Annotated in this window: 47 protein-coding genes (1 of these 47 running past the window's edge); 19 read left to right on the top strand and 28 right to left on the bottom strand. The window is 55.5% G+C overall.

What is annotated here, in order from left to right; all coding sequences use genetic code 11:
- Positions 1-283 precede the first annotated feature (283 nt).
- Positions 284-1,840, top strand: coding sequence for a GGDEF domain-containing protein (locus DYY88_RS17545; RefSeq protein WP_160299537.1), 1,557 nt, complete (start codon positions 284-286; stop codon positions 1,838-1,840).
- Between the two features lie 26 nt (positions 1,841-1,866).
- Here DYY88_RS17545 and DYY88_RS17540 read toward each other — a convergent pair whose 3' ends face one another.
- Positions 1,867-2,514, bottom strand: a complete 648-nt coding sequence (locus DYY88_RS17540) for a DUF3386 domain-containing protein (protein WP_039726597.1) — start codon at positions 2,512-2,514, stop codon at positions 1,867-1,869.
- A gap of 223 nt (positions 2,515-2,737) precedes the next feature.
- On the opposite strand from DYY88_RS17540, the gene glgA reads away from it, so the two are divergent.
- The gene (gene glgA, locus DYY88_RS17535) at positions 2,738-4,213 is read left to right on the top strand and encodes a glycogen synthase GlgA (RefSeq protein WP_039726596.1); all 1,476 of its coding nucleotides are present in this window, start codon (positions 2,738-2,740) and stop codon (positions 4,211-4,213) included.
- 115 nt (positions 4,214-4,328) lie between these two features.
- Here the strand turns inward: glgA and DYY88_RS17530 are convergent, their stop codons facing one another.
- The 5 genes from DYY88_RS17530 to DYY88_RS17510 all read right to left on the bottom strand — a co-directional run bounded on the left by DYY88_RS17530 (position 4,329) and on the right by DYY88_RS17510 (position 11,352).
- Positions 4,329-8,090 carry an EAL domain-containing protein gene (locus DYY88_RS17530; protein WP_052288374.1) on the bottom strand — a complete coding sequence of 1,254 codons (3,762 nt, stop codon included), beginning with the start codon at positions 8,088-8,090 and terminating at the stop codon, positions 4,329-4,331.
- Between the two features lie 23 nt (positions 8,091-8,113).
- On the bottom strand, positions 8,114-9,322 hold the full coding sequence (locus tag DYY88_RS17525) for a GGDEF domain-containing protein (protein ID WP_084607044.1): 1,209 nt from the start codon (positions 9,320-9,322) through the stop codon (positions 8,114-8,116).
- Between the two features lie 309 nt (positions 9,323-9,631).
- The gene (psb28, locus tag DYY88_RS17520; RefSeq protein ID WP_039726595.1) at positions 9,632-10,009 is read right to left on the bottom strand and encodes a photosystem II reaction center protein Psb28; all 378 of its coding nucleotides are present in this window, start codon (positions 10,007-10,009) and stop codon (positions 9,632-9,634) included.
- 45 nt (positions 10,010-10,054) lie between these two features.
- Positions 10,055-10,735, bottom strand: a complete 681-nt coding sequence (rppA, locus tag DYY88_RS17515; protein WP_039729793.1) for a two-component system response regulator RppA — start codon at positions 10,733-10,735, stop codon at positions 10,055-10,057.
- 119 nt (positions 10,736-10,854) lie between these two features.
- A complete protein-coding gene (locus tag DYY88_RS17510) occupies positions 10,855-11,352 on the bottom strand; it encodes a TM2 domain-containing protein (protein WP_039726594.1) in 498 nt (165 codons plus the stop codon).
- 382 nt (positions 11,353-11,734) lie between these two features.
- Here DYY88_RS17510 and DYY88_RS17505 point away from each other — a divergent pair, with 382 nt between their 5' ends.
- Positions 11,735-12,304, top strand: a complete 570-nt coding sequence (locus DYY88_RS17505; RefSeq protein ID WP_052288372.1) for a pentapeptide repeat-containing protein — start codon at positions 11,735-11,737, stop codon at positions 12,302-12,304.
- 86 nt (positions 12,305-12,390) lie between these two features.
- Here the strand turns inward: DYY88_RS17505 and DYY88_RS17500 are convergent, their stop codons facing one another.
- From DYY88_RS17500 to DYY88_RS17485, 4 genes are all read right to left on the bottom strand, one after another.
- Positions 12,391-12,642, bottom strand: a complete 252-nt coding sequence (locus DYY88_RS17500) for a hypothetical protein (protein WP_039726591.1) — start codon at positions 12,640-12,642, stop codon at positions 12,391-12,393.
- Between the two features lie 196 nt (positions 12,643-12,838).
- On the bottom strand, positions 12,839-13,324 hold the full coding sequence (locus tag DYY88_RS17495) for a MerR family transcriptional regulator (RefSeq protein ID WP_039726590.1): 486 nt from the start codon (positions 13,322-13,324) through the stop codon (positions 12,839-12,841).
- A 490-nt stretch (positions 13,325-13,814) separates the two neighbouring features.
- Complete coding sequence (locus DYY88_RS17490; RefSeq protein WP_052288371.1) at positions 13,815-15,893, bottom strand: polysaccharide deacetylase family protein; 2,079 nt, start codon at positions 15,891-15,893, stop codon at positions 13,815-13,817.
- Between the two features lie 147 nt (positions 15,894-16,040).
- Positions 16,041-16,640 (bottom strand): DUF1997 domain-containing protein, encoded by a 600-nt coding sequence (locus DYY88_RS17485; RefSeq protein WP_039726589.1) that lies wholly within the window; start codon positions 16,638-16,640, stop codon positions 16,041-16,043.
- A 368-nt stretch (positions 16,641-17,008) separates the two neighbouring features.
- Between DYY88_RS17485 and pheA the strand changes: the two genes are divergently transcribed.
- Both pheA and DYY88_RS17475 read left to right on the top strand, forming a co-directional pair.
- Positions 17,009-17,866 (top strand): prephenate dehydratase, encoded by an 858-nt coding sequence (gene pheA / locus DYY88_RS17480; protein WP_039729790.1) that lies wholly within the window; start codon positions 17,009-17,011, stop codon positions 17,864-17,866.
- A 402-nt stretch (positions 17,867-18,268) separates the two neighbouring features.
- Positions 18,269-18,772: a hypothetical protein gene (locus tag DYY88_RS17475; RefSeq protein ID WP_130199497.1), complete on the top strand. Its 504-nt coding sequence runs from the start codon at positions 18,269-18,271 to the stop codon at positions 18,770-18,772.
- On the opposite strand, the gene DYY88_RS17470 is transcribed toward DYY88_RS17475, so the two are convergent.
- The 3 genes from DYY88_RS17470 to smc form a co-directional block, all read right to left on the bottom strand.
- Entirely contained in the window at positions 18,769-19,482 is a 714-nt protein-coding gene (locus DYY88_RS17470; RefSeq protein WP_039726585.1) for a WecB/TagA/CpsF family glycosyltransferase, read from the bottom strand. The genes DYY88_RS17475 and DYY88_RS17470 overlap by 4 nt on opposite strands.
- Before the next feature lie 313 nt (positions 19,483-19,795).
- Positions 19,796-20,755 (bottom strand): PRC-barrel domain-containing protein, encoded by a 960-nt coding sequence (locus tag DYY88_RS17465; protein ID WP_039726584.1) that lies wholly within the window; start codon positions 20,753-20,755, stop codon positions 19,796-19,798.
- A 92-nt stretch (positions 20,756-20,847) separates the two neighbouring features.
- Positions 20,848-24,549, bottom strand: a complete 3,702-nt coding sequence (gene smc / locus DYY88_RS17460; protein ID WP_039726583.1) for a chromosome segregation protein SMC — start codon at positions 24,547-24,549, stop codon at positions 20,848-20,850.
- Positions 24,550-25,145: 596 nt separating this feature from the next.
- Between smc and DYY88_RS17455 the strand changes: the two genes are divergently transcribed.
- The gene (locus DYY88_RS17455) at positions 25,146-25,856 is read left to right on the top strand and encodes a DUF928 domain-containing protein (protein WP_052288369.1); all 711 of its coding nucleotides are present in this window, start codon (positions 25,146-25,148) and stop codon (positions 25,854-25,856) included.
- Here DYY88_RS17455 and DYY88_RS17450 read toward each other — a convergent pair.
- The 3 genes from DYY88_RS17450 to DYY88_RS17440 all read right to left on the bottom strand — a co-directional run bounded on the left by DYY88_RS17450 (position 25,853) and on the right by DYY88_RS17440 (position 27,760).
- Positions 25,853-26,278, bottom strand: coding sequence for a YraN family protein (locus tag DYY88_RS17450; protein ID WP_039726582.1), 426 nt, complete (start codon positions 26,276-26,278; stop codon positions 25,853-25,855). The two genes, DYY88_RS17455 and DYY88_RS17450, sit on opposite strands and share 4 nt — an antisense overlap.
- Positions 26,279-26,351: 73 nt before the next feature.
- Positions 26,352-27,308 carry a homogentisate phytyltransferase gene (locus tag DYY88_RS17445; RefSeq protein ID WP_039726581.1) on the bottom strand — a complete coding sequence of 319 codons (957 nt, stop codon included), beginning with the start codon at positions 27,306-27,308 and terminating at the stop codon, positions 26,352-26,354.
- Between the two features lie 137 nt (positions 27,309-27,445).
- On the bottom strand, positions 27,446-27,760 hold the full coding sequence (locus DYY88_RS17440) for a DUF2288 domain-containing protein (RefSeq protein ID WP_039726580.1): 315 nt from the start codon (positions 27,758-27,760) through the stop codon (positions 27,446-27,448).
- A gap of 188 nt (positions 27,761-27,948) precedes the next feature.
- Here DYY88_RS17440 and DYY88_RS17435 point away from each other — a divergent pair, with 188 nt between their 5' ends.
- Positions 27,949-28,665 (top strand): DUF1028 domain-containing protein, encoded by a 717-nt coding sequence (locus DYY88_RS17435; RefSeq protein WP_039726579.1) that lies wholly within the window; start codon positions 27,949-27,951, stop codon positions 28,663-28,665.
- Positions 28,666-28,854: 189 nt separating this feature from the next.
- Here DYY88_RS17435 and DYY88_RS17430 read toward each other — a convergent pair whose 3' ends face one another.
- On the bottom strand, positions 28,855-30,297 hold the full coding sequence (locus tag DYY88_RS17430) for a sodium/glutamate symporter (RefSeq protein WP_039726578.1): 1,443 nt from the start codon (positions 30,295-30,297) through the stop codon (positions 28,855-28,857).
- 165 nt (positions 30,298-30,462) lie between these two features.
- Between DYY88_RS17430 and DYY88_RS24290 the strand changes: the two genes are divergently transcribed.
- From DYY88_RS24290 to DYY88_RS17420, 3 genes are all read left to right on the top strand, one after another.
- Positions 30,463-30,645 carry a hypothetical protein gene (locus DYY88_RS24290; protein WP_165390131.1) on the top strand — a complete coding sequence of 61 codons (183 nt, stop codon included), beginning with the start codon at positions 30,463-30,465 and terminating at the stop codon, positions 30,643-30,645.
- A complete protein-coding gene (locus tag DYY88_RS17425; protein WP_039726577.1) occupies positions 30,597-31,589 on the top strand; it encodes an endonuclease/exonuclease/phosphatase family protein in 993 nt (330 codons plus the stop codon). Before DYY88_RS24290 ends, DYY88_RS17425 begins: the two co-directional genes overlap by 49 nt.
- A 167-nt stretch (positions 31,590-31,756) precedes the next feature.
- Complete coding sequence (locus DYY88_RS17420; RefSeq protein ID WP_039726576.1) at positions 31,757-32,257, top strand: GNAT family N-acetyltransferase; 501 nt, start codon at positions 31,757-31,759, stop codon at positions 32,255-32,257.
- Between the two features lie 48 nt (positions 32,258-32,305).
- Here DYY88_RS17420 and DYY88_RS24525 read toward each other — a convergent pair whose 3' ends face one another.
- The 4 genes from DYY88_RS24525 to DYY88_RS17395 form a co-directional block, all read right to left on the bottom strand.
- Positions 32,306-32,605, bottom strand: coding sequence for a hypothetical protein (locus tag DYY88_RS24525; protein WP_130199496.1), 300 nt, complete (start codon positions 32,603-32,605; stop codon positions 32,306-32,308).
- A 264-nt stretch (positions 32,606-32,869) separates the two neighbouring features.
- Positions 32,870-33,097 (bottom strand): hypothetical protein, encoded by a 228-nt coding sequence (locus DYY88_RS17410; protein WP_039726574.1) that lies wholly within the window; start codon positions 33,095-33,097, stop codon positions 32,870-32,872.
- 471 nt (positions 33,098-33,568) lie between these two features.
- Positions 33,569-36,256, bottom strand: coding sequence for an aconitate hydratase AcnA (gene acnA / locus DYY88_RS17400; protein WP_130199495.1), 2,688 nt, complete (start codon positions 36,254-36,256; stop codon positions 33,569-33,571).
- Between the two features lie 170 nt (positions 36,257-36,426).
- Positions 36,427-37,806, bottom strand: coding sequence for a serine/threonine protein kinase (locus DYY88_RS17395; protein WP_039726571.1), 1,380 nt, complete (start codon positions 37,804-37,806; stop codon positions 36,427-36,429).
- Positions 37,807-38,149: 343 nt separating this feature from the next.
- Between DYY88_RS17395 and DYY88_RS17390 the strand changes: the two genes are divergently transcribed.
- Entirely contained in the window at positions 38,150-39,013 is an 864-nt protein-coding gene (locus DYY88_RS17390) for a hypothetical protein (RefSeq protein ID WP_039726569.1), read from the top strand.
- Positions 39,014-39,285: 272 nt separating this feature from the next.
- Positions 39,286-41,151 (top strand): hypothetical protein, encoded by a 1,866-nt coding sequence (locus tag DYY88_RS17385; RefSeq protein WP_039726568.1) that lies wholly within the window; start codon positions 39,286-39,288, stop codon positions 41,149-41,151.
- 66 nt (positions 41,152-41,217) lie between these two features.
- Here DYY88_RS17385 and DYY88_RS17380 read toward each other — a convergent pair whose 3' ends face one another.
- The 3 genes from DYY88_RS17380 to DYY88_RS17370 are packed head-to-tail and all read right to left on the bottom strand — an operon-like array spanning position 41,218 to position 43,372.
- Positions 41,218-41,538, bottom strand: coding sequence for a DUF3493 domain-containing protein (locus tag DYY88_RS17380; RefSeq protein WP_367889306.1), 321 nt, complete (start codon positions 41,536-41,538; stop codon positions 41,218-41,220).
- Positions 41,539-41,557: 19 nt separating this feature from the next.
- Positions 41,558-42,094: a hypothetical protein gene (locus DYY88_RS17375; protein ID WP_039726565.1), complete on the bottom strand. Its 537-nt coding sequence runs from the start codon at positions 42,092-42,094 to the stop codon at positions 41,558-41,560.
- A gap of 21 nt (positions 42,095-42,115) precedes the next feature.
- Positions 42,116-43,372: an MFS transporter gene (locus tag DYY88_RS17370; protein WP_039729788.1), complete on the bottom strand. Its 1,257-nt coding sequence runs from the start codon at positions 43,370-43,372 to the stop codon at positions 42,116-42,118.
- 59 nt (positions 43,373-43,431) lie between these two features.
- On the opposite strand from DYY88_RS17370, the gene DYY88_RS17365 reads away from it, so the two are divergent.
- The 3 genes from DYY88_RS17365 to DYY88_RS17355 all read left to right on the top strand — a co-directional run bounded on the left by DYY88_RS17365 (position 43,432) and on the right by DYY88_RS17355 (position 48,043).
- Positions 43,432-44,985 carry a DUF2157 domain-containing protein gene (locus tag DYY88_RS17365; protein WP_052288367.1) on the top strand — a complete coding sequence of 518 codons (1,554 nt, stop codon included), beginning with the start codon at positions 43,432-43,434 and terminating at the stop codon, positions 44,983-44,985.
- On the top strand, positions 44,982-45,626 hold the full coding sequence (locus tag DYY88_RS17360; protein ID WP_044151176.1) for a GDYXXLXY domain-containing protein: 645 nt from the start codon (positions 44,982-44,984) through the stop codon (positions 45,624-45,626). Before DYY88_RS17365 ends, DYY88_RS17360 begins: the two co-directional genes overlap by 4 nt.
- 125 nt (positions 45,627-45,751) lie before the next feature.
- A complete protein-coding gene (locus DYY88_RS17355) occupies positions 45,752-48,043 on the top strand; it encodes a transglutaminase TgpA family protein (protein WP_044151175.1) in 2,292 nt (763 codons plus the stop codon).
- Between the two features lie 45 nt (positions 48,044-48,088).
- Here the strand turns inward: DYY88_RS17355 and DYY88_RS17350 are convergent, their stop codons facing one another.
- The 4 genes from DYY88_RS17350 to DYY88_RS17335 all read right to left on the bottom strand — a co-directional run bounded on the left by DYY88_RS17350 (position 48,089) and on the right by DYY88_RS17335 (position 52,139).
- Positions 48,089-49,045, bottom strand: coding sequence for a class I SAM-dependent methyltransferase (locus DYY88_RS17350; RefSeq protein WP_039726564.1), 957 nt, complete (start codon positions 49,043-49,045; stop codon positions 48,089-48,091).
- Between the two features lie 69 nt (positions 49,046-49,114).
- Positions 49,115-49,831 (bottom strand): COP23 domain-containing protein, encoded by a 717-nt coding sequence (locus tag DYY88_RS17345; RefSeq protein ID WP_039726562.1) that lies wholly within the window; start codon positions 49,829-49,831, stop codon positions 49,115-49,117.
- Positions 49,832-49,915: 84 nt separating this feature from the next.
- A complete protein-coding gene (gene obgE, locus DYY88_RS17340) occupies positions 49,916-51,010 on the bottom strand; it encodes a GTPase ObgE (protein WP_084607042.1) in 1,095 nt (364 codons plus the stop codon).
- A 415-nt stretch (positions 51,011-51,425) separates the two neighbouring features.
- Complete coding sequence (locus tag DYY88_RS17335; protein ID WP_039726561.1) at positions 51,426-52,139, bottom strand: Crp/Fnr family transcriptional regulator; 714 nt, start codon at positions 52,137-52,139, stop codon at positions 51,426-51,428.
- Positions 52,140-52,438: 299 nt separating this feature from the next.
- Between DYY88_RS17335 and DYY88_RS17330 the strand changes: the two genes are divergently transcribed.
- The 4 genes from DYY88_RS17330 to DYY88_RS17315 all read left to right on the top strand — a co-directional run.
- Positions 52,439-53,293, top strand: coding sequence for a hypothetical protein (locus tag DYY88_RS17330; protein WP_130199494.1), 855 nt, complete (start codon positions 52,439-52,441; stop codon positions 53,291-53,293).
- A gap of 105 nt (positions 53,294-53,398) precedes the next feature.
- Positions 53,399-55,315 carry a DNA primase gene (gene dnaG, locus DYY88_RS17325; protein ID WP_039726559.1) on the top strand — a complete coding sequence of 639 codons (1,917 nt, stop codon included), beginning with the start codon at positions 53,399-53,401 and terminating at the stop codon, positions 55,313-55,315.
- A gap of 56 nt (positions 55,316-55,371) precedes the next feature.
- Entirely contained in the window at positions 55,372-55,983 is a 612-nt protein-coding gene (locus DYY88_RS17320) for a hypothetical protein (RefSeq protein WP_039726557.1), read from the top strand.
- A gap of 42 nt (positions 55,984-56,025) precedes the next feature.
- Positions 56,026-56,090, top strand: the 5' portion of a protein-coding gene (locus DYY88_RS17315) for a glutamine amidotransferase-related protein (RefSeq protein WP_039726556.1). The gene runs 661 nt beyond the window's last position; 65 of the gene's 726 nt are visible here — the first part of the coding sequence; its start codon is at positions 56,026-56,028; its stop codon lies beyond the right edge, outside the window.

Below are 56,090 nucleotides of genomic sequence, written 5' to 3'. Positions count from 1 at the left end.
AGCGAGGAGTTGATTGGCAGATGAAAGTTGATGATGCCAGAAGCAAGTTGACCTCTGTCTACCCTAAAATCAAGCTTTGACGCTGCACTAGCAGCATGTATGAAGGGGGCATCCTACAAGCCGATACTCAATCAGACACCCGCTTACCGAGCTTTATGTGTGAATGGATCACCCACCGTGGAATCTACAATATAAGAACAGCCCTAAATTGGGAAAAATCGGGCAGCGTCATCACAGCCAACGTGTTCCCAAAGCGGCGACCGGGGGAGGCTCAGCGTACACATTGGCAGTCAGCGTAGCAACTCAGGCCGCTGTACAACAGCGACTATCTGGACTGCTCACCGTCGTCAGACAACTGGTTAAGTCGGCGATGGTAGAAGCGTATGCGCCCCAAGCACGCTGGATTACCCACGACTCTGACCTGACACAGACTGAGCGTCGCCAAATCGAATGGCTAGCTGAGCAAGTCATGGCCACAGGCGAAGTGATTCTGATCGACAACGTCCAAGATTTGCCTCAGCCTCAGCGAGCTCAACAACTGGCGTCCCATGGCTCAGCGATCGCCCCGCTACAGTTTTTTGCCGGCTTTCCTGTGGGGATGCCGCCCCAGACGCTGGGCGTTGTGATGATCATGACCCGCGCTGAATTCAGCCTCGCGCTGGATCAACAGCAAGCCATCGCCACCCTGGCGACGGAAATGGGCAGCCTGCTGGAGACCGTCACCTTAACAGCCGTCTCGTCAGAGTCGGAGCAACCGGCTACTGGGACAGCCGCCGCGAGCTCGACAACTGATCATCTGCCCCTCACCAGCCCGGATTATCACAACGTCATGCGACTCAGCATGGCCCTACAAAGTTGCCTCACCTTTGAAGATTTGACCAACCAACTGGTGACATTGCTGCCCGTCATTTTGCCGATTCATGCGTTTGAAGTCGCGCTCAATGTTGAACACCACAAAAGCCAACGATTATGCTTTTGGTCGGATGAGACCGTCAAAATTCCCCATAGCGATGAACTGGTCTGCCAACTGCCAAAACAGTTGAACGTTCACGCCTTGAAAACCGAACACCGCGCAGCCAACACTCGGACGCCGATCGCACCGCAAGACATCAACGCCCCCGCCTCGCCGCTGCCGCCTTACTACTACTGGCGATGCTACCAACTCGCCGTGCATAACCGGAGCGTGGGCAGTCTCAAACTGTGTCTCAAACCCGCAGCTGCCCACGCCTTTCCGGTCGAAAATAGCATTCTCGACTACGTGGCCGACCAAATTAGTGTGACCCTGCGCCGCCTAGTGCTGCTGCGCAAACTCCAGGCGGAAAATCTGCAAGACCCCTTAACCAAACTCTTCAACCGCCGTCACATGATGAGTGTGTTGAGCAAGTTGCTGCAGCGAGTCAGCTATGGTCGCTATCAAGTCGGCCTCATCATGTTGGATTTAGACCACTTTAAGCAATTGAATGATACTTATGGGCATGACGCTGGTGACCATGTGTTGAGCATGATGGGCTTATTCCTCAAAGGCCACGCCCGTCCCAACGATGTCGTCTGTCGGTTTGGCGGCGAAGAGTTCGTGCTGATTTTGCCAGGGGTGACGTGGCCCATTCTGGAACGCCGGGCGCGTCAACTCTGTCGCAGCTTGCACTATTTGAATGTGAAGGTCGGGGAAACGACTGTGCAAATTACCCTATCGGCAGGATTTGCGATCGCCCCATTGCACGCCAAGACCCCTGCAACTTTGATCAAGGCCGCTGACACTGCTCTCTATGAGGCTAAATGTCAGGGCCGCGATCGCGCGGTGGGTGCTCCCTTGCCGCCAGCGTCAGAGACAGGAGTCTGATACCCACCGCACTGCATTAGCGATACCTAAGCATCCAACAGTTGGATGTTAGAAAAGCGGAAGGTCTGCTCAACGGTGCCGCGATCGGTCTCAGTCTCAATCTTGCGCTCCGTCAAGATAACGTAGTCGCCGACCTTCTCGTAATTGTCTTCAAACACGCTACGACCGCCCTTTTGCTCACCCGTAGCGGGGTCGTGATAGACCGAATCATACTTGTGAGACAGGTAGCCCGCGCCCGTATCGTGGCTGCTAAAGGTGTGAATGGTGACCACCGTGCCGTGGATGTGGCGATGCACCATGCTGACTTCGTTATCACGCACTTCGTAGCGATCGCCCTCGGCCTTGCCGCCCATCAAAATTTCGACCGAGCCATCATCCAACGTCTTACCGTAGGAGAAGGTATTTTCGCCATGAGAAGCTTCAAAGGGGCGACGGATGCGGTGAATCGCCACTTCCCAAAGCTGCCCGTGGATGGCTTTTTTCGCCGTTTCATCTTCAATATCGGAGACCTCTGCCTTGAGATCAGCGCCGACCTTCGCCTTGGCGGTGACCGTTTTGCCATCCGCAATCATCGTCACATCAGCGGTGTAGCCCGGAAAGTTATTGTCCCAGGTGTAGCGGTTTTCGTAGGCCGCGCGAAAAAAGTCGCGAGCGGAGACTTGAGTGCCTACCATGCGTTACTCCTTAAATGTTATCTGTGGAATGCAATGAAGCCTTTTAGCATGGTAACGCCCTGATTCGTGGAAAGACAGACCGGGGCAGCCCTGCCCGGTAAAAGTTATTGCCGCTAATTGCCGGGGCGATCGCAATCTGTCCATAGTCCTCTTGCCTGACTCAAAGCTTCCTGATTGAATAAGTTCAATTCAAAATAAACTTTTGTAAAAACGAGGGTTTCCCATGTACATCGTGCAGATTGCCTCGGAGTGCGCCCCAGTCATTAAAGCGGGTGGCCTTGGAGACGTGGTGTATGGTCTGAGCCGTGAGGTATCGGCCCAGGGGCATTGTGTCGAGCTGATTTTGCCCAAATACAACAACATGCGCTACGACCACATTTGGGGTCTGCACGATGCCTATCGCGATTTGTGGGTGCCCTGGTATGGCGGGCGGGTGCATTGCTCAGTGTTCTGCGGTTGGGTCCATGGTCAGCTCTGCTTCTTCATCGAGCCCCACTCCAATGACTTCTTTTTCGACCGAGGGGTTTACTACGGCTGCGACGACGACCCCATGCGGTTTGCCTTCTTTAGCAAAGCCGCGCTGGAATTTTTGCTGCAAAGCAACAAGCGCCCCGATGTCATTCACTGCCACGACTGGCAAACGGGCTTGATCCCCGTCCTGCTGTACGAAATGTTTCAATACCAGGGCATGGATACTCAGCGCGTCCTCTATACCATTCACAACTTTAAGCACCAGGGCTTTGCCGGCCCCGAAGTGCTGTGGGCTACCGGACTGAATCGGGAAGCTTACTACTTCCAATACGAGCAGTTGCGCGACAACTTCAACCCGTTTTCGCTCAACTTTATGAAAGGGGGCATCGTCTACGCCAACCACATCAATACGGTGGCGCCCCACCACGCTTGGGAAGCCATGTACGGCGACTGCGGCTTTGGCTTAGGCGGTACGCTCCATTCCAAGAGCTTCAAGTTTTCGGGCATTCTCAATGGGGTAGACTACACCATTTGGAATCCCGAAGAAGACACTCACATCGCCCATCCTTACAGCCTCACCACCTTTGAAGACAAGGTGCTGAACAAAAAAGCCCTGCGCGAAAAGCTGGGCTTGCGGCCCTGTGATAAACCGATGATCGCCTTTATTGGCCGACTGGATGATCAGAAGGGCGTTGATCTGGTGCATCACGCGATGTACTACTCGCTGAATCGCGGCGCCCAGTTTGTCTTGTTGGGCTCAGCAACCGACAGCACCATCAATGACTGGTTCTGGCACGAAAAGCGTCACCTCACCGACAATCCCGACATCCACCTTGAGCTCACCTTTAACGAAGAACTGGCGCACTTGATTTATGCGGGCGCTGACATGATGGTGGTGCCCAGCAAGTTTGAACCCTGTGGCTTAACTCAGTTGATCTCCATGCGCTATGGCACGGTTCCCATTGTGCGCGGGGTGGGCGGCTTGGTCAGCACCGTCTTTGATTGGGACTACGACACGTTCCATCCCCAAGAAGAGCGGACGGGCTTTGTCTTTTACGAATCGGATAACTACGCCCTGGAATCTGGTATGAATCGCGCCCTCGATCTCTACTACGATGAGCCGAAATTTTTCCAGCAGTTGGCACAGCAAGGGATGCAGTACGATCACTCGTGGAAAAAGTCGGGCCAGGAATACATCAAGATGTATGACTACATCCGCCATAAATAGACGATCGCTCGCGGCTTTACCTCATTAAGTGGTCACCCCAGATAGCTGTCGTTCATCGCGATCGCTGTCAATTTTGCAATGGGAGTGTTCGTGAGGGCTGAGCAAGCCACAGTCCTCACGATCTCCCCTCAATTGCCAGCCTTCGGCCAGCGGCCAGCAGGGTCGTCGCCGCCTCTGGGGATAAGGGATGAGCCAGCAGATAGCCTTGCCCAAACTCACAGCCCATCGCCTGGAGCCAGTCGAGTTGTTGGGTGGTTTCGATGCCTTCGGCGATCGCGGCCAGACCTAGCTGGTCGCTTAGTTTAACGACTGCCTGCACGATCTTGTAATTTTTGCCGCCGAGGCGCATCTTGCCCACAAAGGACTGATCAATTTTGAGGTAGTTGGCCGGGAGGCTGTAGAGATAACTGAGTGACGAATAGCCCGTCCCAAAATCATCAATGCTGATGCGGATGCCCAAGTCCTGCAAGCGTTGGAGCAAGCGAATATTCGCGTCAACATGATCAATCAGCAGACTTTCGGTCACTTCGAGGGTCAGGTTGGTGGGGGCGAGATTGACCTGGGCCAACGTGTCGGCAATGAGTTCTACCAAGTTGTTTTGCAGCAAGTCTTTGCCCGACAAATTGACACTCATCCGCAAATCGCCCATCTCAGTGAACTGTTGCTGCCAGGTGGCCAATTGTTGACAGGCAGCTTTGAGCACCCCTTGGCTGATGGCTAAGATCAGTCCCGTTTCTTCGGCAATGGGGATGAAGTCACCGGGAGGCACCAGCCCCTGGGTCGGATGCTGCCAGCGAATCAGCGCTTCAAAGCCAATCAACCGCTGGGTCTTGAGATCAATGATGGGCTGGTAATAGGGAATGAACTGTTGCTGGGCGATCGCCACTCGCAGGTCATGTTCTAAAGTCATCCGTTTGACGGCGAGCACATGCATCTCGGCATCAAACATCTCGTAGGTCCGCCGTCCATTGGCTTTGGCCCGATAGAGCGCAATATCAGCATCCCGGAGTAGGTCAGAGGCCACCGTGTAAGCGGGGCTGCCCCAGACAAGGCCGATGCTGGTGGTGACAAAAACATCGTGATCATCCACCGACATCGCTCCCTGAAACGCCGCTAAAATGCGTTCTGCCATCAGAATCGCGGCTTGCACATCGGGTAAGTCTTCCAACAGAATGACGAATTCGTCGCCCCCCAACCGGGCCGCCAGATCGGCGGGGCGAATGAGCGTTGACAGCTTGTGGGCAACTTTGACCAGCAATTGATCGCCCACCAAATGCCCTAAGCTGTCGTTGATCACTTTGAACTGATCGAGATCGAGAAAGAGAACCGCAAAGCCATAATCCGCAAACTGGTGCGATCGCTGGATGGCGAGTTCCAGTCGGTCCATCAGCAGGGTGCGATTGGGCAAATCGGTGAGGGCATCGTGCAAGGCGCGATAAATCAACTCTTCTTCAGCCAGTTTGCGATCGCTGATATCCAAGTTGGCCCCGACGACCCGTTGGGGCTGCCCCCTCTCGTCGCGTTGAATAATGGCATAGGCCGCAATGAAGCGGATCGAGCCGTCGGGCCAAATAATCCGAAACTCTGTTGTGTAGTCGTCATCATCGGCCAGGGCCAACTGCTCGATTGACAGTACATGGGGCAAATCGTCAGGATGCACCGTAGCTTGCCACGCCTGCTCCATCACCTCAGGCATTTGCGGATCAATTTGATACAGCTCAAACATTTGGTCATCCCAGATGAGGCGATCGCTCGCCAAATCCCACTCCCAGATGCCCATGTCAGCGGCTTGCACCGCCAGCCCCAGTCGATTAGTCAAATCTTGCAGTTTTTGAGCAGCCTCTTTCCGTTCGGTAATGTCAAAATTGGCCCCAATCATGCGCAAGGGCTGCCCCGTCGCATCGCGGATGACCACAGCGTGGGCCTCGATGTGGCGAATGGTGCCATCCGGCCAAACCACACGAAATTCTGCATCAAAGTCTTGTTCGCCCGCGATCGCTCGCTCAACCGCCGCTTGAGACGCGGGCAAATCGTCAGGATGAACCCCCTGCTGCCAAGCTTCAAAAGCCCGGCCAAACGATTGGGCACTGATGCCGTAAAGTTCGTACATCCGGTCATCCCAGATGAGGCGATCGCTAACCACATTCCACTCCCAGATGCCGATCTCCGCAGAGCGCACCGCCAGTTCTAAGCGAGTCGAGAGCTCTTGCAGCTGTGCTTCGGCCTGCTTGCGATCGCTGATATCCAAAATCACGGTATGCCAGAGCGTCGAGTCATCAGCCTGGCGCGTGGGCCGCCCCCACGCCTCCAACCATTTGCGCGTTCCGGAAGGCGTGGTAATCCGCCACTTAAAGTTCCAAATACTCAACGTCTCTGCAGACGCCAGCACCGACGCCTGCATGGCGGGAAAATCTTCAGGATCAACCATTCCCCAAAGCACACTGGCGTCTTCCTGGACTGTCGTCGCATCGACTTCCCAGAGTTGATAACACCCCGGACTCATATACAACACCGTATCTGTGCCATCGGGCCACAACACATAGCGAAACACCGCTCCGGGAATGTTGGCCGCGACATTCCGAAAATTCGACTCACTGGCTTGCAGTGCCCGCCATGCAATCTGGATTTGCTCCACCATAGATTGAACCGAATCGCTGAGCTCGTTGATCTCCCGAGCGCCTTGGGTCGTGTCTACGGGGGCAAACTCACCCGACGCCAAAGACTGAGAAGGCAGATTTTTGACTGTCTGATTGAGTTGTAAGAGGGGGTCGGCAATCCATCTAGCGGTCATGATGCCTGACCCAGTCATCACCGCCAACGCCGCGAGACAAAGCAACAGGGTGTTGCGAGTGTTGTCATAAAGTGGGGCCATAAAGTCCGATGCGGGCACCGTAATCACGATCAGCCAGTCCAAACCGAGGTCATCGCGATAGGGCGTGACATGGACAATGTGGCGATCGCCCTCCAGCCAAAATTCGGTCTGGGTGACTTGCCGGAGCTGGCTCAGACCGATTGTGTCTGCCCGCAGATGCGCCACCGTTTGACGAATCAGGTCATTACGACTGTCGGCGGCATTGAGTCTTTCCAGCAATGCGCCCGTACCCTCAGCCCCGAGTCGCAGGGCTTCACCGCTGGAGCTCGCCACCAAATCACCATTGCGCTCCATGATGAAGATTTGACCAGTTTTTCCGATTTCCAAGGTGGCCAAAAACTCGCTGATCTGCCCCAGTGAGAGGGTCGCATTGGTGACCCCGACAAGTTGTTGAGTCGCGGGGTCATAGAGGGGACTGACGGCGCTAATCAGGTTATACGGGTCGTCATAGTTAGGGTAAATCTCAGTCCACGTGAGCTGCCCAGCGGTGACGGCATCGCGATACCAGGGGCGATTCTTGAGGTCAAAGTCGTCTGCGTGCAGCAAGGCCCCGCGATCGCCCTGGTCTGATAGGGCGTAGGTCTGCAACTGAGTTTGTCCAGGCTCCATAATGCGGGCGACTAACTGGCCGTCCGTTTCAAATCCGACCCCGACGACGGCCCCAGTTTCATACCCGACAGCGGTAATGAACAGTTCATCATGTTGCCTTATCTCTGACCAGAGGTAGCGCGTGAGGGTCTCTGGATCCCGCAGGTTAGTGAGGTTAAATGAGTGATGCGCCAGGGTGTCCGCAATCACATCCTGAGGAATCTGCAAATATTCCGCCACGTGCAGTTCGGTCAGCGCGGTGATTTCTGCCCACAACTCATCCGCCACAGCATCAACGGTTTGCCGACTGTTGCGAACCGATAGCCACGCCACCAAACCAATCGCGACTGACATCTGAGCCACAAAGGGCACAATCAGCACGAGCTTCAGAGGCAGCCGGGACAGCAGACGATGCATTCGATTCCCTATTTCAGAATGATCTAGAGCGAATGAGCACTAACAATACAATTGCGGCCACTGGCCTTGGCTTGGTATAAAGCCTGATCGGCCGCTTTGACCAGACAGTGAGAACTGTCTTGGGTTTGAGGAACACAAGCTGCCACTCCGCAGCTTAACGTAATCTGCCCAAAGGGTGACTCAGGATGCTCAAGCTGTAGATCAGCAATTGCCGCCTGCATAGCGGTGGCAACTTCGTGGGCTCCGGCCAAGTCAGTGTCGGGCAACACGATCGCAAACTCTTCGCCGCCATACCGCGCCACCAAATCAACTGTGCGCTTGGCCGCTTGGCTCAGGGCTTGGCTCACTTGACGCAGGCACTCGTCTCCCTGGGGGTGACCATAGTGGTCGTTATATCGCTTAAAAAAGTCAATGTCTAACAGCAGGATAGCGATCGCTGCTTGCCGCCGCTGATGTTGCTGCCACCCCTCAGCTAAATACTGGTCAAATCGGCGGCGATTGGCGAGCTGAGTCAAGGCATCCGTAATCGCCTGCTGTTGTAATTGCGCGTAGAGCTCAGATTGTCGAATGGCGACGCCCAACTGTGTCGCTAACTGCTGCAACAAACTGGTGTCAAACTCGTCCCACTGGCGCGGAGCCCGGCAATGATGGGCAATCAGCAAACCCCACAGGGTATTGTCTCCTTGCAAAATCGGCACCACCAAATTGGCTCGCACTTGATAGGTTTCTAACAGTTGCCGATAGCATTCCTGAATGTCGGCGGTATAAATGTCAGCGATCGCCCGCACTCGTCCCGCCTGATATTGCTCAACATACCTCTGACGAAAGCAAGGTTCTTCAAAGGCGGAGTATCGAGTCGGAGTCGCCTCTGGAGCAATTGATTCAAAGGTGATGATGCCACTCCAGTCAGGCCGAAATCGATAAACGAGCACGCGATCGACGTCTAAAAATTCCCGGACTTCGGTGACAGCCGTGTTCAGGATGGCATCCAGCTGGAGTGATTGTCGAATCTGCTGCGCGATCTCATCAATCAAGCGTTCGCGAGACAACTGGCTACGCAAACGTTGATGCGCCTGCTGCAAATCAGTCAGCGCCTGCCGCAGCTGTTGATTTGCAGCGGTCAGGTCAGTCACTTTTTGTTCCAGGGCGACAATTCTATCGTTGGGTTCAGAAATCGCCTGCTGCTTCACCATGGAATTTTGAGCATCTCCAAGCAAATATAGATATGCCATTGGCAAGAAAAGATACAGCTGCGAACACTGGAAAAGAAAGCAAACGCCCCCCCAGGGTTATCCTTGGCGGCAACCTGCAAAGTTTTCACAAGCCCGGAGCTGCTGAGGCGTGGCAATCACGGCAGTCGTCGAAACCGAGTATCCGTATTAACAGGCATCTTTAAAAGTTAGCGAAGCATGGACGCAGTTGCGCAAAATCACGGGCAAATAAAAGGTTTGCTGCTGCTATGACAGTTGCGTTGTGGCGACTTGTATCAGTTACGTGACACAGGTGTGACTTCAGTCCTGGGCACCCGATGACGCCCCTACTTAGCTTTGCCCCGGTTCACCATAGGCCATGCCATTGGCTTCGGCGTAGCGATGCATAAATCGCATAAACCGTTCCCAATAATCTTCGCGATCAATGGTGAGGGTACATTCCACCTGCTTGAGATCGTCGCCCTCTGGCCCGCCGAAAATGAACTTTACCCCGGACGGCTCGATGGTAATGATGCCTTCGCTATCAGTCAGCTTCAACGCTTTGGAAAAGCGGCTGCGAAAGCTTTGGAACTGTTCGATCGCCTTTAATTGCTCAAACAACAACAGCACAATGCGATCGCCGGTCGCCTGATCTTGACGCAGGCTCACACCACTAATTTCTTCTGTGATGCCGTCATAGAACTCAACCGTAGGCGTTTCAACAGCCATAACTTTCGTGACCAACTCAGATTATTTAGTATACCGGGAAGTCATCTAGCGCCCGAGTCGATACCCTTTGCCATATACCGTGTGAATCAGCGGCAACGTGCCCTTGGGTTCAATTTTGCGACGCAACAACCGCATTTGGGCAGCCAGCACATTGCTGGCGGGCTCTTCCAGATCAGCCCACACGGCTTGGTGAATCTGGCTGCGGGTCAGCACTTGATCCGGATGGCGCAAAAAGTAGCCGAGAAGCTGCGTCTCCTTTTCCGAGAGTTCAATCGTCTGGCCCTGTCGATAAGCGAGCTGATTGGCTTCGTCCAGTTCCAAATCTTCATATTGGAGCCGGGGCGATCGCTCCCCACCTTCCAACGTTGGGGGCCGCCGCAACAAAGCCCGCACCCGCGCCAGTAGCTCCCGCAGTTCAAAGGGCTTCACAATATAGTCATCAGCGCCCGCGTCTAAGCCCGACACGCGATCGTCCAGCGTATCTTTGGCCGTGAGAAAGAGTACTGGCGTGGCGTTGCCCTGCGATCGCACTTGCCGACAAATCTCTAGGCCACTGTGATGGGGCAGCATCCAATCTAAAATCAACAGGTCATAGCTTTGCGCCGTCGCCAGTTGCAAGCCTGACTGACCGTCAAAGGCTAAGTCCACTTGATAACCCTCGCGCGTCAAGACTCGGCTCAACGGTTCGGCCAACTCAGCTTCGTCATCCACCAGCAAAATTTTCATCAATCTGTTCGCCGCACCAACCACAGAGGCATTGACTAGCATACGATGCCGCTTGCCCTCAACCGTGCGCTCAGCATTCCTGGGGTGGGTGGTGCTCTGGCAGGCGATCGCCGACTGCGCTAGACCGCGATTTCATCAAATCGATAAATGACGACGCCCGATTGAGGATGGTTATCAATCGCCACATAGCCAGACCGGGCCATATCACTCAGCAACGTCTCTGCCTCTTCAAAGCCGAGTCCGGTTTCTAGCACCGCTTGGGTAACAGATAGGTGACCAGCATTTTGCTTAGCGGCCCGCAATAGCTTCACCATTTTTTCTTCACGGGTCAGCGATCGCTGGGTTTGCGTGGTGGTGATCGGCTGATTCAACACGTTGTAGAGGTCGTTGCCATAGGCGGCCCGCAGCTTGCGCAGCTCGTGATCTTCCGTCATCCCCGGCACCAAAAACACGTCAACAAATTGCCCGACTCCTAGTAGCCCCAAGGTAAAGAACCAAATCAACCCACTAATAATTTTGCCGTTGTAGAGTCGGTGCAAGCCCGAAAACCCGAAAAAACCACCTAACCAGAGCAAATAAGATAAGGTCAATCGCTGATTGCTGGCCGGGGACGCCATAACTCTCATGCCTCAAGACAACGATCCGATTTTAGTGAATTCACTGAGGCTCCCTACTGCGTAAGATCCCCCAGCAGGGGTAGGGTTTTTCCGGCAAAAAATTTTGTGAAGACCGCCCTTCAAAGCCCATCACTACCCCCCAGGACGACGGGGCGATCGCGCCCACAGTCAGCCACAGCGGCTTATCATCCCAGTTTTCACGCAGCACCGCTGCCCAGCTCAGCAGTAGCACATGACAGAGGACAAGCTCAGCGACTTGCCCCCAAAAGATTGCAGATCTCAGCAAAAATCGTTACATTTATTTACACTCGCAGTCATCATTCTCAGTGCAAGAGTGATTGCGTTCCATTTTTAATATCGCTGCCGATTAAGCTTCAAATCCATGGAAATTGTGCAACTTCTGAAAAGCTACTCCGCCGGTCGTCGTGATTTTAGCGGCGTTGATTTTCGTGAAGCTTGGATGCCGGGCCTACAGCTCAGTCAGGCGAGCCTCCAAGGAGTCGACCTGACAGGCAGTAACTTAAGCCATAGCCTCTTGTCAGAGGTCGATTTTTCCGGTGCGATGCTGTGGCGGGCCAACCTGAGTCATGCTCGCCTGTGCGACACTTCCTTTGAACGGGCCACCCTCATCCGCTGTCAGATGGTGGGCAGCAATCTCCAGGGCAGCCGTCTAGTCGAGGCCGATTTGCGCTTGGCTGACCTGCGCAACGCCAACTTGAGCCATGTGGCACTGCGAGGAGCCCAGCTATGCTATGCCAATCTGACTGGAGCCACCCTGCGCGGCATTGATTTTAGGACTGCTGACCTGACCGGAGCCATTTTGACTGATGTCCAGCTGATCGATTGTGACTTTACACAGGAGCAATTACGGGACGCAGATGGGTCTGTGCAGCAGCAACTCACCTCCGATCGCCCCCCAGCGTTGGAGCGCGATCGCCGTCTCACCGCTTAAAGAAAGGGGCATCGGGCGATCGCAATTTTTCCTCTACCGCTAGTTCTCGTTTGCCGAGAAATGAATAGTTGTGTGGTCGCTAACACCTAAGAAATCAGCAAGTCACTGCGCCACAACTGAGCTCGACACAGGAGCGCGCTAAAGCGAGAGATCAGCTGCTTGTGCTCGTGAGAGGGGGATTGGGCAAATAACTCGAACTTCACAATCGCCTTCGCGATCGCCTGAGCTTCCGGTTTGGGCACACCTTCACGCACCAGTTTTTGCCAGTAAATAATGCTGAGGCTGCGATAGTCATTCGCGATATCAATGGCAGGGGCGGGGGCTGTCATCACAGTCATGATTTTCACCGAAGTCTCATCTTCTTTAAGTCTTCATGATGTGAAGCGACTTTTCCGTGATTGCACGGTGTACGCAGCGGTGATAATTGGCCGACTAGGATGTGACGTAGCGATGAAGTCCCGGTGATGGGGCGGTTGCACACAGTGTGACAATGCCAGACCAACCTTGTGATCGGGGTCAGATTCACCGACTCCCTCAGCGCGGACGCAAGGGCACTACTCGCCGCCGAAAGCTGTCAAAATCAATCACTTTAGAACTGCGGGCCGTCTCCCACACCTCGTCGGCAAAGTCCATGAGGGAAGGTAGCGTCATCAGCTTCAATTGGCCCACATGGCGATCGGCTCGCGCAGCCACTTGCACCACTTGTGGTGCGAGATTGTCACGGGTTTGCACCCAATGAATCGCCCCATCCTCAATGACCAAATGCTTATCATGCAAGGCCCCACACCCAGACCCTTCGAAAAAGGCCAAGACCTTGCGAATCATTTGCAAAGATACCTGTCGCCGCAAATGACGAATGGCCCGTAGCTCTAAAATTTGCTCCCAGGTATAATAGACTCCTGGCGCGGCGTCGCTGGCATCTGCGATCGGCACAACAACCCCAGTCTTAGCCAAATAGGTCAAGCGAGCCGTACTGGTGCGGGTTAAAATAACAGTCTCACGGCGCGTAAAGTGCTGCATGGGCGAACCTCACTGCAAGAGAACAGCCGGGTCGAAAGCGACAGGGAAAGTCAGCAAAACTTTTCCTCACTCTACGCTAGAGCATCGAAGATCTCATAGATACAAATGCTCTACACACGCTACAGGTGGAGTCTTCAGCAAGTTTAAGCGCTATATACAGTGAGCCTTTGCTCCTATGTCTAAGAAATGTGGAAATTTATTTCCGTAATTTTCCCTGCGTAGGTAAAATTGGTGCCCCGAATGGCTTTCTGACGACATCAGGCCACTTTGAGGTTAGGTGATTTGTCGCAAACCCTGCCAAAGCCGCATGATGCTTGATGATCCCCCCGCCGAGGACTCAAAGTCCACGGCTCACAGCAAAAGTCCGTTCCAACGGACTCAATCCCGTCGTCATCCCCCAATCGGTAGTTCGTGTCAACAGACTGGTGCCAGTGAACCAGGACAATTTATGCCCTAGCGAATGGGCCGCGAAGCTGAACCCGAACTCGGGTTAGTTAGTGTCAGTCCAACTAGCTTCGATGATCGGCGCGTCTTCGAACTTTAGGGGACAGGGGCCTTGGGCTTCGGCTTCGGGCAGTAGGGCAATCATGTGGGGCACTGGGCGGGGCACGTATTCCACCAGGGATTCGCCCTGATAGGTGAGGGACGTGCTCGCGCCGGAGTCCACCATCATGGCATCGCGAAAGCCCACCTCATGCAATAGCTCGCCGAGGGTGACGGAATCGACGCGACCCTTGGTCACCCCAATGACCGGCTGCCCGGCATTGTTGATGCCCCAAAAGGCGCGGTGGCGCAGAGCGTCATAGTCAAACAGCGTGCCGAAGGAAGCTGCCGATTGCGGCTCACCATCGCGCACCAGCCAAGCTGCCCCCACAAAGGCATCAGTCACATCCGACATCTCCGACTGGATGCCGCGCAGGGTGTTGTGCTCGCTGTGATCAAAGGGGATAAATTTCACCTCGTCGGCGCTAATTAAAGCCAAGGGGCGACCATCCAGTAGCGGATTTTCGCTGGGATTGCCGGGCACAAAGGTTTGCGTCGCTTGGCTCAACACGGGGCCAATCATCACATTGGAGTCGAGATAGCGCAGGTTAAAAAATGCGCCATCCACGGCGGCGATCGCGTTGGTGCGCGCCAAGATCTCTTCTAGTTGATAGCGGCTATCCGCGTGGACGGTCGCCGGGCGGCCCCCAGTAATCAAGGCCAGAGGCGCGGCTTCCGTTTCTAGCTGCTCCACCACGCGGATGGGTGAGTAAAAGTCAAAGGTGCTGGGGCCTACAACCTCCATCCCTAGACCTTCCCAAGCCTCAGGAATCACCCGCTCTAGCTGGGATTGACCAAATCGGCCAATGCTGAGCAGGTCATCCGATTCGCCGGCAAACCACTCCGCATCATTGCTCATGGTCAGGGCTGCATCGTAACCTGCGTCGGCCACAGCGGCGGCGACTCGTTCATCGTATTTACCTTCGGGATAGGTGAAGTAGCGGATGGGAATGCCGAGTTCGGCTTCGAGGCGCTGTTTCGATTCCACGACTTCGCGCTGTAAGGCGGCATCATCCAGTTCTCGCAGATCGCTGGGGTGCATCACGCTGTGGGCCGCGATGGTGATCAGTGGGTCGGCGGCCATTTCTTTGGCCTGTTCCCAAGTGACCGTCGATCGCCCCGCCACATCACCGTCCAGCTTGCCCGTAAACAGGGAAAACACCGCTGGATACTGATACTGCTGCAGCAAGGGATAGACGTGGGTGTAATGTCCGACATAGCCATCGTCAAAGGTGAGGAGCACCGGTTTTGGCGGCAAGGGGGCCCCCATGCGCAGATGGTCGTAGAGCTGGTCAAAGGAAATGGGCGTGAGTCCGGCTTCCTCAATGCGGGCGAGATGGGCGGCAAATTCTTCTACCGTGACATCAAAGAAGACTTCTTTTTCGGGCAGGATGTCGTGATACATCAACACCGGCACGCGGGCGGTGCGGGCGGCTTCGTGAATGCTAGGCCAAGGGGCCGCACGAAACTGGCTCACAAAGCTGGGATCAACCGCTTGAGTGAAAAAGGAAAAGACAGGATTGACTGGCCCGGAGACGATCGCACCCTTAGCGTTGCTGTTGCTGCCCCCAGTCTGGGGAGACGCGACACACAGATAGCTGGCCGAAATTTCGCCAGGAAACGCCCCTAAGCCTTGGATGCTGACCGTGTGCGCGATCGCCCCTAAAGTCCCCATTTTCGGAATTGCCGCCGCCGCTTCATTGCCCCGCAAAGGCAGCTTTTGGCTCAGGGCGCGGAAGTCTAGAGATGGTGGCAGATCTGCCACCATCTGCCGGGGACTGAGCGAGAGTTGTGGCCTCAGCGTAATCGCCGCCGAGGTCGTAGCCCCCACCACAAAGCAAAAAATTCCGACCTTAGTCAACAACATCGCCTTAGAGCGAACCGACGCCTTCGGGCCGGACGCAGACGCCTCCTGAGGCTCCGACACCGCTACTGACTCTACAGTTTCCGCCGTTTCTGCGGCAGGGGTACTCGCTTCCTGTTGAGGCGTCGAATCAGTTGCTGGGTGATCCGCTGATTTGTCCATACAAGCTACCGTCCTTCTGCCAAGCCAGCCCTATTTATCTAAGCAAACATTATGCAGAAGACAGTCACTTTTTTCGCTAAGTGACCGGGGTTTTTAGGTTAAGAAGTGCCGGAACCAGATTAGCGATCGCTCATGGTTAACCAGGGACTAGTTATCCACACAAGGAGTCGCAGCCCGCGAGGGACTGAAAGCCAAACTCGGCACGACAGCTTGCGCTTGAGCCTGCTGACGGCTCCACCGTTGATAGTCAGCCGCCAGTTGATGCATGAGTCGATGCTTGATCGTATTCAACACCCCACGCAAAATTTGGTTGCCAGTGGTTTCGAGAATGGAATGCGGCGTCATGGACAGAATGGGAGGCAAGCCAACGGCGATCGCCAAATCCACATCGCCGGTCAGGTCAGTCACCTGCTCTCGTTCTGTCAACTGCAATTGCCCCTGCAAATCGAGGGAAAACTGCTCATTGATGAACTGATTGCCTTTAATCCAGCAGTCGAGCGATCGTACCGTTAGCAGGTGGTCATGACTGGTATCAATTTGCAAATCCACCACCGGGCGAATGTTCAGCATCAAAAACTGAAAACCGCGCAGATGAAATCGAAAGGTATTCGCACTCAACTCCTCAACTTGATCGGGATTCATCAAGGCGTGTACCAAGCGCCGAGGTTGCCGAAGATAGTGACTCAGCGGCACCCCATGACGGGCGATCTGCATGTTTGCAGTTTGTTGAGCAGCGAGACGAAGCATGAAGTTGGTAAATAAACGTTGCGGATGAATGAAGTAGCCGTTTACGGGCTTCAGGCAAACTTCAAAGTAAAATCATTATGCCGTGTAAATACGGACCCCTTACTCATAGTGTTAACACCTCTTCATATCTTTGTGTGAACTGGCTAAGGTACGGATATTGCCCTTCAACGGCGCACCATAGAGCGCTCAGCAACGCTAATAGGCCACTGTGGCAAGACTAGCGACTCGCCCCTGCAGCAGCCGATATCACCTTTGACTGACTGGGTATCCGCCAGCGATCGCGGCGCTGGGGTGGATCAATCGGCGGGACCGATTTTCTTCTAATGTGGTGTAAAGACTGTGAATCAGACATCTTTGAAGCGACGGTTATGGCTGTAAAGATTGCTCATTTGGGGCCACGGGGCACGTTTTCGGAACAAGCGGCGTTAGCGTTTCAAACCTGGCTCCAGAACCACGGTGGTCAAGAGAGCACTTTGATAGCCTATCCGAGCATTTTGCAGGCGATTCAAGCCGTGGCCGACGAAGCCGTATCGTTAGCCATTGTGCCGGTCGAAAACTCGATTGAGGGCAGTGTAGCCGTCACCCTCGACACCCTGTGGCAACTGGAATCTTTACAAATTCAGCAGGCGCTAGTGTTGCCGATTCGCCATAATCTCATCACCTATGCCAGCCAGCCCCAGGCCATCGAGACGATCTACTCGCATCCGCAAGCACTAGGACAATGCCAGCAGTGGCTCACGCAGCACTGCCCCCAAGCGACTCTCGTCCCCACCCGCTCTACCACTGAGTCGCTGCAGCATTTGGCAGATCATGGAACCACGGCAGCGATCGCCTCAACCTGGGCCGCCCAGCTCTACAACCTGCCGGTCTTGGCCCACACCATTAATGACCAACCCGATAACTGCACCAAATTTTGGGTGCTCAGCTCCCAGACCGCTACTCAGGGCACCCACACGTCCTTAGCCTTTAGCCTGCCGATTAATGCGCCGGGGGCGTTGCTGAAGCCGCTGGAGATTTTGGCGCGCGCTCAGATTAACCTGAGCCGCATCGAATCGCGCCCCACCAAGCGATCGCTCGGGGAATATCTCTTTTTCTTAGATCTGGAAGCAAGCTTGGACGCGGCGCACACCCAAGACACCCTGAGCGCCCTCGCCACCTGTACCGAACAAATCAAACTGTTCGGTAGCTACAACACAATCGCTGTGCCCGCCCAGACCCCGGTGTAGGGGGCTGTGAAGTCAGTTGCGTGAAAACCACTGAGGCAGCCTGATCAGGGCATCATCTAGCATCAGGCAGGCACGGTCAAACGTGGGTGAAGCAACCGACGGGCAAAGGTTCCTCGTCAGAGTTGCCAGGCTGATAGAGCAACGATCAAGTTCTTTGAAAAATTTTCCGGAGCGATCGCCCCAGCTTCGTAAAAGAAACATAAAGCTACGTCGCGAGTCATAAATCTCATGTGAAGTTATGCCCAACCCTAACGCTTTAGGAGTGGCAGCTTTCTCTCTGTGCACACGCTTGGAACTGACCTCATGCCAGCCCTCAAACTGTCACAGCAACTAGCACCTTTCTGCGCAATCTCTCGGAGCCCGTCTGTAGAAACAGTTGAGTTACAGGGATGTCTACCCCCGATGAGTACTATGCATACGCCTGCGATCGGCACTACCGCGACCATTCATCACACCGCTGTCTCCGACCTGTCCCCCTGGCAGCGACTACCGCTCCAGCGTCTGGCCAACTTTGAGCGGATTGATCATCAGTTTTCGGGCCATCAAGTTTGGTTTGAATCAGCAATTGCCCTCAGGCCCTCAAATCCAGCCTTTCAAGCTCACGAGTCGACGTTGATCTTGATGTCACAGGCCCGCGACACCGGGCTGAAAATCACCTTAGGAGATGCGGTTGCCGAAATCGATTTTGGTTTTATCAGCAGCGCTCCCCTGACCCTCTCTTGTCTCGATGCCCAGGGCCACTGCGTTGCCATGTTTCAAGCAGATCAGGGCACGCTAGCCGAGACCGGTGGACAACCGAAGATTGAAGGCGTCACCCTCGATACTCGGGGCACTAAAACGGTCCGCATCGACTGTCGTGCGCCTTTTGTCTTGACGCGCTTTTGGGTCAAGCAGGCAGCGGCTTAATACGTCAGCGCCCGAATCGCAAACTTGGGCAAGGCGAGCATCCGTCGCCACCGCCACGGCTCTTGATACAGGCGGTAAAGCCATTCCAAATTGTTATTGCAGAAAAAGGCTGGCGCGCGTTCTTTGTTGCCCGCCCAAATGTCAAAGCTGCCGCCGACCCCAATCCAAATGGCCTGGGGACACAGCGATCGCCGTTCGGCAATCCAAAATTCCTGTCGGGGCACACCTAACGCCACCAAAATCACCGTCGGTTGCAGGGCTTTTAATTCCGCTTCCAGCTCTGGTAAATCATCCGACTGAAAATAACCATCCCGCACTCCCACAATGTTTAAGCCGGGTTGGCGCGATCGCCAGTTTTGCGCCGCTGCTTCGGCCACTCCCGGCGCAGCGCCCAGAAAGAAGGCTGAATGCTCGGGTGTCAGCTTTTGCAGTAACGACTCCGCCAGTTCAATGCCAGGACACCGCTGAATGCGTTGGCCTTTGAGACGAAAGTACAGCACGATGCCAGCGCCATCGGGAATCGCTAAATCCGCCTGGCAGAGCACGGCCTTCAACTCTGGATGCTGATCGGCTTGCATGGCCATCTCGGCATTGAGCGTCACCACATGCGCACCTAATCCTTGCTGGTGCCGCATGAGTAACCAGTCTTCGTAATGCGCGCCCCAGTGAATGGGGAGACCCATGACCGTTAGTGTTTGAAGCTCGCCCATGATGCTTTGCTGAACCTGTGGATATGCGGTGCCTGTGGATATGCGGTGATGGATGGCGGGGCGATCGCGGCCAGCACTCAATGGTGCGCTAGAAGCCGAATTTTCCCCAACGGCCAATCCGACCCTGAATTGTACAGCACCCGCACCTGCCTCGTGTTTCACGAGCGGCGATCAATGTTGGGGATTAGAACCTTAGCCGGAGGGGAACAGTCGCGATCGCACCCATGCAGTCACGAAGTTCACTCAGACTAATTGAGGTCAGCCATGCCAAACCATCAGCAGCAGAGCAGCCACGACAAAGCTTGACAGCCGCTTAATAATCCAATTCTTCTTCGTACTCAGTGACTTTCTTTTTCTGGGGAATGTTGACCGGGGGCGCATCGTAGGGCTCCGGTTCATCATCCGTCCAGATATCCCCGGTCACATCCTTCTCATCGGTCTCATAGCGCATCGGCGGCGGACTCACGGGCTGGTTCGGCCAGTTATCCGATTCATTCAGCGGGGCTTCGTTATAAGCCATCTCAGCCTGACGCTGGGGCATGGGTTCCGCCGAGATCGGTTCCGGCTCACCCCAGTCATCTTCAGTCCAGCGCTCTTCTACCGCCGGAGTCCGGGTCTGCTGCATCGGCTCCACCGGCGTCTGAATGCCTGAGGGCAACTGATTCGCCGTCGAGACCGGCATGATGTACTCGCTTTCGTCATCCCGCTCCCAAGGAGCGCGGCCGATGCCCAGCCGCTCTAAAATGCCCACGCTAAGTTGCACCAGCTTTTCTTCTGCCCCTTCAAACACGATGAGCCGCTCGGGGCCGCTGCTGACGATTTCGTCCACCGGCAGCTCATAGGTGCTGATGACCTGATCAGGAATTTTCGGCAGGCCAAATGAGGCGATGATGATGGATTCTAATTTGCCAGTAACCACATCAAACTTTAGATCTCGCAGCCGCCCCAGCATTTCGCCCGACTCGGTAATTACCTCAGAATTAATCATCGTGCTGTAAGGCGTGAGGTTGAGATCATCCTCTAGCACGTCATCGTCATCCACCAAAATCACATCGCCGACTTGGCGAATGCTGCTGAGCTGCATCGTGTGCTCAGTACCGGACATGACTCCGGGCAACAGTTGCTCTCTTAAGCCAACGGCGACCACTTCGCAGCGATCGACGTCAACCCACAGCTGACTCACAAACCCTAAGCTTTTCCCCGTTGTTCTGGTGACGACTTGCGTGCCCAAAAAATCGGAGCGCTGGCGGAACTGGTCATAGGATGGGGTCATAGCCGGAGCCTGATTAAAACTTGATAATCAACAAGTGAACCGGAGTTCGGTTTAAAGAATGATTCTACAGGAGGACTCCGATCTTAACAGATCTACATGGAGGCACTTTGTGGCTCCAAGCTAATGCCAAGGACTTGGGTATAAGCGCCTCGGGCTTGGGTCACGCCAATGGTGCGCTGGGCGGCTTCGATCATGGGTCGCCGCAAACTCACCACGATGAACTGGGCCTGTTGAGCTTGTTGTTTGATCATTTTAGACAGTCGCTCCACATTCGCACCGTCGAGGAACATATCAACTTCGTCAAAGGCGTAAAACGGGGAGGGTCGATAGCGCTGCAACGCAAAAATGAAGCTCAGGGCGGTGAGCGACTTTTCGCCCCCGGACATTGAGGCTAGACGCCGCACAGGTTTGCCCTTAGGGTGGGCCACGAGATTGAGGCCACCGTTAAATGGATTCGTGGGATCATCCAGTTGCAGATAGCCATCCCCATCGGAGAGCTGAGCAAAGATTTCGCTGAAGTTTTCATTCACCGCGTCGAAGGCTTCTTGGAAGGCATGTTGACGGAGGGTGGTGAAGTTTTCGATGCGTAGCAGCAGCTCGGTGCGCTCTTCTTGCAGGGTGGTGAGCTTGTTGGAGAGTTCTTCGAGCCGTTCTTGGGTTTGATTGTATTCTTCGAGGGCCAACATATTCACGGGCTCCAAGGCTTCGAGGCGGCGCTGCAGCGAGCGAATTTGCTTTTTCACCGTTTCCAAGTCGGTGTCGGCAGGAATTTCGGGCAGGGGGTCGGGCAGTTCAGTGCCTTGGGCGGCGAGTTCAGTGTCTAGGGCCGCCAGTTGTTGCTGCCGTTCTTTGCGCGTTTCGAGGCGTTTTTCCCGCTGCCATTCCAGCTGTTGCTTTTGGGTTTGCTGATCGCGATATTGCGCTTCGACGCGATCGCGATTCCCTTTTTCTTCCGCCAGCTTGGCATCCAGCGCGCTCAACTGTTGGCGCGTAGCCTGCATGGCGGTATTGAGGTCGGTCTGCTGCTGCGCTAAGGCCTGACGCTGCTGCTCTTGCTGAGTTTGCTGCTGTTGATAATCAGCGATTTGAGTCTGCTGCTGCTGACTCGTAATCTGCACTCGTTCTTGCTGGGTTTGGAAATCGCGGAGGCGACGCTCAGCCGCTTGCAAGGTGGCTTGGCGATCGCTCAATTGCTGTTCCAAAGTCTGGACTGCGGTCTGGGCTTGCTGCCACTCACTATGGGTCTGTGATTGTTCTAGGGCTGCGAGGGCGTCCCGTTGGGCTTGCAGTTCGGCTTCTTGTTCCGGCAGTTGGGACGCCAGCTCCGCCAGTCGGCTCTGAGCGGTCGTCAGTTCCGCTTGATATTGAGCCAGGCGGGCTTCGCCTTGGGCGCGCTGCTGCTGTAACTGCCGGAGTTGCTGTTGCACCTGCTGGGTTTGCAGGGCTTGCTCGCGGTGCTGTTGGCGGGCTTCGAGCAAGTTATCGGCAGCGGCTTTCACGGCGAGTTTGGCGGCGGCAATGCGCTGTTCGCAATGATTCAGAATTTGATCGATTTCGGCGAGGCGATCGCGGAGAGCGATCGCTTCTTCCGACTCACCCGCTTCCACCGTGCCGAAATGCAGCCGTCCGCGCTGCTTACTGATGCTGCCCCCGGTCATAGCACCACTGGTTTCCAGTAGCTCGCCATCCAGGGTGACCATGCGAAATTGCCCCAGGTGGCTTCTGGCCGCTTGCAGGGTTTCAAAGACAGCGGTGCTGCCGAAGACAAATTCAAACACTTTGCGATAGCGATCGTCGCAGTCAATCAAATCAACGGCGTAATTCACCAGCCCATCAGGCCGTTTCCAGTCGGGAATGCGGTTGATTTTAGGCACGCGAATGGCATTCAACGGCAGGAAGGTGGCTCGTCCCGCGCGCCGTTGCTTGAGTAACGCAATGCCTTGAGAGGCGACTTGATCGTTTTCGACCACCAGATAGCCCAACCGGCCCCCAGCAGCGATTTCCAGCGCCAGTTGAAAGCGTGGATCGACTCGCCCCAATTGAGCCACCAGGCCACAAATGCCCGGTAAACCGCTATCGATCAAGATTTGAGTGGCTTGAGTCCCCTGGCTTTCTTGCATAGCCTGGGTTTGGGCTTCAAGTTTGTCCAGTTCGCGCTGCTTTTGCCGCTGTTCTTGCAAGAGACGCTGCTGAGTTTCTTGTTGCACCTTCTGCTCTTGTTCCGCATCGGCGACGATTTGGGCCAAGCGCTGAATATTCGCTTCCGCACTCGAAGCATCTCCGGCTTCTGCAGATTCCGGCAGCGCTTGAGCGTCAATTTGCTGAGCCAGCTCTTGAACATTCGTAGAAAGTTCGGCAATTTGCTGGGTGAGCTGACTGACCCGCTCTTGTAGCCGCACCTGTTCGGCTCGTTGCGGTTCCAGCGTACGCAATAAATCCTCAATTTGGCGGCGGCGCTGGGTTTGCTCTTCCACCCAGGCTTGAGAAGCGCTGGCGATCGCACTCGTCGCTTCCCGCTTAGCCGTTAAGGCGGTTTGGGCCGCTTCGAGATGCCGGGTGAGGGTCACCAGTTCGCCCTGCTGCAACACCTGAATTTCTTCCGCTAGGCGAGCTAAGGTTTGCTGCTGCTCTTGCAAATTGATTTGACTTTGGCGCAAGTTGGCTGCCGTGGTTTGGCTCTCGGTGGTCAAGCCCTGCTGCTGCCGTTGCAGTTGCCGCAGTTCCGCCTCCTGGATGGCCAATTGGGATTGCAGCGCCAGATGTTCGTCTTCGCCCAACGCTTTGACACGGGCATTGAGGGCGGTCAGTTCTTCACCTGTAGTCTGCATGGTGGCCTCTAACTCGCGCACCTGCACCCCAAATTGCTGAATCGCCTCGGCATCCTGCTGAATCATCTGGCGCAGCGCATTCACCTGTTGCTGCTGTTGTTGCCAGGTCAATACCGTTTCCCACTCGTTGCGGGTGTGGAGTTCGGCTTTGAGCTTCTGGTATTTTTCCGCTTTGAGGCGGTCTTGAGCGAGGCGATCGCGCTGGGTCACCAACTCCTGCTCCACCATGCGAAAGCGTTCTTCGCGCTCCCGCACGACTTCTAGCTTTTCCATCGCCTGATTGATTTTGCGATCGAAGGAAGCCACGCCGGCCAACTCATCGATAATTTCGCGGCGCTCTCGCGAGTTCATGGAAATAATGCTGGTAACATCGCCCTGCAACACCACGTTGTAGCCTTCGGGATAGACGCGAAACCGCTGCAATTGTTCGTGCAGTTCGGTCAGCGTACAGGGGTCGCCATTGATGTAGTAATTGGACGTGTAGGTGCCCTGGCTGGTTACCCGCAGGCGGCGCGTCACCGTCCACTCACGCTGCGTGGGCAGCGGCACCACTTTATTGTCATCCTCACTGGTAGCTGCCGTCGCTTCCGACTCCGGTGGCAACTCATCCTCGATCGCGGGCGTTGCTTCCACCTCGATCGCACTCTCGGCATCGGCTTCGACGTTGGGAGTGCTGCGATCAATGATGAGATCAGGCGCAATATCAGAAATATCAAACGTGACGGTAACGGTCGCTTCGGCGGTCGATCGCCGCCCAATGTGGCTTTGATTGACCAGATCGGGTAAGCGATCGGCCCGCATTCCCCGAGAACTCGCCAGCCCTAATGCAAACAGCAGCGCATCCAAAATATTTGACTTGCCAGACCCATTGGGGCCAGAGATCACCGTGAACCCTGGCAACAGCGGCACCGCTGTCGTGCCACCAAACGACTTGAAATGAGACAGTTCTACGCGCTTAATATGCACTGGCCAGAGCTTGAGCGGTTAAAACAAATGTACTTAAATTACGAGCGGATGACAAGGCGTTGACATGATATCGACTCAAATTGAGCGAATCTTAGGAGCAGAGGAGACGTTTGGCGTCGTTTTTAAACTTTCTACAACCTCGCAACTCACGAAAACGTCTAAAAGTTGTAACCACTATATATGGTGTTGTCCGCAAGTTTGACGACGAACGACGCATATATTTGGTGAATTGTCAGTCGGCAATCGGTGAGTGAATCAGCAGGACGCTTTAGTGTACTGACAGAACCCAGGAAATGCCACTGTATTCGCTGACTGCGGCTAACTTTTGAGCTGGTGACGGGCGCGTCAATTCGGCCATCGGTCGCATTAGTTGAGCGGCTATCAGGCATTGGGGGGAATGAGGACATGCGCATGTTGATTAGCTCCGCTGGCTTCAAACTTGGGCTCAACTATCATGAGCGTGTAATTTTTTGCGGATTTTGCCCTTAATACGTTGCAGTAGCAGAGTATGGTGCAGCTATCAGGCGTGCCCGATTTTCCGAAAACTGTCACTGCTTAGATTCATGAAATTTGCTGAAGTCCTTTGCTCATTCTGTGTGAAACTTTTGCCTTTGGCAGTGGTGCTAGCGAGTAGCACTGCCGCCCTCGCGGAACCGTATGTGCCACCGGCAGGCTTGGGAACGCCGGGACGTCGCGAGAGTGCCGGGACTCGGGGGTGCATTTTGGCCGGGGCACCCACCGAATTGATTGGGCTCATACCGACTGAAAATATTGGTTTAAGCGCTACCCCCTATCCTCGGTTTTACTGGTATATGCCGATTAGTCAGGCGCAATCTTTCCGGTTTTCGCTCTTCCAAGTCGATGAGTCTGGTGCCCCGCTCTCGATCCTTTACACCACCCGATTAGACGTTCCCCAGGATGAAACCGGTCTCGGGAGGGCTGGCATTGTCAGCTTTGAGGTGCCGGAAACCGCTAACCAACCCGGACTAGAACCGGGCGATCGCTATCTTTGGCAAATTGAGGCTTTTTGTAACCCGGCTAATGAAACCGGTGATTTACAGATTTCCGGCTGGGTAGAATATCGTCCCCCAAGCCAAGGCTTAAGTAGTGTTCTGCCATTGGTCTCAGCATCTGATCAGGTCAGTTTGTACACCCAAAATGGCTTTTGGTTTGATGCGGTGGCGCAGCTAGCGACGCTCCAGACGGCGGCGGACGGCAGCGATCGCAGTTGGGCTGCCCGCTGGTCAGAACTGCTGGAATCTGTCGATTTGTCACAACTCGACGATCAACCTCTACTCAGCAATTAATCGGCCATTTGAAAGGCGTTTTCCAGATACTCCACCAGGGTTAAAGGCGGTGCGCCACTGGACGTATGGCGGAGGCTCGGCGTCGTGATGCCCTGAACCACCAGGGCCACATCAAACCGGCACGGCAACTCCTGATAGAGTTCGTGCTCAGTCAAAAAGGTTTGGGCGCTGCGCCACAGCTTTTGCTGCTTTTGGGGGGTAATCGCTAGCCGGCCGCCCTGATCCAGCCCCAAACGGCGACGGGTTTTGACTTCCACAAACGCGATGCCGATCGCCGACTGCGGATGCTGGGCAATCAGGTCAAGTTCGCCCCAGCGACAGTGCCACTGCTGGGCAATGATCTGCCATCCCTGTTGACGCAGCCAGTCAGCTACGAGCGCTTCGCCGCGATCGCCCAGCTGTCGTTTCGCCGTGGTTGGCATATCTCAAATCCCCACTCTACGAACGATTGCGTTAGGGGTTGCCGGACAGTTGGGTGGTTTTGCCACCCGCAGGTTAGCCCAATAGGCAGGCGATCGGATACAGCACATACTCTAAAAAGAAGAGTTGCCAGATGAACTGGTAAAAGTTGGTAAAAGTCAGCGGCAAATCGTCGCTAGCCGCCTGGTTGGGCATGGCCACTCGATAGCTGCGCCACCAAAACCACCCCAGCAAGGCCGTATGGGTCACCCCGACAAAGACCCAGTCAATCCCTGGAATCCACGGCACGGCGACCATCATGCCGACATAGCAGAGGGTCAACACCAGTCGCGCCACTTGATAAACCCGAGTTTGGCCTAACCGGACGGTAAAGGTGGTGATATTGAATTGGCGATCGCCCTCAATGTCAGGAATATCTTTAAAAATTGCGATCACAATGCTGAACACCAGCACAAAGGCGGTTAAGGCCCACATGCGGGCCGGAATCTGGAGCGGTAGCCCCAGTTGATGGCTGTAGTGCAAAAACAAACCCAGATTCACGATGCCGCCGCGCACGGTCAAAATGCAAACCGATGCCCAAAAGGGGAACCGCTTGAGGCGAATCGGCGGCACGGAATAGGCGGTACCGATGATTAAACTCAGCAAAATCGTCGCCAGCAAGTACCAGTCGCCAAAGGCCGCTAACAAAATGCTGAGACTGGCCGCAAAAACAACGATGCTCCAGGCGTTGCTGTTCGAAAATTCGCCTGAAGCGATCGGGAGGGCGGGTTTATTGATGCGATCGATCTCAACATCTTCGATCTGATTGAGCCCGACGATATACACATTGCCCGCCAGACAAGCCAGCAACGGCAGCAGCAGCGAAAACGGGTTCAAGATCGGTGTGACACTGCTGTCTTGGACCACCGTCCAGCTAATGACAAAGACGCCGATCACGCTGAGACTCGTACCAATAATGGTATGAGGACGAGAAAATTTCCAAAAGGCGACCAGCCAGGGTAACGGCGTGCGAAACAAACTCAGCTGTTGCACGGGTGCGGAGGGTGGTTGGGGAGAAACGCTTTGACCCATTAGTATGGTGCGCTCGTAGAGGTTTCCTGTTTAGACTATCGGGCGTGATGCTCGTCGTGGCAAGACCGGAACGGTAAACATAGCAGTGCGTGGGCAGTTTACTCGGCGGCAGTGGCGGCGTCGGGTAGATGTTGAATGAGGACGTAAGGCTGCACAATCAGCGTTTGGAACTGGCGGCTGCGATCGCGCTCCCAATCTTCCATTTGCGCCACCGTGGGTTTGGTAATCAGTGCCTCGCTAATCCAGCGCTGCACCGAAGTTACATTATCAGTGGCGACAGCGACTCCGACTTCGGCCAGGTCTAAGCCCGGATTGACCAAAACGATGCTGTCGCGGGCCGCGTGGGGCAACAGGTTATGCCAAGCGGCAGGCCCAATCATTGACTTCAGTTCTTGTTTCAGATCTTGCGTCATTCTTGAGAGTGTGTGTCAGGCCGCCATTGTAACGTGTTGTGTTGGCGCTTTCAGCGATGCCCGTTATTCCCCAGAGTCCGCACAAGGAGACTGTATACAAGAACCGTAAGATTCACGACAGATCTTTTTTCAAAAAAGATTAACAATTGAGTACATCTATTAATGCGTTGTGGGTAGGGGGTTGCTGCATGACATTCTCTATCGTGGCCTGGGATCCGCATACTGGCATGACCGGCGTCGCTGTGGCGACCAAGCATTTGGCGGTTGGCGCGTTAGTGCCCCATGCGAAGGCCGCAGTGGGGGCGATCGCGACTCAAGCCCAAACCAATCCGCTATTAGGCATCTGGGGCTTGCGACTGCTCGAAAGTCGCAAAGCGGCTCAGGCTGAAACTCACGCCATTCCGGTCGGCGAGGTGCTGGATGTGCTGCTACAAAACGATGACGAGCGGGATTATCGACAACTGCATTTAGTTGACCACCAAGGCCATACTGCCGCTTGGACGGGCCAGCATTGTACTGACTGGGCTGGGCACTTCACCTTTCCCAATTTCTCGGTGGCGGGCAACATGCTGGTGGGAGAACAGGTGTTGCACGCTATGGCCGAGACTTTTCGCAATAATCCGTCTTTGAGCTTTTCAGAGCGATTGCTGTGTGCGCTGGAAGCGGGGGAAATGGCGGGCGGCGATAAGCGCGGCAAGCAATCCGCCGCCCTGTACATCGTGCAAGATGACTTTTATCCCTATTTAGATCTCCGCGTCGATAACAATCCCGAACCGATCGCAGAACTACGGACTCTCTTTGTCGAAGCGCATAAGGACTATTACCAGTCCTTCCGGCAAACGATGCCGTCTCACAAGCAGCGGCCCCTCAAAATCGAGCCCATCTGGACGCGCAAAGTCGTTTAGGTATCGGCGTCATGCCGTGGGTACGGAAGATGGGAGAAGCTGTCAGTACCAACTCTCAACATCGGCAGTGGTCTGTAAAGGGGACGGTTCCCTCACGGCTGAACTGACGTTGATAAAGAGAGTTCAAGGGAACCGTCCCCTGATGGTGGCGATCGCGTCAGCAAACCAGCGTTAACAATCCTTGTGTTTTCAAATCCGACCAGAGACCGTCGCGCGGCGGCTGTTTTGGCGCATGAGTAAAAACCCCATAGCGAGCCAAAAGAGGAGTAAGCCCCCGGTAATCGCCAGCGTCGTACCCAGGCCAAAGCGCGCAATTAACGCTGGCGCCGCAGCCGTAAACAAACCGCCCCCGACAATCGGCTCAAAAAAGAGTTGCTTGTAGGCAAAGCTTTCGAAGGCGCCGGAGCGATTTTCTGGATCGACCATCCGCAGCAACAAAATCCCGGTAGCGGTAACCCCCATCGACTGGCCTAAATCACCGATACCTTTTTCAAACCAGTAGTGCGGAAAAATGCGGGGGGCGAAATACAGAAAGAACAAGACATTCCAGGCGATGCCCACGATACTCAGGGTGAGAAACACGCCTAAGTTACTCCCGATCACTCGCAGTGAAATGGAGGCCAGTGCGGTCACCACCACCACATCTAACGCGAGACCCGCAATATTTTGCATCAACGGTCGAATGACGAGCGGCTCTAGGCCGAGGCGCTCGAGGGCAATTTGCACAACGATGCCGCCAATCAAAGCCATGGGAAACAGAGGGACGTAGCTCATAATTTCGAAGCCCGTGGTGCCCCAGGTGACGGACTCTAGCAGTACCAGGCCATTGAGAATGAGCCAGCCGATCGCGATCGCAATGCCCACAAAGCCAAAGTTAATGGACAGCGGATCAATGAGTAACCCCTCCATCAGAGCCGCGCGGCGAGCTCGCAGTTCTGGCGTTTCAGCGTGCGTCAAATCAGGAATCTCAGCCTCTTCAGAGATCACCTGTGCCCCGTGTTGAACATGGCCCTTCCGGCGACCCCAGTCCGCCAAAGCTGTCCCGGCGATGATGCCCGAAACAATCCCCACTGTCGCTAGCCCCAGTGCCAGGTCGGCCCCCTCGGGATAACCCAACTCCACAAACGTTTCGGCCATGCCGCCAGCGGTGCCATGCCCGCCTTCAAAGCCAATCTCAATCAGGGCCGCCGCCATGGGATCCGCCCCAAAGAAAGGAATCAAGATGAGTGCGGTGGCGAGAATGCCCGTCACATACTGTCCCCAGGCCAGGGACTGACCAAACACCACCTGCGGCGCGGCTTTTTGCCAAATACTGCGGGGGTTAGGAATGGTTTCGCCCAAAAAGAGGGCCGCAAACACAATGTTGATGAAGACGCTGGGCGACTGGGACCAGACAGTGCGAATGGGTTCAGAAAAGAGGCCACCCGAGAGCAGCGTACCTTCACCCAAGAGAGCGGTGGCGATCGCCCCCAAAATTTGTGGCCCCAAGATGAGCGCGAGTGCCCCGGCTACAATGGATTCCGGTAGATACAACATCTGAATCCAGCGGAATCGCTGTTTGATAAAACGCCCGCCCAAAATCAGCATGGCGATGACCACAAAGGCAAAAAAGACATCTTTGAGCGTAAACATGCACGGATCTCATTTCCAACAGCAAGCCAAGGCCACATGGGCCGGTGCGAACAGGGAAGGGGGCAGTTACACGACGTGCCAGTCACCAGGCCACGCCCCTCGACCGGTTCAGTTAACAAAGGTTGATTGATTTGAAGAGTATGACAGGGGCACGACTGAGATCTGATGGATGGGATACAGTCTGATCAATATTTGCCCTACGGTCTGGTCTATGTTGCTCTGACGGTGCTACAAGGCCAACCGTTAGACCACCTGAGCGGGAGGCGATCGCGGGCAACCGATACCGTGGGTGAAGGGATTTGGCAAAACAGCAGTTTCGGATTGGCACGTTTAACCTCAACAACCTAGTGTTGCCTGAGGTGGAGTACTATCACGGCGAGTCTTACTCAGTCGCGGACTATCGTCAAAAGGTGGACTGGACGGCGCGCCAACTCGACCGGATGCAAGTTGACCTGGTGGGATTTCAAGAAATTTTTCAGCCAGAGGCGTTGGCTGACGTCTTAGCCACCACCCAGAGCGCTCAACAGCATCAGTTAGTGATGGCCGACGGAATTGGCAAGGGGCCAGGGGTCGCGCTAGCGACGCGATTTCCCGTCTTGGGGCAGCGCGTTTACGTCGACTTTCCGCCGGAAAGCTGGCTAAGTGTGGATGCGGAAAAGGCACGGATTCCGCTCACCTCATTTTCGCATCCGGTGCTAGCGGTGGATGTGGAGTTGCCCAATGGCATGCACTGCACCGTGTTTGTGGTGCATTTGAAGTCAAAGCGACCGACGATGTTTCGCGAGGTCGATCGCACCGATCCCGTAGAAATTGCGAAAGGGCAGGCGCGATCGCTAATCCGCCGCGCCGCCGAGGCCACGGCTCTGCGCTATATCTTGATGGAAAAGTTGCGAGATCGCCGCTATCCGGTCATTGTGATGGGCGATGTGAACGATAACGATACGGCAGTGACGACGCAACTGGTTTCCGGGCAGCCACCGTGGGAATGCTGGCCGTTCCGCAGAAAAGTGCCCGTGTGGGACACACTGCTGTATCAGGTCAAAGATATCCAGGCGCGGCTGGGCTACGGCGACCACTATTACACCCACATCCACAATGGGCATTACGACAGCCTCGACCACATCATGGTGAGTGAGGAATTTGCCCCGCGCAATCGCAACCACATTGGTCAGGTCATTTACGTCTCGGTTTACAATGACCACCTATTTGACCAAACGCTGCTGGACGACCAGATTGAACGCTGGAAGTCCGATCACGGTCAGGTGGTGGCGACGATCGCGCTAGATGATTAACTCGCTGCACCCGAATCAAGCTCATCGCAGCTCCCTCAGGAATGTATTGCATGCCGTGTGAACAGCCGTCTCGGCTGTTCAAGGGCAAGCGAGCTGACGGCGCGACCAGGCTGGCTCTTGATAAAATCCTGTTTCTGAATTTGCGACTTTTTGGTTAACGACTGGCGATGAACTCCCCCACTGCCCAACTGCGCCCGACAACGCCCGACGATCTGGACTTTGTGTTGCCAGCGGAAGCAGCGGCCCATGCAGCGGGCTATGTGCGACTGTGGACGCGCGATCGCCATTTGCAAACCCTGGCCGATGCCAATGAGGGCCACTGGATCATTGAAGATGCGACGACGCGCGATCGCGTCGGTTATGTGATTTTGCTCGGGCTGCAAGACCCGGATCAGTGCCTGCTACTCAAACGCATTGTGATTACCCAAACGGGCCAGGGCTATGGTCGCGAGGTCCTTATGCAGGTGCTCGATAAAGCCTTTAACGAGTTTGCCGCCCACCGGGTTTGGCTGGATGTGATGGAAGAGAACCATCGAGCGCGATCGCTGTATCGCAGTTTGGGCTTCGTGGAAGAGGGCCGCCTGCGGGAAAGCGTCAAACTGGGCGAGCAGTTTGCGTCGATGTGGCTGATGTCGATGTTGCGATCAGAATTTTTGGCGCGATCGTAGTATTTGTCTCTTTTTCCTATTTTCGTATCTCTTCTCATATACCAAGAATTATGGAGGCATGACTTGCCCATTAACTTTTTTGGCAAATTCATGGGCTTTCTCAGAATTAATGAAGCTAGCAACTTGGATGACTTGCTTTCCGTTGAATTCTCGGACAAAAGCATCTCTGCATAAATTATTGACTACATATTCAAGATTTGAATCTTCTAGAATCACGCTGTGCCATTGCTGCTCTTTCCCAGAAGATCGATCTCCACAAGAATCTTTGGGAAACTCAACAATTTCAGCATTACTTGTATTGACATCTTGAGAGCTATCTGAATCGTCACTTCCAGAGAAGACAAACAAACCCGCGATCCCTAAAATCACAAATAGGACGAAAAGTTGATAAATCCTGCGATTTCGTCTTCTTTTTCTAGCGCAGTTAGAACAAATTGTTTTGCGTGAAATATAAAATCTTGAATTTCCTCGTGAACTAAAGGACGAGCCTGTAACTAAGTCAGCTCGGACTCCTTTACCTCTTGATATCCAAGTTCCGCAAAGATAACACGAAGGCATTTATGCTCCTAGCAGCCTGCAAACCAACGTTTCTTATTCAAATTCAGTGCTCTCTCAATTTTCTAGTTGGCCATACAGACTGTCAGAAAGTCCGACGTCTTCAGGTTCTTGCCAACTTCTACGATAAATCTCTAGTTGAGAACCATAGTTATCATCACCATCTAAATAGCTTGTTCCTGCCATATCGGCTTCTGAATATTCGACAACATAGCCCTGTTGATATCTAAACGCAGGCATTAGTGCCTCTGAAGAACAAAAATCGATTTTGAGTTCAGAAATCAATTAAGAGAAAAACCTTCTCGTTTCCTCAATGAAATCATCTTCTATATAGTCAAAAGCAATAACAAAATAGTCTTGGTGAAAGCCAGGGATTTCACCGGAGAAAACTGTAAACTCTATCTTTGAGTATTTAGCTTTGTCGTGCAGAGATGCCAGAAAACTTAGGAGAGCTTTATATGCGGGCCTTATGAATAGATTCTGATCTAACTTTTCGAGAAAACTTACATCAAAGAGTAGGGCAAAAACGCTAGTGTCGCCGATAAAATCAACATTCGGCAAGATTTGAAAAGACCAGTTAGGAGTATTCGACTCAATCATGTAATTCTCCCGTGCTCTCTTCGAATCTAAGTGATACCTCTGACAAAGGCAGGCGTACATCTACTGATAGAACATATGAGTTAAAGATATCTATCAGTAGATGTACACACCTCTCCAAAATCAAAGTTGTTTGCCTTAGCTGAATTGCTTAGTCAGTTAAGCTGCCAACAGCTGCCGCAGCACGTAGTGCAGGATGCCACCGTTGCGGTAGTATTCCACTTCGTCGAGGGTATCGATGCGGCAGAGCAGCTCGACCGAGGTAGTCGAACCGTCGGCGCGATGCACCGTCAGCGTCACGGTCATGCCGGGTTGAATGCCCCCGGCCAGTCCGGTCAGGTCAAAGGTTTCGCTGCCATCTAACTTCAGCATTTCACGACTGCTGCCAGGCTGGAATTGCAGCGGCAACACGCCCATGCCGACGAGATTAGAGCGGTGGATACGCTCAAAGCTCTCCGCCACGACGGCTTTGACACCCAGTAGGCGGGTGCCCTTAGCCGCCCAGTCCCGCGAGGAGCCAGTGCCGTATTCTTTGCCTGCGATGACGACGAGCGGCGTGCCTTCGGCCTGGTACTTCATCGCCGCATCGTAGATGGACATCTCTTCCCCAGCGGGCATGTATTTAGTCACGCCGCCGGAAGAGCCGGGCACCAGCTCGTTTTGCAGGCGAATGTTGGCAAAGGTGCCGCGCATCATCACCTCATGGTTGCCCCGGCGCGAGCCGTAGGAGTTGAACTCGCTCACGGGCACGTCATGGCTCTGCAAGTAGCTGCCCGTGGGGCCGTCAGTTTTGATTGCGCCAGCGGGGGAAATGTGATCGGTGGTGATGCTGTCGCCGAGCAGCGCCAGGAGTCGCGCCCCCGTGATGTCAGCGGTGCTGCTGCCGTTCACTGTCGCGGCCATGTTTTCAAAGAAGGGAGGATTTTGCACATAGGTGCTGTCGCCCTGCCAGTCGTAGGTCTGGCTTTCTTCAGCGGCGATCGCTTGCCAATCGGCAGTACCGCTAAACACGTTGCTGTAGCGACTGCGGAACATTTCAGGCGTGAGCGCCTCGCCCATCACCGCTTTAATTTCTTCCGTGGTGGGCCAAATGTCTTTGAGGTAAACGGGACGACCATCCGCGTCTTGACCGATGGGGTCTTTTTTCAGATCAATGGCGAGGTTACCGGCGATCGCATAGGCGACCACCAGGGGCGGCGAGGCCAGATAGTTCGCCTTGGTGTGGGGGCTGACGCGCCCTTCAAAGTTGCGGTTGCCGGAAAGCACCGCCCCAACCACCAGATCCTTCGCGTTGATGGCCCCGACGATGGGCTCGGGCAGCGGGCCAGAGTTGCCGATGCAGGTGGTGCAGCCGTAACCGACAAGGTTGAAGCCCAAAGCATCCAAATCCGCTTGCAGCCCCGCTTTCTCCAAATAGTCCGACACGACTTGGCTACCGGGAGCGAGAGAGGTTTTCACCCAGGGCTTCACCGTCAGGCCCTTGGCACGGGCTTTGCGGGCGACGAGTCCGGCCCCGATCATGACGGAGGGGTTAGAGGTGTTGGTGCAGCTCGTGATGGCGGCGATCGCCACGGCCCCATCGGTCAGCTCATAATCCGCTCCGGTGACCGGCACCGATCGCTTCTCGGCATAGGACTCCAGACCGCTGAACGTGGGAAAGTCAGAGGTCATGAACTGCTCGGCCAGTTGGGAAAGCAGCACCCGATCTTGGGGCCGTTTGGGACCTGCCAGGGAAGGCTCTACCGTGGCGAGGTCAAGTTCCAGCGTGTCGGTAAAGATCGGATCGGGGGTATCGTCTTCGCGCCAGAGGCCTTGGGCTTTGGCGTAGGCTTCGACCAGGGCCACCCGCTCAGGATCGCGTCCGGAGAATTCTAAATAGTTGAGGGTCTCCGCATCGATGGGGAAGAAACCGCAGGTCGCCCCGTACTCGGGGGCCATATTGGAGATGGTGGCGCGATCGGCCAGAGTCAGGTGCGAGAGCCCGTCACCGTAAAATTCCACAAACTTGCTGACGACGCCCTTTTGCCGCAGCATTTGCACGACAGTCAACACCAGGTCGGTGGCGGTGGCGCCCTGGGGGAGTTTGCCCGTCAGCTTAAAGCCCACCACCTCGGGAATCAGCATGGAAATGGGCTGGCCTAGCATGGCCGCTTCCGCTTCAATGCCACCGACGCCCCAACCCAGCACCGCCAGGCCATTGATCATAGTGGTGTGACTGTCGGTGCCGACGAGCGTGTCGGGGTAGGCCACGGTTTCGCCGTTTTCTTCCTTCGTCCAGACAGTTTGCGCCAGATATTCCAAATTCACCTGGTGGCAAATGCCGGTGCCGGGAGGCACCACACGGAAGTTGTCGAACGCTTTTTGGCCCCAGCTGAGGAAGGCGTAGCGCTCACCGTTGCGCTCAAATTCGCGCTTCACGTTGTCGCCAAAGGCGCTGTCGCTGCCAAAGCTATCCACCATGACGGAGTGGTCGATGACCAGATCGACCGGGGAGAGGGGATTGATTTTTTCGGGATTGCCGCCCAGATTTACCATGGCGTCGCGCATGGCGGCTAAATCAACCACCGCAGGCACGCCGGTGAAATCTTGCATCAGGACGCGGGCGGGACGGTAGGCAATTTCTTGATCAGAGCGTTGCGTTTCTAACCACTGCGCGATCGCTTTCACATCGTCTGCGGTCACCGTGCGGCCATCTTCATACCGCAGCAAATTTTCCAGCAATACTTTCAAGCTAAAGGGCAAGCGATCGATATCCCCGAGGGTCTTCGCGGCTTCCGGCAGGCTGTAATAGGTATATTCCTTGCCGCTCACATTTAGGCTGGATTTGGCGTTGAAGCTATTGGTCACGGCGATCGCTCTCCTCTCTAAAACTTCGTGGTGGATGTCATAGCCACGGATTTAGATTCTACCGCTTGAATCGCGATCGCCTTGGTAAGGAATGATGCAGCACAGAAATGAGTAGTCATGTGGCTGGCCGGGAGCCGTTAATCATACATTCTGTGAGGGACACATCTGACTCACGATTCGTCGCGCTGATCTTGAATGAACGCTTGAATTTCAGTCGCAACCCACGCTTTTTCAGCATCGGAATAGGCCGTGCCAAACTTATGAGTTCTGGTGCCGATTTTGAGGGTAATCGTCTTCACCGGACGGTCATTTTGGCTGTAGGCCGTCACCAGCTCGGCACTGTAGAGGTCACGGGTAGCTCCCTCGTATTGACGTTTCCAGCCCAGCAATTGCTGCGTCAGCCTGTAGCGATCGCCCCGCACTTCGAGCACCACAACCCCCGCCAAGGCATGCAATAGCGCCCACAACATACCGATGCCAACGACCCAAAACGGCACCGAAAAGAGCACGAAGATAATAGGTGCGCCACCCAAAATCGCCCCACCCGTCCACATCAACATAAAGCCGTTCAAAATCAGCGCCAAGAAGGCCATGCCGCCCGTTTCTCCCCGGTTCAGGCCCACTGGCGGCAACCGTAGCGATAGGCGACGGCGACTCCGACTCAGCTTCACTTTGCTGTCAGACGGTAAATGTTGAAGAGTCCCGGTGTGGCCCCTCTGCGATCGCCTGCGCGGGAGCAGCGCGGGGCGGGTGAGCTGGTCAAAGGCTTGGCTGGCCGAGGTAAAGCGATCTTCTAACAGGGGTTCGAGCAATCCTTCGAGCCAATCGGCAAACGGCTCCGTCACCGTGACATAGGGGCGAAAATCGATTTGCAAACGCTTTTGGGGCAAGTCAGCCGGATTCTGATGGGTCAGCAGGTGCAACAAAGTCGCCCCGAGCCCATACAAATCGGTTGCCGGGTACGCTTGCCCGCGAAACTGTTCGGGCGCCATGTAGCCATAGGTGCCCACCACGGTACTGCCAAAAGCGGTGGCTTCTCGGTAGGCCATCTGCACCGCGCCAAAATCCACCAGATAAATCCGCCCATCGGTGCCGCGAATCAGGTTTTGGGGTTTGATGTCGCGGTGGATGATCGGCGGGTTCAAACCGTGCAGATATTGCAGTACCTCCAGCACTTCGGCGGCGATGCGCTCCACCTCAGTTTCCGAGAAGCGATCGCCCGCCGCCACTAACTCCGCCAGCGATCGCCCCTCGGCAATTTTCTGAGCGATATAAAACTGACGATTATCCGCCGTATCGACCTGAAAGTAATCGACATAGTCAGGAATGGCGGGATGATCCAGGTCTTTGAGCACCTGCGCTTCCCGTTCAAATAGTTCCAGCTTTTTCCAGTCGCTCAGCCCCTTGAGGGATAGCTCTTTCAACGCCACTTGCCGTCCGGTAAAAGTATCTTCGGCCCGATAGGTAATGCCGCTGCCGCCCCGACCCAACACATCCAGAATCTTGTAGCGAGACTGGATCAAGGTACCGATGGTTTGAGGGTCGTGCATAGGGCTCGATGAGAGAAAGCGGTTGCGATCTTCTACAGTGTGCCCGGTTCAGTTTGGGGGCGATCGCGCCGCCCGCAAAGCCGCAAAAACCTGCAAGTCAACAATTGCGAGACATTGAGTATCATTTTGTCAGCTAAGCAAGCGGACTATATCGCCTCTGCCAGAACTGAAACATCAAAGCCCGCCGAATTCAGCTTTCGCATCAGCACAGAAGTTTTGGCAACAGTACTAGATCTGGCGAAGAACAAGCCGATTTCAGTATTGAAACCCCAATTCTATTTACTGTGCAAGCCTCAGCGTAATTAACAAATTCCTGTAGTAGAAAAGAGATGGATTTCAAGGCATGAGAGAATATCTTTTAGGAGCTGCGGCAACTGGAGTTATCTTGCTTTGTATATGGCTAAACCTAGCTAACGGTCACATACAATCTCTGCTCAAGAACATCACAACCAAGCATAGATTAGTTTCAATAAGTCTTGCCTTAATTCTTTTTCCATTTTTAATTATTTACTCGATTGAAATCGCAACCAAAATCCCAGAGAGCACATTTTCTTTGCTAGCTATTCCTCTCACTTCTGGATTCACAGGCTTGTTTATTTTCGTTGTTAATTTGAGATTAGAGTATCTAAAACAAGAACGAGAGAGAAAATCGACTGCAAAGCTACTAGCAGCCTTGATTGAATCCAAAATAAGTGTCGTAAGAATGTTACAGCCTCAGCTATTTGAAAGGAAAATCAATATGCTCTCAAATTTAGAGGTTTTAGGCCGCACATTTAATACAGATAGTCTCAACAAGATATTTATTGAAAAAGGCGGAATCTTTTCGGATGAGCTTGTTGGATGGATAGCTTTCTATCTAGATGTACAGCGTGCAAACCGAGATTTCTTAATTCTCGCACAAAGAGTTTATGACGAAAAGGAAAAAGAAAATGGTGTGGTGGCGATAGCTTTTCTTGAACAGCAAAGAAAGAATCTTGATCACAAGCTTGAGACTTTAATCGTCCTGGGTTACCACCTTTTAGTTTTATTGTCTAAGGAAGCATTATGGGATTTCAAAAAAGGGCAAGAACATAGTGATTATATTGAAAAGGTGAGGTGCAAACACATCAAGAAAAAAGGTTTAGCATATTCGAATATATTAGATTTTGTCGAGAAAGACTTTGGCAAGGTATCCTCCCCCTTCTCCAAACTGATTGGGGATTTTTAGACGTGAGAGATAATTATCTTGACTAGTCTGATTGTAGTGAGATTGCCTGTTCGCCCCTATCTCCAATTGAATACACGCTCGAAAACCAATATTCATATTGACCTGACTTAACGCAACGTTACGTTCATCAACACGTATCTAGAAAAGTGCGGCTGCCCATCAACCCTGCGATAACTTGAAGGGCAGCAGATGCTAGCTGGGTGTCAGCAGCAGAGGCGATCGTTAAATCTGTCACCACGACCAGTCTGAAAACCTCTTGAGAGGCTTTAACCATGACCGGAACGAATCATCCGACTGTTACCGAGTCTGAGTTAAGTGAGCTCATTGAGCAAACCTTGACGCGCATTCACCAAAAGCAAACCCAGCTGCAAGCGATTGAGCACACGCCGCGCCGCCTGCGTCAACAACTGGCCCAGCTCCGCCGGGGCATTCGCCAGGCTGAGAGCTTACTCGCTAGCAATGACATTGCCCTGGAAGCGACGAGCCAAGCCGAATACCAAAAAGACCTCGAAGCCATCACCCATTTCGTCGACCAGATTACGACAGACCCCGGTGATGCCAGCGACATCACGGCCTCGCTCAATCGATTGAACGTGCGCAACGGATTTGAATTGCTCAGATGGTTGCTCGACGAAGTGCAAATTGAACGACGGGCGATCGCTCCGCCCTCTGGTTTAGGCAATGACACGTTAGCGATCGATCAAGAACTGCAACGACTGCAGCAATCCCTCCAGCCGCCATCGTCACTGTTCCGAGAGCCGCTCGACACCCCCCTCAACGCCGCGATCGCCAAGCGACTCAACCACCTGGCGGGTTTACTACATCGAATTGATGGCCTGAGCCATTGCCGCGCGGTGCGCCCCAACTGGATGCAGCCAGACTTATGGTTTAACAAAGCCGGATCCATTGCCCCCCAGTTGCGCCCGCTGGTGTATCAAATTGATCGCGCCGTCGATCGCCTCGATTACCAGACAGCAGCGGCCCCCGATTTGCTAGAAGAGACTGAAGTATTTGTGGAGCGTCAACTGCACCGCTACGAATACTGCTTTGGCTTCGGCTGGCTCGCGAGCCGCCTGAGCGATATCAACCGCTTTCGCTCGCCCCAAGCCCGCGTGATGCTGGGCATGGCAACGACGTTATCGCTGGCCATTGTCACGATTGCGACGGTTTCAGGCGTGTTCACGACGGTGAGCCGCCAGCTCGAATCACCCGTGCCTAAAAGCCTCCAGCTACAGCAAAAGCGCAACACCGACCTGCAAACCCTGCAGGAAGCAGTGCAGCTGTTGCGCAACCAGGAAACAGAGCGACAGGCCATACAAAACAGCATCGCGGCTCAAGCGCTCCAGAATCGGGTGGCAGAACCGGAGGAATCAACCAGCCCAGAGCCAACAGCGGCCCCCGAGCCCGACGCAACCAATCCTGAAAATGCAGCGACGGCTCCCGCCGAGCCTGCTGCCGGAGATCAGGCAGCGGCACCCCCCTCTACCAGCGAGTCGACGGCAGCGGCGGCATCCAACGCGGCCCCTGGCACCGATGCGACGACGGCCCTACCTCAAAAAGAGCGAGAGTTGACCTCACAGATTCAAGTCCAGCGAGATAAGGTCGATACCCTGCTGCTGGAAATCAATGCGCTCACTGAGCAGATTAACGCCGCCCGCACGTCTGAAGCGAACGATCTCAATCTCAATCAAGACCCCGATCCTGATACGACGTTGAAACTCATCGCCAATTGGTTGAATAATCAGCAGATTCAAAATCACCTCAGTCGGTTGGCGCTGGCCGCGTTTGCGGGAGCGCTCGGCAGCATGATGAGCATCGTCATTCGACTGGATAAGCTGGACGAAGACAACCTCAAAAATCCTTACGCACTAGGCTGCCTAAAACCGTTGATCGGTGCCGTGTTTGGCGTGGTGGTGTTTGCCCTATTAAGTACCAAAGTGGTGGATGTACTGCCGGCGGGCTTTGATCTGTACGAGGAAACCAGCAGCAGCTCAACGAGCCTACAGCGGCGCGATCCGCTTGGGGTGATTGACTCGCAAGAAGTGTACAAAATCTTTGTGGCGGCGTTTATCGCGGGCTTTAGTGAACGGCTGGCGAGCGATACCTTAAAGCCCTGGGCCGATCGCAAGGGCGAGTGAGGCGATTTTGTAGAGCCCGAGACCACCCAAATCCGGTTGGTTACTCAGCGCTGTCCGAGCAGTCCCTTACTTTTTTGTCTTACGACTTTCTAAGCGAAAGAGAAAGACCATCAGGGCAACGACGCCAATTTGTAGGGCGAGATTCGGCAGGGCCGACCCCACATCCCGCCCCGCCAGGGCTTGAGTAAAAAAGATGAACGCCCCGATCGCACCCGACGCCGCAAAGCTGCCATACACAAACTTTCTCAGCCCCTTGTAAGGGGCTTTAGCTTCGGCCATCAGCCGTTTGTACTTTTCCGGGCTCATGCCGGGAGGAATGCGATCGCGGTCTTCCATAGGGGAGTGGGTGAGGGTGAGGGTGGTTGGGTGACAGGGGTGCGGTTGCATACGCTCCGCTGTTTTTACCTTACTGAATTTCGGCTTTTTGTACCGAGCCATCCTGGGGGCCAAGCAGCAGTTTTAGGGGGCGATCTCGTTCGGTAGCTTGCACCGCGAGACGATACACGGCGGCATTCGTCGGCAGGGTGACGGTCTGGCCCTGTTGGTCAAAGGTGATAGTGAAGTCGATGGATTTGTCGATCAGCGGTTCCTCATACTTTTCGCCATCTTGGAGGCGCGCTTCCAACTCATCCACCGTCGGTTTGGGGGGCAGGGCGGGCCACCAGATGCCGTCAGAGTCGCGTTCTCCGGTAGGATCAACCGTCGGCTCACCATTCATGTTGATGAGGGAATTGGTCTCAAATTCCTCGATGCGGCGATCGCGGGGGCGATCTTGATTCACCCCTGCGGGGAGATATTCGGCTCGCCAGGTATAGGTGGTGACGGCCATCGCTTCAAAGTCGTTAGTCACCGTTTCACTACAGCTTGCCAGGGCGATCGCGAGGCCGAAGCCGACCACGACACCGAGACATCTTTGGGGCACCGTCTGCAATCCTGAAATCATGGGTCAACCAATACAGCAACGTTATAGAGAGCGATGAGGTTGGGCCGCCAGACGGCGATCGAGCAGGGTCAAGACGGCCAATAATGGCACCACGCTCACCGCCGCAACCAGCCAAAAACCATTTGCGACAGCAGCGGATTGATCCAGTGCCCAGCCGCCGATAGGGGGGCCAATCATGTAACCGATCGCCCAACACATCGAGTTCACAGATAGATAGACGCCCCGCAGCGCCTCAGGTGCCAGCATCACCACAAAAGCCGCTGCGACCGGTGTGTAGGCCGTCAGCGCTAGCGCCATAATCGCCAAGGCTAACCCAATGCCCAAACTCGCTGGCCGCAAGACACCGATGCCCGTGGCCCATACTAAGGTAAAACCGAGGCCCCAACAGCAAGCCGACACCATCAACGCTTGGGGATAGGGCAGCGGCTTGAGCCGCCGGGCGATGGGCAGTTGCACCAGCGCGGCTAAAATCACATGCCCGGTGAATAAAATGCTGATAGTCGCCTCGGGCAAGCCCGAGCCCGTTGGCGTGGGGACAAACTGGTTAACGTAGACCGGCAGCGTGCTCTGAATTTGGGCGATGTAGCTGGTGAAGAGAATATTGACCGTCACGTAAATGAGCAGCAGGGCATCCCGTAGGGCCACGTTCCAGCCTTGCAGAAAGGTGCGATCGCTTTCCTGATCTGGGCGAGTTTCCTTAATCGTCCAATAAATCAGCCCAAAAAAGACGAGGAACGAAATCCCATCCACCGCAAACAGTAGTCGATAGCGCTGAGTCGTTGAGATCAGCACCCCGCCCAAAATCACCCCGACGCCGAGCCCAATGCTATCTGCCAACCGCACGACCGCATACGATTCACTGCGATCGTCCGCTGGGGTAATATCTGCCACCACCGCTTCCGTTGAAGGCCAATACAACCCGACCCCAAACCCCATCAGCAAATTACCCAAGACAAACACAGGAAAATTATTGGAAACTAGCAAAACGACATCCGCCAGCGCGGAAATCAGGGCCGACAATAACAGCGTTTTGCGCCGTCCCCAAAAGGCCGAATCAGTCATCGAGCCGCCCAAAAAGCGGCCCACTAGTCCCGATAATGCTTCGCTGCCGACCCCCAGCCCGACTTGGGTCGCCGACAACCCCACCTCATTCACAAAAAAAATCGGGGCGTAAAATAAAACGAACCCAATGCCAATTTGCGACAAGAGACGGCCCGCGGCCAACAGCCAAATGCGACGGTCGAGTTGGGGCAACCACTGGCGTAAACGATTTTGCACGGGCACAGCATCCTGAGGGTTTATAAAGCAAACTTTTGTCAGTTTACTGAGGTGCTGGCTTGCAGTTCTCAAATCGGACTGGCAAGCTGATAGCCGTTGGCGTGGTGAGAGAAGGTGCCGTGGCGTCAGATGAGTTTCGGCGTGAGCTCCAGCGAGAAGCCCACAAGTGGCGGACCAGCGAGCTCATCTCCGCAGAGCAATATCAGCAACTGGCTGAGCAATATGAGTTTGCGACCCTCGAAACCGCAGCTCGCGATCGCTTCATCATGATTTTGCTGGGGCTGGGCAGCATTTTGATCGGCATTGGGGCCATCACCTTTGTGGCGGCAAACTGGCAAGCCCTCTCGCAAACGGTCAAAGCAGGCTTGCTGTTTATTGCCATGCTGATGTGCGATCTCAGCGGCTTTGGCCTGATGAATCGGGTAGGCCCGAACGATCGCTGGCGACGGCTGGGGCAAGCCTTGTTGCTGCTGGGGGCGCTGCTGCTCGGTGCTAATCTGGCCCTGATGGGGCAAATCGTCCACACCAGCAGCACCCGCTATGAACTCTGTACGACCTGGGCGATCGGTGTCTTGGCCATGGCGTACGGCATACGGCTACCGTTTCTCGGCATGTTGGCCCTGCTGATTCTCGGGGTGGGCTATTGGAGCGCCCTCTGGGATATGGTGTGGCTACAAAATTCGCTGCTGGGGGTCTGGACGCTGCAAATCATGCCCCTGCTGGTGGCGGCACTCTTTATTCCCCTGGCCTATCGTTGTGGCTCGCCGCTCCTCTTTGCCCTGAGCGCGATCGCCATCAATTCATCACTGATGATTTTGATTTTAGACGTAGGGCGATCGCTGCCCTATTGGATTGATGCCCTGGTCCTCATCTTGCCGTTTGCCCTGCTGTGGGCCTATGACGATACGCTATGGCTCTTTTTGGGCCAACAATTACAGCGGCTGCCGTTCCTACGGCCAAGGCGAAGAGCGTCGCGACAGACCGCAATGGAGCCCCCTACATCCTCTCGCCGAACCGCAGCCGAGAGTGATGACGAACGCCCCTTTCAACCCGTAGCCAGGGGACTCATGCTCTTGAGCTTGAGCTTAATCTACTGGGTGCTCTCGTTTCGGGATGCCTGGTTAGCGTCGGCCAGTCGTACTTTCTTAGAATCGCCGCTGCTCTGGCGCAATTCGGGCCTGGTCATGCTGACCCTGAGCCTCCTGGCCGCATGGACGGTGGGCGCGTGGATTTACCTGGGCTGGCGACAGCAGCGCCCCTGGCGACTGGATAGCCTGAGTGCCATTGTCCTCACCTTTTTAGGCATCACCGCAGGATTGTTTTGGCTCACGTTTGCCGCCGGACCCCTGCCAATTTTTGCTACCACCGTCATGAATGTGCTGTTGGCGGTGCTATCGCTGGGCATGATGCGTGAAGGGCTCGGTGCCGGTACGCGAGCACCGTTTTGGTGGGGCTTGGTGATGCTCACCCTGCAGATTTTGAGCCGCGTCTTAGAATACGAAACAGGATTATTGGTGAAATCGCTGGTGTTTGTAGTCTGTGGCGTAGGCTTCATTGTGGTAGGGCTGTGGTTTGAGCATTATGTCCGGACGTTGCGGGTCGATACGCCATGATGCCCCCACCCTCCAAATCCCGCTGGCCTCAGTTGGGGCTATGGGCGATCGCCCTCCCGTTGTTGCTCCAAACACTCCTGATTGTGGCGGTGCCCTTGCAGGCGGCGATGGCGACCCTCATGGGTACGACGGTCATTTTGCGCACGGTCCCCGTGGACCCATACGATCCCTTTCGCGGCTATTACACGACCCTGCGATACGACATTTCGCAGCGGGGAGTCCTCAGCACCCTCGACGGTTGGGAAGCCATTCAAGCCAATTTAGACCCGCCAGACACCCCCCAACTGCTGCGTCCCGGCCAGTCATTTTACGTCGTCCTCGCCGATCAAACCCAGGTCGAGGCTCCCAGTGCCACCATCGTGGGAGAACCGTGGACGCCCATTCGCGTGACCCGCGATCGCCCGCGTGACCTCCCCCCCCATCAGATCGCACTCAAAGGCACCTATCGGGGCGATCGCATTGTCTACGGGCTGGAACGCTACTATCTACCCGAAGCTGAACGCCTGGATCTGGAAAATCGTATACGCGAAGCCCAAACTGGCACCGAACAACCGCGTTTTTTTGTCGAAGTGCGCATTGGTCCCCTCGGCAACGCCGTCCCGATCGCACTCTGGCTGCAGGGCGATCGTATTGAATTCTGAGCCCCCGCTAAGCCCAATGAAAATGCCCCCCAAGCGTCGGGCACACTGACATTACAGAACTGGCTCCCTGCAACCCAAAGACCCAGCGACCCTCCCACTCCCAGCCACTCTCCCACTCCTGAGCCATGACTCCCACGCCGACCTCCCTGCGACAAACCTGGCAACAACGCTGGCGCGATCGCACCACCGCCTCAGAAACCGTCGAAGACTCGATTCTGCTGCGGACTTTGGTGCAAATCCTCGTCAGTGTGGGCATTGCCTCCGTCTCCGTTGCCGCCGCTGGCGTCACCCAAGCGTCCTACTTCAACCTCGTGGCTATTCCCCTCGGGGCGCTGGGCGGCTATTGGAGTTGGAAAGCGCGATACCGCAGCAACGTCACGGTCAAATTTTTGATTGCCTTTGGCATGTTGATGGCGCTGGGGATTTTTTTGGCGGGGCTGGTCGGCCGCGAAAGCGACACCCGCATCCAACTAGCAGAGTTGTTAATTCACCTGCAGGTATTGCACAGCTTTGACATGCCCCGACGCAAAGACCTGGGCTACTCCATTGTGATCGGGTTGATTTTGCTTGGCGTGGCGGCCACGGTGAGTCAGTCGTTTACCTTTGCGCCGCTGCTAATCCTATTTCTGGCGCTGATTCTCCCCGTGCTGATTCTGGACTATCAGTCACGGTTGCACTTGCTGGCATTGCCAACGGGGACAAACCTACGCGCCACCCTCAAACCCAAACGGTTGATCTGGCTAACGCTATTGACCCTCGGTTTAGGCTTAACCATCTTTGCGGCCTTGCCTCGCCTGCCAGGTTATCAGATTCGCAATTTTCCCCTCAGCGGCACCATCGACTTTCAAGGTGAGTTTAGCGGCGATGAGATCTTCAACCCCGGCTATTCGTCTGGCAGTCAAATGGCGTCTGAGTTAGACGGGACCAATGGTGATAGCTCGCAAATTCAGGGCAACAGCCCTACAGACGGCCCGGGAGAACTTGATGACACTAGCTATTACGGTTTTAGCGATCGCATGAACCAAAACCTACGCGGCACCATGACCCCACAAGTCGTGATGCGGGTGCGATCGCAATCACCGGGCTTCTGGCGGGTGCTGTCTTTTGACTACTACACCGGGCAAGGGTGGGAATTATCTCGGCCCGACGAGATCGAACTCTTTCAGCGCTCTAGTGTGTCTTTTCGCACTCGGTTGCCGGCAGCGGCGAATCAAGTGGTGCGTTACAACACCGAGGGGCGTGAGCGCGAGGTCGTACAAAGCTACACCGTGGTGAATAATTTGCCGAACTTGATTCCGGCACTGTATCAAGCAGAGGATCTATACTTTCCCACCCGTGAGGTGGCGATCGATGCTGAGGGAGCGCTGCGATCGCCCATCCCGCTATCACCGGGTATCACCTACACTGTTGTCTCGGATGTGCCGTATCGCGATCGCACGCAACTGCGGGCCGCCTCGCGCAACTATGAAGATGAAATCCGGCAAATATACTTGCAAGTGCCGCCAGAGATTCGCGATCGGGTGCGGCAGCACACCGAAGCCCTACTCGCCCAATCCCCCAATCCCCTCACCGATCCCTACGAACAGGCGCTGTATCTTGCCCAGACTCTCAAACAAAACTACACCATCCAAACTGAGCTGCCGTTCTTTGCTGAAGACGAAGACTTAGTGGAAACGTTCTTATTCACCTACGAAGGCGGCTATCCCGACCACTTCTCTACCGTGCTGACCGTCATGTTGCGAAGCATTGGCATTCCGGCCCGACTAGTCACCGGATTCGGCACGGGTAACTTTAACCCCTTCACGGGTTACTACGTCGTTAGCAACACCGATGCCTATGCCATGACCGAAGTCTTTTTCCCCGGCTATGGCTGGTTTGGCTTCGACCCGATTCCGGGGCATGAGCTCATCCCCCCCTCCATCAAAGACAGTCAGACCTTCTCGGTGCTGCGGCAGTTTTGGAACTGGGTCGCGGGATGGTTACCCTCTCCAGTGACGGGTTGGTTAACGGGGGTCGTGACCTGGCTGTTTACGCTCTTTTCCCGGCTGGTCCGCTTTTTTAGTGAAGGGCTGGTGGGCTTTTTAGCGGCCCTGCTGGCGCTGACGGGACTCTTTTTCCTGAGTTGGCTGCTGTGGAAGGGATGGCAAAGCTGGCGACAACACCACCGCCTGCGTCAACTCTCTCCGATGGAGCGGCTCTATCAGCAAATGCTGACGTGGCTAGCGACCCAAGGTCACCCCAAACGGCCTTCCCAAACCCCGTTGGAATATGCCCAGGCCCTGGCACAAACCCCACAGTTCACCCAAGGCGAACAAGTGATGACAATTGTCCAGGCCTATCTACGCTGGCGTTATGGCCATTTGCCGGTGGATACTCAAACGCTCCAGCAACAGCTGCGTACCTTGAAAAAATCCTGAAGTCAGCAGGCCGTTGAGCCCATCACGGGCTCGACGAAACTGGCCTTATGAAGCAGGCTTTTGAGCCAAGATGGCGCGATGGCGAGGATCCGTTTCGTGGGTCACGACTCGCTCGTATCCCAGGTCGGCCAACGCCGCTTCGATGTCGAAGGTATAGTAGTCGTCGCTCCAGGGTTCCGTGCTTTTCATCAGCGTAAAAATGACGGGCGGTAGATTCTGGATGACGGGTGATTTGGGGTTGTTGTCAGCGATCGCCAACGTGCCGCCGGGCCGCAGCAGCCGCCACGCTTCTTGAAAAATGGCGCGAGCCGCCGTCCGGGGCAGTTCGTGGGTGACAAACTGCAGGGAGATCAGATCAAAGGAGTGGGACGGCAGCCCCGTATCTTCGGCGGCGACGTGGAGCCATTGCGTAATCTCGTGCTGGATATCGCGGGCCTGGGCGACCGTCAGCATATGGGGCGACAAATCCAGGCCGATCGTGCGGACGGTGGGCGATCGCTGCTGCAGCCAACGGTGCAGCGTCAGGGTAGAAATGCCCACCGAACAGCCCATATCCAACGCATCCTGCACGGGCTGGGGGAGATACTCCGCTAAGACCTGGTGAAAGCTGTGTCGCAGCCGATCTTGAGCCGCTTGGGGGGTAAGCGTTTCGTCGGGCCAGACCCGCAGCGCCATCGAGTAGGTGGCGGATTCCGCTTCAAACGCGGCCTGCCAACACAAATTGCCCGCCTCATAGGCATGAAACGGCACTTGATAATAGTCGGGGTAGGTGACCTGAGGATTCTGGACCTGATCAATGCGATCGGCGACCCCCGCAGCTTCGTACTCAGCGCAGGTTTGCCGCCAGGGAATGCCGTTTTTTTCCGCCGTTTTGATCAACACCTGCCGCGCCTGTCGCTTCATCAGCGCATACAGGGGTTTGGTCTGAATTAGCCGATTCACCACCTGGGAAAGAAAGTCATCACCAGCCCAGGCCGGTTTTTGGGGACTCGTTGCGGTCATGAGGGGCGATCGCTGAACACATCGCCCCTCATGCTACGCGATTTTGTTCGCCCGCTTCACCATTGCGCGTCAAAAATTATTTGGATTCAAGCGACGACCCCCACTATTCTGATTGAGCTGCGCCCCCGTGCCCCCATCAGCGCTATCTAAAAACGGCTGAAGATTAATGCCCCCAGAACCTGTAACTGAGGAAGCACCCCCGGTGGGGAATCCCAACACATTGCCAATCTCATCGAGCAGGCTGTCTCCTTCGGCAAAGGTCGTGACGCCTTCAGTCGCTTGGCCCTGATCGGCCAGCACTAAATTATCGAACACGCGATCGCGGGTCGCGACGGGATCTTGGCCCTCGGGCACAGTAAACACAATGCGGCAGCTCGCGTCGGCTTCCGTGGTGACGCAGACGGTGTTGTAGCCATTTTCCCGCCCGGTTTGGAGCTCTAGCAGCCCATCGGGACGATACATTTCGAGGCGACGGGCAATTTCGGTACAGCGTCGTTCGGCAGGCCAAGCGGCGCCCATATCTTCGGGGGTGGCCCAGGCGTAAAGGTTACCGGGCTGGCTCACCGGAACATACATCACCGTCGGCCGACCATTTTGCGTCTCGCAGCTGAAGCGGACTTCCTCATCGGGCAGCGCGACTTCATCATTGGTCGTCTCGGCCTCGGCCTCGGGCGTCGAGTCCTCAGCGGGATCAGTGACCTGAGCGCTCACCGGCAGCGCCACACTGGCGGCCAGTAGTCCCACGGTTAATCCGGTAGAAACCCAGCGGGTCCATTGTGTCGTCATGATTTGGTTGCTCCTTCGTGCGATCGCTAGCTACAGCATGCCCAATTTCGTTGACGCGATCGTTGACGCCAGAGTTCCCCAGGGCTATTGACCTTCCAGACTCGTGAGCGACAACTCCGCCGTGGCGAGGGGAGCCGAATCAGGACTACTCAGCGGGGTCTCAGCGGGGAGACTCGCAGCGGCACTGGGTAATGCGTCCAATGCCTCCCAGACCGTTTGTAACAAATCTTCGAGATTTTGCCGGGTCACCGCAGAAATCGCCCAGACCGTTTTGCCCGTGGCTTCTGCCATCAGTTCGACCAAGACCGCCGCATCTTCCGGTGACATGGCATCAACCTTATTCAGCGCCAAAATTTGCGGGCGATCGCTTAAGTCATGGCCATAGGCAGCCAGTTCCTGCTGAATGGTGCGATAGTCCGCCAGGGGATCAGGCGCGGTGGCATCCACCAAATGCAGTAGCAGTCGCGTGCGTTCAATGTGTCGCAAAAACTCATGGCCCAGCCCCAACCCCGCGTGGGCACCCGCAATCAGGCCAGGAATGTCGGCAAAAACCGTGCCGTCGCCCGTGGGTTTACGCACCACGCCTAAGTTGGGAACTAGCGTCGTAAACGGATAATCGGCCACTTTGGGGCGAGCCGCCGACAGGGCCGAAATTAGAGTGGACTTCCCGGCATTCGGCAAGCCAATAATGCCGACTTCCGCTAGCAACTTCAGCTCTAGTCGAATGCGACGGACTTCGCCGTCTAAGCCAGGCAGGGCATACTCCGGAGCCCGATTACGGTTGCTGAGAAAATGTTTGTTGCCCAAGCCCCCTTTACCGCCCGCCGCCACACAAAGCGTCTGCTTCGGAGTGATCAAATCACCAATCAGCTCATCTGTCTCGGCGTCGTAAACGGTCGTGCCGCAGGGCACTTCGATGTAGCGATCGTCGCCGTTCGCGCCCGTCCGATTGCTGGGGCCACCGCGTGCGCCCGGCTTCGCCTTGAACTCATGGGCAAACCGAAAATCCAACAGCGTTTGCAAGTTAGACTCCGCAATTAAATAAACGGAACCCCCTTGGCCCCCATTGCCCCCCGAAGGTCCACCCGCGGGGACATACTTTTCACGCCGAAAAGAGACCATGCCATCGCCGCCCTTGCCGCCAATGACCGTCACTTCAGCTAAATCAACAAACTTCACGATCGCGTCCCCTTCTCAAACTTAAATTATCGCTGTCGGCCAGCTTGGCCCAAACCGCCCTACGCCCGATGATGATGTGCCAGAGGCGCGAATCCTGCGGTGTTGACCATGGGAGCAGCTGAACCTGATCGGGAACTCACGGCGATCGCGCGACTCAATCGCCCTACCCAAACTGAACGACCGCTCTGATGGAGTCCATTCTCTATCCTAAAGTGAACCACTCAGAATAGCAGCTTTTATTGAGGAATCGAGAACCGCACCAGCCGCGCTGGGCAATCAGCCATAAAACGGCCCGGATTGGCGCCAGCCCAAGGCTAGAGTCCTGACCAAAACGAGAAGACTTGCCCCGGAAAGTCACAACGACCGAACGACTGATCCCCGGTCATCAACTGGGAGGCAATTTTCCGTCTACCCTCTAGGCTTCTTTGCTCAGGGGCAGATCACTGTGCCCTGGCAAACAAATCAAGCCATCGCCATGGGTGGCCAAAATTCCCTGCTGCCGTAACTTGCCCATCAGCCGCGTTACGGTCACACGAGTCGAGCCAATGGCACTGCCAATTTGGGCATGGGTCAGAGGAAACGGCAAATAGTAGCCTTCGGGCGAGGTTTCGCCAAACTCTTCGATCAGCAGCGTCAAAAAGCCGATCAGGCGATCAATGGTGCGCCGCTGCCCTAGGGTGCTCAGCCATAGGAGCTTGCGCTGATGCTGATGTCGAAACGCTTCTAACACCTCGCGCCGAAAGTGCGGCCAGTTGTCTAAATCATGCCAGTACAGCCAGATCACCGCAGTTTGATCGACATGGGCAAAACTTTGCAGCGAAAACGGCGACTGGGCAATAATTTCAAAGGGCTGCCCCGGCCCGACAAAGCCGAGAAAGGCCTCTTCATCTTGAGCCATCAACGGCGTTGAGGGACTTTCTTCTTCATCGGTGCTGACATTAACCCCGAGTTGGGCACTGCCCGTGAGTCTGACGGCTCCCCGTTGTACCAGATATAACAAGCCGGGGCGAGACGGAATTCGCTCATCTTTTACGAAAGTGCGGCACCGATAGTGTTCTTGGGCCCAGTCAGATATTCTCTGCCAGGTCAGAAAGGGCCGGGCCTGATTCGCCGATGATGTTGGGTACATATACGCTGTGGGGGATCAAGAATAAACAAAACTTCGCTGACTCGCGCCGATTATACCGATTGAGGAAGCGGGCTCTAGCTCCCAGATCGTCGAAAGACCGCCTTGGCAGGATCTCAATGATAGGAGGAATTAAACGGGGAATTTACGGAAAAATTCAAACTTAATTTATCTCATATTAAAGCAAAGCCTCCGTATGATCGCTAGTCAGGGGAGTATTACAAAATGCTGCCGACTCAGAAATGCTTACCCAGCCCCTCCAGGGGGCGCCCGCCCATCCACCGCCAGAGAGCGACCCAGCCATGATACGCCCTGACGCGAGATGGCAACCATCCCCAGCGATCAGGGCTTGGTTGCTGACAGTATCGCCGAAAACCCGGTTACAAACCATACTGTCGCATCGTTGCCTGGGCGGGGACGAGCGCTGGCCGCCCGCCGCGATTCCCCTCAGTGCGATGCAGATGAGCGCCACTGGGGGATACCAGTATCAATCGGCGATCGCGCATCCGGTCGCGGCGGCTCAGGGGCAGCCAGTCTTGACCGTCGCCCACGCGATCGCCCAGCACCTTACAACCCGCGAGCGGGCAATTCCGGACAGTATCGCCACGGGGCTGGTGGCGCAGGTGCTGCCCACCGGCAACCTGGAATTAACGCTTGCCCCCGTGGGCGTCGCCGCCTGGTGGCAGCAATGTGGCCAGGGCGGCTGGCCGGACGCCCCCCCCGCGATAGGGATCAAGGACGGCCCCCCGCCCCGGCCCGGTCAGTGGCCGCTCGGCGATCGCCTGCACCTGTCGTTGCCCATGCTCATGCAATGGGCTTATCGTTGCTGCGGCAAATGGTCGCTAGGGCCGCCCACGATCACGGAGCCCAGCCCCTTGCAAAGCACGCAGCAACTTGACCCGCTCACGGCGGTGCTCCAACCTGTGCTCATCCAATGCTGGGATCAGTTAGCTGCGCAACCGCTGGCAGTCAACCGCTGGCAGCAGTCCGGGTACGAGTTGGCCCAGGCCATTTATCAGCTAGAGGCCCAGCGATCGCACTGGTCGCCCCGCCTGTCGTCCTGTCCCGAGGCCGCCATGACCCGGGCGATCACCCAAACTTTTTTGGCGCTGTTGTTGCAGGTGCTCACCGGAGCGCCCCCGCAATCGGACCTGTAACTGTCTCAGCTAGCGTTTTAGCGTTTTCAGGCATGGCTCCGCTCTAAGGCTGGGGGTTCGCTATGATAATGGGCACTTGTCCTGGTGGTTTGGCCCCATACCTCCATGTCTACTCCCCGGCTTCATCCCGATACTATTGCGGCGGTGCGCGATCGCGCCGACATCGTTGATATCGTGTCGGAACATGTCGTGCTCAAAAAGCAGGGCAAAGACTATGTCGGGCTCTGTCCCTTTCACGATGACAAGTCCCCCAGTTTTAGCGTCAGCCCCACCAAGCAGTTTTACTATTGCTTTTCCTGCGGGGCCGGGGGCAATACTTACAAGTTTTTGATGGAGTTGGGGCAGCGATCGTTCACCGATGTGGTGCTCGATCTGGCCAAGCGATACCAGGTGCCGGTCAAAACGCTGGAGCCGGAAAAGCGGCAAGAATTGCAGCGACAGCTGACCCTGCGCGAGCAGCTCTACGAAATCTTGGCGGTGACCACCAGCTTTTATGAACATGCCCTGCGGCGACCGGATGGGGCCGCCGCGCTCACTTATCTGACCGCCCAGCGGGGGCTGACAGACGAGACCATTCAACAGTTTCAGCTGGGCTATGCGCCGGGGGGCTGGCAAACGCTGTATGCCTATCTGGTCGAGCAAAAACAGTTTCCCGTGGCGCTGGTGGAAAAGGCGGGTCTAATCGTGCCTCGCACCTCGGGCAGTGGCTATTACGATCGCTTTCGTGATCGCCTGATGATCCCCATTCACGATACGCGGGGCCGGGTGATTGGCTTTGGCGGGCGGGGCCTGACCGACGACGCCAAACCCAAGTATCTCAATTCCCCCGACACCGAACTCTTTGACAAGGGCCAAACCCTGTACGGCCTGGATAAGGCGCGGCCCGCGATCGCGAAACAGGACCGCGCCGTCATTGTGGAAGGCTACTTTGACGTGATTGCGCTGCATGCGGCGGGCAGTCCGACGGCGGTGGCGGCTTTGGGCACAGCAGTGAATGCCAATCAGGTGCGGCAACTGCTGCGCTACACCGAGTCGAAGCAGGTGATTCTCAACTTTGATGCCGATGCGGCGGGGGTCAAGGCGGCTCAACGGGCGATCGGCGAAGTGGAAGCTATGGCCTATCGCGGCGAGGTGCAGCTGCGGGTGCTGAATATCCCCGAGGGCAAAGACCCCGACGAATATTTGCAGCATCACCCGATCGAGGCGTACCAAGCCCTGCTCGATCACGCACCGCTGTGGATTGACTGGCAGATTCAGCAAATTGTGGCGGGGCGCGATCTCAGCCAGGCCGACCAATTTCAGCAGTCGTCCCAGGCGATTGTGGAATTGCTGAGTGAAATCGCCAACGCCGATACGCGCACCCACTATGTGCGCCAATGTGCGGAAATGTTCAGTAATGGGGACGGGCGGCTGGTGCCCCTGCTGGCCGAAAACCTGATGGTGCAGGTGCGGCGACAGCGGCGATCGCCCCAGGGTGAAACCGCTCGTCCCCGCCTATCCTTCACCCAAACCAGCACCCTCGAAGAAGCGGAAGCGGCCCTGCTGCGAGTCTTTATCCACAGTGCCGAGCATCGGCCCGAAGTGACGACGGTGCTCGATAGCCGGGATCTGCAGTTCAGTTTTTCTCACCATCGCGCCCTCTGGCAGACGCTCCGATCGCAAGCCGCCGCGCCACCCGATGAACTGATTGGCTGGTTGCGCGATCGCACGGCTGAGTCGGCAGCCTTGGCCCAAACCCAGCACTTGTTTTACCTCGACGAAAAGTCCCGGCGGGATGTGCTGCGGGCCCCCCTGGTGATTCGGGCGGCGGCGGCCTGTATTGAGCAAACCCTGTGCGAAAAGCGCTATCGCCACTTTTTGCAACTGTGGAGCGAGAGCAGCCATACCCAAACGGCTGAACAACTGGCCTATTACCAAAATCAGATCTATGCCGAAAAGCGCCGCATTGCCGAACTGGAAAAAGAGCGCCAGACCACCTTTGAAGATTTGGCTCGCCTGCCCTGGGTCGGGGTGGATGGCTAAGCCGCTTGTGGCCTCAAACGCTGTAGGGTAAGGAAACGAATTGTCGAGGTCAGCAGATGCTTAGCCGCCACTTACAGCGCTACGGGATATGGGTGATCAGCGGTTTGATCGGCGGGAGCACAGCAGCGATCGCCCATGCAACTCCAGAGAGAATCGTGATCGCCCCTTCAACGCCCCTCGCTGCCGCCGCCTTGACGACCGGAGCAGTGTCGTTAGAACCTTGGCCGGTTTCCGATCTGTTTGTCATTGACGTGCCCACGGGCTGGCTGACCGAAGCCCTCGCAGAGGAAGCCCGGGCCATGATTACCAGCTATGACGCGACGGTGCAGTCGCCGCAAGCCACCGACATTGCCACGGAAATTAGCCTCGTGTCAGAACCGCCGGAAACGTATGTGCCGCAGCAACTCGACACCCTGATTGAAGCTGCCCTGGCCGAAGAGTACGTGATCGATCGCTACGGCATCACCAGCGTGAGTGGCAACGATGCGTTTCGGCTGTGGCTGGAGCAGGTGCCCGGCGAATTTTCGCGACAGGTCATTACCTTCGTTGGCGACGCCGAGGGCCGCACCGCCAAAATTGTGTCGTCCTACAACGACGATGCCCCCGCCACCCGCGATCTCATTGTGCAGATGCACGGTTCTTTTCGTTTTGATTCTGCTGAAGAATAAGCTTGTTAGAGTGGAGAGCATGGCGAATCTCCTTAACAGCCCATGACCTCCCCCCGGCAGATTTTAGTGATTGTGCATCAGGCGACATCGAGTCCTGGCCTCGTCGG

The organism is Leptolyngbya iicbica LK, from assembly GCF_004212215.1.
In the GTDB taxonomy this organism is placed as follows: domain Bacteria; phylum Cyanobacteriota; class Cyanobacteriia; order Phormidesmidales; family Phormidesmidaceae; genus Halomicronema; species Halomicronema iicbica.
Note: the sequence above shows the minus strand (reverse complement) of the source record. Positions and strands in the feature narration are given on the sequence as shown.

Coding starts and splice junctions, on each gene's coding strand:
- DYY88_RS17540 (WP_039726597.1), bottom strand. CDS start 2,514: ATGGTAGGCACTCAAGTCTCCGCTCGCGACTTTTTTCGCGCGGCCTAC.
- glgA (WP_039726596.1), top strand. CDS start 2,738: ATGTACATCGTGCAGATTGCCTCGGAGTGCGCCCCAGTCATTAAAGCG.
- DYY88_RS17530 (WP_052288374.1), bottom strand. CDS start 8,090: ATGCATCGTCTGCTGTCCCGGCTGCCTCTGAAGCTCGTGCTGATTGTG.
- DYY88_RS17525 (WP_084607044.1), bottom strand. CDS start 9,322: ATGGCATATCTATATTTGCTTGGAGATGCTCAAAATTCCATGGTGAAG.
- psb28 (WP_039726595.1), bottom strand. CDS start 10,009: ATGGCTGTTGAAACGCCTACGGTTGAGTTCTATGACGGCATCACAGAA.
- rppA (WP_039729793.1), bottom strand. CDS start 10,735: ATGAAAATTTTGCTGGTGGATGACGAAGCTGAGTTGGCCGAACCGTTG.
- DYY88_RS17510 (WP_039726594.1), bottom strand. CDS start 11,352: ATGGCGTCCCCGGCCAGCAATCAGCGATTGACCTTATCTTATTTGCTC.
- DYY88_RS17505 (WP_052288372.1), top strand. CDS start 11,735: ATGGAAATTGTGCAACTTCTGAAAAGCTACTCCGCCGGTCGTCGTGAT.
- DYY88_RS17500 (WP_039726591.1), bottom strand. CDS start 12,642: ATGACTGTGATGACAGCCCCCGCCCCTGCCATTGATATCGCGAATGAC.
- DYY88_RS17495 (WP_039726590.1), bottom strand. CDS start 13,324: ATGCAGCACTTTACGCGCCGTGAGACTGTTATTTTAACCCGCACCAGT.
- DYY88_RS17490 (WP_052288371.1), bottom strand. CDS start 15,893: ATGGACAAATCAGCGGATCACCCAGCAACTGATTCGACGCCTCAACAG.
- DYY88_RS17485 (WP_039726589.1), bottom strand. CDS start 16,640: ATGCTTCGTCTCGCTGCTCAACAAACTGCAAACATGCAGATCGCCCGT.
- pheA (WP_039729790.1), top strand. CDS start 17,009: ATGGCTGTAAAGATTGCTCATTTGGGGCCACGGGGCACGTTTTCGGAA.
- DYY88_RS17475 (WP_130199497.1), top strand. CDS start 18,269: ATGAGTACTATGCATACGCCTGCGATCGGCACTACCGCGACCATTCAT.
- DYY88_RS17470 (WP_039726585.1), bottom strand. CDS start 19,482: ATGGGCGAGCTTCAAACACTAACGGTCATGGGTCTCCCCATTCACTGG.
- DYY88_RS17465 (WP_039726584.1), bottom strand. CDS start 20,755: ATGACCCCATCCTATGACCAGTTCCGCCAGCGCTCCGATTTTTTGGGC.
- DYY88_RS17450 (WP_039726582.1), bottom strand. CDS start 26,278: ATGCCAACCACGGCGAAACGACAGCTGGGCGATCGCGGCGAAGCGCTC.
- DYY88_RS17440 (WP_039726580.1), bottom strand. CDS start 27,760: ATGACGCAAGATCTGAAACAAGAACTGAAGTCAATGATTGGGCCTGCC.
- DYY88_RS17435 (WP_039726579.1), top strand. CDS start 27,949: ATGACATTCTCTATCGTGGCCTGGGATCCGCATACTGGCATGACCGGC.
- DYY88_RS17430 (WP_039726578.1), bottom strand. CDS start 30,297: ATGTTTACGCTCAAAGATGTCTTTTTTGCCTTTGTGGTCATCGCCATG.
- DYY88_RS24290 (WP_165390131.1), top strand. CDS start 30,463: ATGGATGGGATACAGTCTGATCAATATTTGCCCTACGGTCTGGTCTAT.
- DYY88_RS17420 (WP_039726576.1), top strand. CDS start 31,757: ATGAACTCCCCCACTGCCCAACTGCGCCCGACAACGCCCGACGATCTG.
- DYY88_RS17395 (WP_039726571.1), bottom strand. CDS start 37,806: ATGCACGACCCTCAAACCATCGGTACCTTGATCCAGTCTCGCTACAAG.
- DYY88_RS17390 (WP_039726569.1), top strand. CDS start 38,150: ATGAGAGAATATCTTTTAGGAGCTGCGGCAACTGGAGTTATCTTGCTT.
- DYY88_RS17385 (WP_039726568.1), top strand. CDS start 39,286: ATGACCGGAACGAATCATCCGACTGTTACCGAGTCTGAGTTAAGTGAG.
- DYY88_RS17380 (WP_367889306.1), bottom strand. CDS start 41,538: ATGCAACCGCACCCCTGTCACCCAACCACCCTCACCCTCACCCACTCC.
- DYY88_RS17375 (WP_039726565.1), bottom strand. CDS start 42,094: ATGATTTCAGGATTGCAGACGGTGCCCCAAAGATGTCTCGGTGTCGTG.
- DYY88_RS17360 (WP_044151176.1), top strand. CDS start 44,982: ATGATGCCCCCACCCTCCAAATCCCGCTGGCCTCAGTTGGGGCTATGG.
- DYY88_RS17355 (WP_044151175.1), top strand. CDS start 45,752: ATGACTCCCACGCCGACCTCCCTGCGACAAACCTGGCAACAACGCTGG.
- DYY88_RS17350 (WP_039726564.1), bottom strand. CDS start 49,045: ATGACCGCAACGAGTCCCCAAAAACCGGCCTGGGCTGGTGATGACTTT.
- DYY88_RS17345 (WP_039726562.1), bottom strand. CDS start 49,831: ATGACGACACAATGGACCCGCTGGGTTTCTACCGGATTAACCGTGGGA.
- DYY88_RS17335 (WP_039726561.1), bottom strand. CDS start 52,139: ATGTACCCAACATCATCGGCGAATCAGGCCCGGCCCTTTCTGACCTGG.
- DYY88_RS17330 (WP_130199494.1), top strand. CDS start 52,439: ATGATACGCCCTGACGCGAGATGGCAACCATCCCCAGCGATCAGGGCT.
- dnaG (WP_039726559.1), top strand. CDS start 53,399: ATGTCTACTCCCCGGCTTCATCCCGATACTATTGCGGCGGTGCGCGAT.
- DYY88_RS17320 (WP_039726557.1), top strand. CDS start 55,372: ATGCTTAGCCGCCACTTACAGCGCTACGGGATATGGGTGATCAGCGGT.